This window comes from Streptomyces sp. NPDC005955 (genome assembly GCF_042871255.1).
GTDB lineage: Bacteria > Actinomycetota > Actinomycetes > Streptomycetales > Streptomycetaceae > Streptomyces.
On sequence record NZ_JBIAIF010000011.1, the window covers coordinates 1 to 56496 of the forward strand.

Here is a 56496-nt window from a genome sequence, read left to right on the forward strand (position 1 = left end):
ACCAACGACGCCCCCGCCCTCGCCCAGGCGGACGTGGGCGTCGCGATGAACACCGGCACCTCCGCCGCCAAGGAGGCCGGGAACATGGTCGACCTCGACTCCAACCCGACCAAACTCATCGAGATCGTGGAGATCGGCAAACAACTCCTCATCACGAGGGGCGCCCTCACCACCTTCTCCATCACCAACGACGTCGCCAAGTACTTCGCGATCATCCCCGCGATGTTCACCGGGACCCATCCCGGTCTGGAGACCCTCAACATCATGGGCCTGCACAGCCCCACGTCCGCGATCACCTCGGCGATCATCTTCAACGCCCTGATTATCGTCGTACTGATTCCGCTCGCCCTGCGGGGCGTGCGTTACACCCCGGCCTCGGCCCACGACCTGCTGCTCCGCAATCTGACGATCTACGGTCTCGGCGGCCTCCTCCTCCCCTTCGTCGGCATCAAGCTGATCGACCTGGTCGTCTCCACGCTTCCCGGCCTGGGCTGAACAGCGGCCCCTCCGACACGGACCGGTGCCCGGCCCTCGCCGGTCACCGAGGACTTCTCCGTCACGTTCGACTCGCGCCGCAGGGAAGGCCCCGAGCCCGCGGAAGGCGAGGCCGCCGTGCTGACATCCCCCACTACTCGGTGATACGTTGTAGTGGTACTCGGCGCTACGCAGTACCAGCGACCGAGGGGTCGATCCGCACGTTCCCGTCAGCCACGGCACGCCCCTCAGGCGTCGCCCGATCCGCGTACGCATCAGCTTCCGCCCCCCTGCGTTCCCCGGCCTCCGAAAGGGAGTCACCATGCCTTCAACTGTCATGCCCACACCCAGGCAGGGTGGCGGCCGTCCGTCGCCAATCGCCGTCTCCGCCGTCGGACTACGCAAGTCGTACGGCGACAAGCTCGTCCTCGACGGTGTCGATCTGCGCATCCCGACCGGATCGGTGTTCGCGCTGCTCGGCCCGAACGGCGCCGGCAAGACCACCGCCGTGAAGATCCTCTCCACGCTCATCAGCGCCGACGCCGGTGACCTGCACGTCGGCGGGCACGACCTGGCCGTCGACCCGCAGGCGGTCCGTTCCGCAGTCGGGGTCACCGGGCAGTTCTCCGCCGTCGACGCCCTGATCACCGGCGAGGAGAACATGCTCCTCATGGCGGACCTGCACCACCTGCCCAAGAGCGAGGGCCGGCGGGTCAGTGCCGAACTCCTGGAGCGCTTCGACCTGGCACAGGCCGCGAAGAAGCCCGCCTCGGCCTACTCCGGCGGCATGAAGCGACGGCTCGACCTGGCGATGACACTGGTCGGCAGCCCCCGGATCATCTTCCTCGACGAGCCGACGACCGGGCTCGACCCGCGTTCCCGCCACAACATGTGGAGCATCATCCGCGACCTCGTCTCCGACGGGGTGACCGTTCTCCTCACCACCCAGTACCTGGATGAGGCCGACCAACTCGCCGACCGCATCGCCGTGTTGAACGACGGCAAGATCGTCGCCGAAGGCACCGCCGAGGAACTCAAGCGCCTCGTCCCGGGCGGACACGTCCGGCTCCGCTTCACCGACCCGGCCGCGTACCAGTCCGCCGCGGACGCCCTGCGCGAGATCACCCGCAACGACGAGGCACTGTCGCTGACCATCCCCAGCGACGGCAGCCAGCGCGAACTGCGCTCCCTGCTCGACTGGCTCGACTCCGCCGGCATCGAGGCGGATGAACTGACCGTTCACACCCCCGACCTCGACGACGTGTTCTTCGCCCTGACCGGCCCCGCCTCCGCCCCCCACCAGCCGAAGGAGAACGTTCGATGAGCACCCTGTCCCTCGCCGTACGCGACTCGACGACCATGCTGCGCCGCAACCTCCTGCACGCCTGGCGTTACCCGTCGGGGACCCTGAACCTGCTGCTCACGCCGATCATGATGCTGCTGCTCTTCGTCTACGTCTTCGGCGACGTGATGAGCGCCGGCATCGGTGGCGGCAGCGCGAACCGCTCCGACTACATCGCCTACATCGTTCCCGGCCTGCTGCTGATGACCGTCGGCAGCACCGTGATCGGGGCGGCCGTGTCCGTCTGCGTCGACATGACCCAGGGCCTCACCGCCCGCTTCCGCACGATGGCGATCTACCGGGGCTCCCTGCTCGTCGGCCACGTCCTCGGCGGTGTGTTGCAGTGCGTGATGAGCGTGGTCCTCGTCGGCGCCGTCGGGATGGCGATGGGCTTCCGGTCCACGGGCGCCACAGCACTGGAGTGGATCGCGGCGTTCGGGCTGATCACCCTGTTCGCCCTGGCCCTCACCTGGATCGCGGTCGGGATGGGCGCGGCCAGTCCGAACCCCGAGGCGGCCGGCAACACGGCCATGCCGCTGATCCTCCTACCGCTCATCTCCAGTGCGTTCATCCCGGCCGACACGATGCCGGGCTGGTTCCGACCGATCGCCGAGTACCAGCCCTTCACCCCCGCCATCGAAACCCTCCGCGGCCTACTCCTCGGCACCGAGATCGGCAACAACGGATGGATCGCGATCGCCTGGTGCGTCGGCCTGATCGCGATCGGTTACCGCTGGTCGACGGCACAGTTCAACCGCGACCCGAACTAGCCGGGACGACCGCGCCGGCACCTCCGGCAGGGGCCGCCCGCTCCTGATCGCTGCGGGCGGCCCACCCTCCGTTTGCGAGGGGTCAGCGCACGTCGACGTGGTCGGCCGTGCTGGTCGCGGCGCCGGTCGCGGAGTTGCCGCCGTACACCCACCGGTAGTAGCCGTCGGCCGAGGCGGTGACCTTGGCCTTCAACGCTCCGGTGCGGCTGGTGGTGGCCTTCTTGACCGTCCGGAAGGTGTCGGTGCCCTTGGCCCGGTACTGGAGGCTGACCGTGCGGTCGCCGTACGCGTCGTACTTCTTCGTGTTCCAGTTCGCCCGGGTCAGCTTGCCGGTGACGGTGATGGTCTTGCCCTGGGCGACCGGCTCCGGCGAGGCGTCGACGGTGACCTTGGACAGGCGCTTGAGCGGAACGGTCAGGGACCGCTTCTCCCGCTCGGCGGTCTTGAGGCTTCCGTCGGCCTTCCACAGCTGTAGCAGCACTCCGACCTTCCAGGACGTGGCGTCGCTGTTGGAGTCGACGTGTTCCTGGGCCGGGTCCGGGTCGATGTAGAGGTTGCCCTCGCAGCGGGCGCGCCGGGAGTCGACCTCGTAGCAGGTGTAGCTGCCGTGAAGGTAGTTGTCGCCCGTGTCGGCGGCCCTCGTGATGCTGCCGTGGTAGAGGAAGGGGTGCGCGGTGTAGCGGAAGGGGTCGTCGGTGCTGTACCCGCGAGGCAGGGTGATGCGGAAGGTGAAGGACGGCTCCACCACCTTCGACGTGCCGACGACGATCGGCTTGCCCTTGTTGACGACGATGTCCGACACGGTGATGCCGGTGTCCGCGGCCCGGGCGGCCGGCGCGTTCAGCGTCGAGAGGCCCAGCGCTCCCACGAGCGCGGCCACCGCAGCGGTTCGTCTACCTGTCTTCATTCCCACCCCATCGAGATGATGCTGCCCTCAGGAAAGCCGGCAGCTTATCCGACGGGTACACGCGCTGCGGACCCCGACCGCCGCCGACACCCCGGTAGGACCGTGCCGGGGCAGGCCGTGCGGCCGAACCAGCCGGTTCGTACCGGTTCCGGCCAACTCCACTGCGACGGTCAACTGTTGTCAGGAGTCCCGTGGTCATCACGGGCAACGAGCTTCCCGGACACATCGGGTCAATCCCGTGACCCTTGCGTTCCGTGGTGTCCCGGGTGGCCGACCGGAGTGAGGAGCATCCCGTGGCAGAACGAACGACGGCACGCGGCAGGGCGGGAACGCTGAGGCGGAGCACCCGCGCGGTGCTGGTGGGGGCAGTCGCGGCGGGCATCGCCGCAGGCGTCCTCGCCGTCCCCGCCCAGGCCGGGCCGGGCCCGGGTCCCGGTCCTGGCGCCCGGTACGGGGCGACCCAGCGGGCGCTGGACGATCTCGTCCGGCAGGGCGCCCCGGGGGTCATCGCCCAGGTCCGCACCGGGGACCGGGTGTGGAACGGCACCGCGGGTGTCGCCGACCGCACCACCGGGGAGGCGAGGGCGGCGAACGAACGCTTCCGCATCGCCAGCATCACGAAGACCTTCGTGGCCGCCACCCTGCTCGACCAGGAGGCCGACGGACTGCTCAGCCTCGACGACACGGTGGAGAAGTGGCTCCCCGGAGTGGTCCGGGGCAACGGCAACGACGGCCGGGCGATCACGGTGCGGCAGTTGCTGAACCACAGCAGCGGACTGCGCGAGTACATGAGCGACCCGGAGTACCGACGGAAGTTCTTCACCAAGGAGTACCTGACGAGCCGCTACGAGGCCTGGCCCCCGTTGCGGACCGTGCGCGTGGGGCTGGCCCACCGGCCCGACTTCGCCCCCGGCGACCGCCACGCCTACTCCAACACCGGCTACGTACTCGCCGGGATGATCATCGAGAAGACCAGCGGGAACCCCTACGCCCAGGAGATCCGCGAGCGCGTCCTCAAGCCCCTCGGGCTCCGCCACACCACCCTGCCCGGAAACACGGTGACCATTCCGGGACCGCACCCGCGGATGTACTCCTTCCTCAGCGACGACCCCCAGGCGACCGAGATCCACGACGTGACCGAACAGAACGCGTCCCAGGCGTTCGGCGACGGCGACATCATCTCCACGACCGGCGACGTCAACCGGTTCCTGCAGGGCCTGCTGGCCGGCAGGCTGCTGCCCCGGAAACAGCTCGACGCGATGAAGCGGATGCTGCCCAACGCCGGTCCGGTCCAGGGCTACGAGGCGTACGGCCTCGGCCTCTACCGCTATCGCACCAGCTGCGGCACCACGGTCTACGGCCACAGCGGCGGAGCCGCGGGCGGTGGCAGCGAGGCCGTCGCCACGGAAACCGGCCACCGCTCCGTCACCATCAACGTCAATGCGGACTTCGCTTGGTCCCCAGACATCGTGAACTCGGTCTTCTGCGACGGAAAGGCCACGAAGAAGCGCCCGTCGCCACGCTAGCGCTCCGTTCGAGGATCGTTCAGCGGCGTGAAACAAGCGGACGGGGCGCATCGACGTTGCAGGGCTATCCGGCTGACATGGCACCCCAGAGTGCGATATCTGCGCATTGTAGGGGGCAACGTCATGTGGTGAGACCAGATGATCACCCAACAGAGCGGGTTCCGTGTCCACCCAGCGTCCTTCAGCACCTGGCCGTGCTGCCTGAGGCGTCGTCAGAGTCGAGCGCCCCAAGGGGATCACGGCATGTATGACGACGCGCTGCCCAGGACTGGGCTGGCCATCACCATCGGAGGGGTGTCGGTGGGGCTGTCTTGGCTCATCGGCATCGGTCTGCTAGCCATCGCGATCGGCATTCTCGTCATCCGGTATTGGCGGCAACGTGAGAGCACGTAAGACCTGTGCGTGGGCGGTCGTCATCATGACGGCCGCCCTGATCATTGCCTTCCACTGGCAGATGGGGAACACGACCTGGGACGTCACCGGGGTGTTCTACACGGCCGTTGCGGCGACGCTGGTGTGGATGCTCGGGTCCTCGGCGCGACGGCGCTCGTTCGCCCATCAACCGGTCGCCGACGGCCGGGTGGTGGTCGTCGTACCGGCCTACAACGAGCGGCCCGACCTGCTCCACGCCTGCATCCGGTCCTTGGTGTCCCAAACGAAACCGCCGGAGAGCATCATCGTCGTGGACGACGGCTCCGACACGCCGGTCGAGCACCTCGACTTGGCGGGCGTGGCATGGATGCGGCAGGACAACACGGGAAAGCGGGGGGCGCAGCTGGCCGGGCTGGCCCATGTCGGCGCTGCCGAGTGGGCCGACTTCGTGGTGACGGTGGACAGCGACAGCGTCGTCGCACCGGACGGGATCGAACAGTTGCTCCGGGCCATGTCCGATCCAACGGTGCAGGCAGCGACCAGTGCTTCTTGTCTCGTCCTCAACCGCACCGCGTCGATCTGGACGCGCGTGCAGGACCTGGAGATCAACCTCAGCAACATGGTGATGCGCCGGGCCCGGTCGTCGATCGGCGCGGTCGTGCCCACGTCGGGGGCGTTCTCGATCTACCGGGCGGGCATCCTCTGGGACAACTCCGAGGACTATCTGACGGAAGGCACCTTCGGCGACGATCGACGGCTCTCCCACTACTCGCTGCAACGCGGGCAGGTGGTCGCCGTCGACGAGGCGGTGGTCCGGTTCGAGATGCCGCCCACCTACCGCGGGACGTTCCGGCAGCGGACCCGCTGGTTCAAAGGGTACATGCGCTATCTGCCCTGGGAGCTGCGGAACTTCACCGGTTGGCCGCTCGCACTGCGCTGCTGGAACCTGACGCTGGTGGCGCTGTATCCGCTGATCGTCGGATACGTCCTCGTGGCCGTTCCGCTGCTGGGCGGCCAGGTGTACTGGCAGATGATCGCGTACTGGTTGGTCCTGCTGTACATGCAGACCTCCCTCTATCTCGAACGTCCGGAGATGCCGTTCCGATCGCGCCTCCTGTGGTGGCTGCTCCTCACGCCGCTGCTGTTGGCCTATCAAATGATGCTGCTCCGCCCGGCGATGTACTACGCGGCAACGCAGACCCGCAGGATGGGCTGGGCCACTCGCGGCGCCATGGGTGGTACTGCCGACAGCCCGCACTGCCGACAAGCCGTTCCCCTCGCCCGGTAGATCGGGCCCGCCGGGGCAAAGCAGAGGCGTTCTCCGCGCTCGCCGCACCCGAGAAGCTTGCCGATGCTGCACCATTTGTGATCATGTGTGCGTCATGATTCAGAAATGCACGATTAGTCCGCCTCATCGGACGGCCGTTTCTGATGCATCATCAGCCTGGGGTGTCGAGGGCCGAGCTCTGCGCGTGCTGATCACGGGCCAGGGGTACGTGGGGTTGCCCCTGGCCATGGCAGCGGTTCGGGCGGGCCACCAGGTCGTCGCGTACGAACCCGACCGCAAGCGTTGCCAGCGGCTGAGGGAAGCGGACTCCTACGTGGAGGACGTTCCGCGCCGGCACCTGCGGGCCGCGCTCGCCAGTGGACGCTACCTCCCGGTGTCCGACTCCACGGCGCTGGACCCCGGATGGGACGTTGCGGTCATCGCCGTGCCGACACCGCTCAGGGACGGGATGCCGGACCTGGGTCATGTCCGCGCCGCCGGCTCCCTGTTGGCACGCGGACTGCGCCGTGAGCAGGGCCAGACCGTGGTCCTGGAGTCCACCACCCACCCCGGCACCACGCGCAACGTCCTCATCCCCCTGTTGGAGGAGGAGTCCGGGCTCACCGCCGGCGCGGACTTCCACGCCGGTTACAGCCCCGAACGGATCGACCCCGGCAACCGGGAGTGGACGTTCGTCAACACGCCCAAGGTCGTCTCCGGCCTGACACCGGCCTGCACCGCACGGGTGCGCGCCTTCTACCGGACGGTCACGGAGACCGTGCACGAAGCGGGCACCCTGGAGAGCGCGGAACTGGCGAAGATCCTGGAGAACACCTTCCGGCACGTCAACATCGCCCTGGTCAACGAGCTGGCCCGCTTCGCCCACACCCTCGGTATCGACTTGTGGGACGCGCTGCGCCTGGCGGAGACCAAACCCTTCGGCTACATGAAGTTCACCCCCGGCCCGGGGGTGGGCGGTCACTGCCTACCCGTCGACCCCGTCTACCTCAGCCACCACGTCAGAACGACCTTGGGTGAGTCGTTCCGCTTCGTCGAGCTCGCCCAGGACATCAACGAGCAGCAACCCGCCTATGTGGTGCGGCGCCTCCAGGACGGCCTCAACGCCCGCGGAAGGCCGCTCAAGGGTTCGGCGATCGCCGCCCTCGGGCTGTCCTACAAACCCGGCAGCGCCGACGTACGGCAGAGCCCCGCCCGCGTCGCCATCGACATCCTGCGCGCCAAGGGCGCCATCGTTACGGTCGTCGACCCGCACGCGGCGGCGACCGAACCCGGGGTCCTCGGCGAGATGCTTCCCGCCGGTGACTACGACGCCGTGCTCATCCTCACGGCCCACCCCGAGTTCGACCTCGGCAAGGTGGTCGCCGAGGCCCCCTACGTGCTGGACACCCGCGGTGTGGCACCGGCCGGCTCCTCCGTCGAGCGCCTGTGACCCCGGTCGAACCGGCCGACCGGGGACCGAGGAGCCCGAGGGCCCGCAGGGGCGGTCGACATCGTGGTGGGGCTTCCCTCGACCCGGCGGCTCGTGTCACCGGGCCGAGAGGACGAGCTAGAGCACGGCGACCGTGAACCACGTGTTGGCGTAGTACCCGGCGTTGTACGTGTAGACGGTGATCGAACTGGCGTCGAAGCCGCAGGTGCCGGTCGGCGCGCGGCGGACGTCAAGGGTGGTCTGCCTTCCGCTGTTGGGCGTCGCCAGGACCACCGCGTTCCTCAGCGAGACGCTGCTGTTCACCTTGACGCAGTAGCGGCCCTTGGCCACCCGCTGGGACGACACGACGTTCTTGCCCGAGACGAGGGTGCCGTCGGCGCTGACCTTGGCGGCTGCGCGGGCGTTGGGGGCGTCCAGGTCGGCAGCCGCTGCCGACGTAGCGGTCAGGGGCAGCAAGGCCACTGCGCCGACGGTGACGGCCAGTGACATGCGTCTTCTCAACGACACGGAGACTCCTTCCGGTTGCCTGCCCACCGGTGAGGGCAGGCAGGGGAGGCGGGGGGCGCGAGAGCGCCGTCCACCTTGTCCGATTATGTGATCTTGAGGGGATACTGCACCGGCCCGGGCGCTGTGACCGCGCCTTTCGTCCCGGGTCCGCCGCACTTCACCCGGTCAGCGGCGGGGCACAGGCCAGCGCCCGTGCGCCCCGGAGAGCCGGCCTACGACCCGCCTCGCCGGTCACGGCGCCGGCTCCGCGCGCGGCAGCTCCAGGACGAAGGCGGTGGCGCCCGGCTCGCTGCTCAGGGTCAGGGTGCCGCCGTGCGCGACCACCAGGGAGCGGGCCACCGCGAGGCCGAGTCCGCTGCCGCCGCTCTCCCGGCTGCGGGCCTTGTCGACGCGGTAGAAGCGGTCGAAGACCCGGCGCTGGTCGGCGTCCGTGATGCCGGGCCCCGTGTCGGCCACGACCACCCGGGCGGACACCGGCGTCAGGCCCACCGTCATGGACACACGCGTCCCCGCGGGCGTGTGGACGGCCCCGTTGGTCAGCAGGTTGTCGAGGACCTGGCGGACACGGACGGGGTCCAGGCTCAGCGGCAGCGGCCGGGACCCGGTGTCGAGCACGAGCGGATGGCCGGGGTGGGCGGCGCGGAAGGCGTCGGCCGCCTGCCGGGCGAGGTCCGCCAGATCGCACGGTTCGAGGCGCAGCGACGCGTCCACCTCGGCGGCGTCGAGCCGGGCGAGCAGCAGCAGGTCGTCCAGGAGGACGCCCATGCGGGCGGCTTCGGAACGGAGCCGGGCGAGGTGTTTGTCGCGTTCCTCGGGGACGTTGGCTGCGGCGTACTGGAACAGGTCCGCGTAGCCGCGCACCGACATCAGGGGGGTGCGCAGTTCGTGTGAGGCGTCGGCGACGAAGCGGCGCAGCCGCTGTTCTGCCTCGGCGCGTACCGCCAGGGAGTCGTCGATGTGTTCCAGCATCGTGTTGAAGGCGGTGCGCAGTTCCTCGACCTCGGGTCCGCCACCGGACCGGTCGGCGCGCAGGGGCAGTCGGGACGCCGACTCGGTGAGGTCGTGCGAGGCGATGCCGTGCGCCGTGTGCGCCATGTCGCTGAGCGGCCTCAGGCCGCGCCGCAGCAGGAGCCGTCCGGAGACGACGAGGGCCAGCAGGGCAACGGTGAACGCGATCACCTGGACCGTGATCAGTTGCTCCATCGTGTCCTCGGTCTCCGCCATCGGGGCGGCGCTGACCAGGACGACCCCGGGCACGACCTCGCAGGCCCGCAGCCGGTAGGCACCCTTTCCCCCCACCTGCGCGGTGCTCGTCACATCGCCGGTGGCGTCGGCACGCGTCTGGGCGAGGGCCGTGAACTCCTCGATGTCGTCCGGCACATCGGCCGGTCGGCGCAGCGCCGCGGTGCCGTCGCGGACGTCGTACACCGCCGTGTACCACCCGTAGTACGGCTGGCGGGTGACCGTGCCGTTCTCGGCGGCGTCCTTGGCCTGGACGTTCTGCACCAGCTTCAGCTGGGCGATCTGCTGGTGTCCCAGGTAGTCGCGCATGTACGCGGTCAGGGCCGTGCCGACGACGGCGAAGGCCACCAGCGAGAGCGCGCCGAGGCCGAGGGCGAGCCTGGTTCCGAGACGGAGCCTGCGGTACGCGTGGCGCAGCCGTGCGCTCATTCCGCTGCTTGCCTGACCACGTAGCCGAAGCCGCGCACGGTGTGGATGAGCGGACTGCCGGTCGCGTCGAGCTTGCGGCGCAACCTGCTGACGACGAGCTCGACGACGTTCGAGCGGCCGCCGAAGCCGTACTCCCACACATGGTCGAGGATCTGCGCCTTGGTGAGTACGGTCGGGGACTTGCGCATGAGGTAGCGCAGCACGTCGTACTCGGTCGGGGTCAGCGTCAACGGGCAGTCCCCACGCCGTACTTCCCTCGTGTCCTCGTCCATCGTCAGATCGGCGACCCGTAGGAAGGACCGCTTGAATCCCGGTCCGGTGCTGCGCCGCAGCACAGTGCGGAGCCGGGCCATCAGCTCCTCCACCGCGAACGGCTTGACCAGGTAGTCGTCGCCGCCGCGGGTGAGCCCCGCGACCCGGTCGGCGACGGTGTCGCGCGCGGTGAGGAACACCACGGGCACCATCGTCCCGGCCGCGCGCAGCCCGTCCAGCACGCCGAATCCGTCGAGGTCGGGCAGCATCAGGTCAAGGACGACGATGTCCGGGGGACGGCCGGCGGCCGACCGCAGCGCTTCCCGGCCCGAGTTGGCCGTGACCGCTTCCCAGCCCTCGTAGCGGGCGACCGTCGCGACGAGGTCGGCGATCGCCGGGTCGTCGTCCACGACCAGCACTCGTATCTTGTCCACCCGTCCATCCTGCGGCACACGGACGGCGGCGCGGCCCCACTGGTCCGTGCCGGGGCACTTCGACACGGAGTTGAAAGTCCCCTGACAGGGAATCGACAGGTCCCGGCGGTCAAGCTCTCTCCACCGACCCGATCCAGGAGGTTCCGGCCCGTGACCGTTGTCCCCTCGACGTCCGCACCGCCGCCCCCCGCACCGGCTCCGCCCGTTCCCTCCTCTGCGCTGCGCCCCCGGGCGGCGGCCAGAGCCGGCCTGTACGTCCTGCTCGGCGCGAACGCGGTGGCCGTCGGGTACTTCTTCTTCCGGGCGGGCTTCGCGTCCAACGCGCTGATCGTGCTCGGTCGTCTCTGTGGCCTCTACGGCGCCCTGTTCATGGCCTTCCAACTGCTGCTGGTCGCCCGGCTGCCCTGGCTCGACCGCCGCATCGGCATGGACCGGCTCACCGCCTGGCACCGCGTCACCGGCTTCGGACTGCTGTGGTCGCTGGTCGGACACGGCGTCTTCCTCACCTTCGGCTATGCCCAGGCGTCCTCGCTCGACCCGGTCGACCAGCTGATCGATCTGGCGGAAACCACCGAGGGCGTGCTGCGGGCGGTCGTCGCCGTGGTCCTCCTCCTGGTCGTCGGCGGGGCCTCGGCCCGCTGGGCGCGACGCCGACTCGCGTACGAGACCTGGCACTTCATCCATCTCTACACCTACGTCGCGGTGGCCCTCGCCTTCACCCACCAGGTCGCGGCCGGCACCACGTTCACCACGTCGTCGGCCGCCACCGCGTACTGGTACGGCCTGTGGTGCTGCGCGCTCGGCGCGGTGTTCGCCGGTCGCGTCGTGCTCCCCCTCCGACGCAACCTGCGGCACCGGCTGCGTGTGTCGGCCGTCGTGCCCGAGTCCGATCACGTCGTCTCCGTCTATGTGACGGGGCGTGACCTGCACCGGCTCCCCGCCCGTGCGGGCCAGTTCTTCCTCTGGCGGTTCATGACGAAGGACCGCTGGTGGCAGGCGAACCCGTACTCGCTGTCGGCCGCCCCGGACGGCGCCCGCCTGCGGCTGACGGTGAAAGCGTCCGGCGCGGGGTCCGCGTCCCTGCGCCATCTGGAGCCGGGGACCCGCGTGTTCGCCGAGGGCCCCTACGGCGCCTTCACCAGCCTCCACCGCACCCGCCCGAACACCCTGCTGATCGCGGGCGGTGTCGGCATCACCCCGATCCGCGCGCTCCTGGAAGACCTGCACGGCCATGCCGTGCTCGTCTACCGTGTGTCCGCCGCCCGGGACGCGGTCCTCTACGGTGAGCTGCGGGAACTCGCCGCTGCCAAGGGCGCGTCGCTGCATCTGATCAGCGGGCCGCCGGACCCCGACCCGCTGTCGCCGGTCGCACTGTCCACGCTCGTCCCCGACCTCATCGAGCGCGACGTCTACGTCTGCGGCCCGCCCGGCATGACCCGCTCCGTGCTGCGTGGTCTGCGCACGCTCGGTGTGCCCAAGCCGCAGATCCACTACGAACGCTTCAGCCTGGCCCGATGACCGAGCTGGCCGAATGACCGGGCTGGCCGGATGACCGAGTACAGCAGACGAAGGGGAACACCACGTGAGACGAGCACTACCCGTCCTGGTCCTGTCCGTCGCGGCGCTGATCCCGGTCTGGCGGTACACCCCCTCGATCGCCACGTCCGCTCAGGCGCCGCCGAGTCCGACGGAGGGTCCGGCCCCGTCCGCGCCCTCGTCGGACACCTCCGTTCCGCCTTCGTCCTCCCCCGGCACCCGGGTGATCGCCGGGGCGACGATCCCGACCGAGAAGGGTGACGTACAGGTCGAGGTGACGCTGACGGCCGGCAGGATCACCGCGGTCAAGGCCCTCAAGGCTCCCGCGCACCCCCAGACCACGGCAGCCCTGCCGAAGCTGATCGAGGCGACCCTCGAAGCCCAGAGCGCCGACATCGACGCGGTGACGGGGGCGACGATCACCAGCGACGGCTACCGGGATTCCCTCCAGGCCGCCCTCGACCAGCGGACCGGCACCTGACGTGATCCGAGTCGAACACGTCATGGGCCTGCCGGTTTCCCTGCGTATCGACGACACGCCCGTCCCTGCGGGGGCCGCGGACGCGGTCTTCGCGTGGCTCCGGCAAGCCGACGCACGGTTCAGCCCGTTCAGGCCCGACAGCGAGGTGTCCCGCCTGAACCGGGGCGAGCTGAGCACCGCCGACGTCGGCGCCGACCTCGCCCGTGTCCTGGAACTGTGCGAGCAGTACCGGCGAGCGAGCGGCGGTGCCTTCGACGTGCGCGTGCCGGGCCGGGGGCTCGACCCGTGCGCGGTCGTCAAGGGCTGGTCCGTCCAGCTCGCCGCCGAACTGCTGACGGCAGCCGGCGTCCGACGGTTCTGCCTGAACGCCGGCGGCGACGTGGTCGTCGGCGGCGGCCCCTGGAGGGTGGGCATCCGTCATCCCGAGGACGCCGGCCGGCTCTGCGCGGTGCTGGAGCTGACGGATGCGGCTGTCGCCACGTCCGGCCACTACGAACGCGGCGCCCACATCCTCGACGCCCGCACCGGCCGCCCCGCCACTGGTCTGCTCTCCGTCACGGTCGTCGCGCCGACGCTCACGGAAGCGGACGCGACGGCGACAGCGGCGTTCGCGCTGGGTGCGGAGGGTGTCGCGTGGGCGGCCGGGCGCCCGCACTGCGAGGTGTTCGCCGTCGACACGGCCCGCAAGGTCCTGAGCACGGCGGGGCTACCACGCCACGCGGCGAACTCCCGGTGCACGGCGTCGGTCGTTCCGGGAGCGGGTCCCTAGGGAATCCGCTACGGGGCGACGAAGGTCTTCATCAAGGCCCGGTAGTGTTCCACTTCAGCGCGGTCCCGCAGGAATTCACGGAAGCCGTTCAACCGGCTGTTGTACTGGTTGATCGGCTTCCATCCGGTGGCGGGCGCAACGTCGCGGCGGGTCGGCCATTGCAGTCCGGTGCTCTGACGTTCCACGGACATCTGCCAGGCCACGTAGAGCTTCGCTGCTGCTGGGTGGCGCGCCTTCCGGAGGATCGCCACCGTTTGCGGCCAGCTCATGAATGGGTCCGTCCGCGGTACGACGTACCGAAGGGGCTGCCCCGGGACGGGCGCCAACGACGCGATGTGGGCGAGGGTCGCGGTGCGCTGGCCGCTGACCAGCGACGCCGTGGTCGCCCCTGCGTTGGCGACGATCAGCGGCCGCTGCTCCATGAACTGCTCCATGTACCGCAGACCGTACTTCCGGGTCACCAGGTGGAACGCGAACAGGATGGCGTCTTCCGCGGTGGGGTCCGGAATGACGATCTTGTCGCGGAACGCCGGTGCCAGAAAGTCGCTGGCGTCCCTCGGCGCTTCGGCATCGGAGAGGAGGGCGCTGTTGCTCACGCGGCCGAAGGAACGGACCGCGATGCCGATGTAGGCGTCGTCGGGGTCCCGGTACTGCGGGAACACCGCTTCGGCGCCCGGGGGACGGTACGGGAGGAGCGCGTTCTGGGCCTTCCAGCGGTCGAAGTCGTACAGGGTCTGTAGCTGAACGAGGTCCGGCTCCAGACCGCCCAGGGCCAGCTGCCGGTTGACCAGGGCACTTTGAACCGGGCTGTAGCGGACGGTGAAGACGGCGTCGATCCCGGGAAAGGCGGTGACGAACGCCTCGCGGGTCCGGGCCTCCTGTTGGGGGGAGCTACCGCCGGCCCACACGACGAGCTTGCCGCCCTCGTCGAGCGCATCCCTGTACAACTGCTCCAGATGTCGAGCCGAGTCGCCGTCGACCGCCGCCGAAGCCGCGGAGGCATTCTTCTGCGCGAATGCCGAGGCGCCAATCCCCATCGCGCCGACCGCAGCGTATTTCAGGATGCCGCGTCGACCAGTTCCACGCGTCATCGAATCACGACTTTTCAATGTTCCCTCCATTGACTCTCTCTGAGCAACACTGGTGAATGGGGGCGTCATTCTGTTGACGTGACCACCTTGCCACAGCGTTTCCGAACTCAGATCAATCGACAGGTCATTGATAGCCAACCCGACCTTGGCTGCCCGCTCACAGGGAGAATGGGCCCCTCCAGGAATTGCCTCTCGCCCTGCGCTGATCTCGACCGTCTCAGGTGTGATCACGGAGTCCGTGCGGACCGTTCGTTACGCCCTGCCCGGGGCGCTACGCTCCGTCACCGGTGACTTCGGCGGTCGTCGACGACCTCAACGTGTCGAGGGCGGTTGCCGTGGGACCGCCCGGTTCGGCTTGGTAGACCACCAGTTGCTGGTGGGGGGCTCCATTGACCGTGAAGGCCGCGAAGGCGATGTGCAGGTCCCCGACCCGGGGGTGCTTGAGGTGCTTTCCCTCCTGGGACTTTCCCTTGATGTCGTGCGTACGCCACAGTCGGGCGAACTCCCCACTCACGTCTGACAGTTCCGCCACCACCCGGGCGATCCGGGAGGACCCGGGGTCATGTCCGTAAGCGGCCCTGATCTCCGCGACGCAGGAGTGCGCGGCCCGCTCCCACTGCTGGTAGAAGTCGCGTCCGGCGGGGTCGGCGAACACCATGCGGGCGAGGTTGTCGAACCGGTCGAATCCGCTGTGCAGGGCCACGGCGAGGGAGTTGGCCGCCATGACGTCGAGGGCCGGACCGACGACGAAGGCCGGGGTGTGCTCCCACCCGTCCATCAATTGGAGGAGCTGCGGGCTGACGGCCGAGTCGTCCCGGTCGCGGGGGCGCTGTGAGGGCGCGAGACACAGACGGTGGAGATGGTCCGTAGCCTCCGCGTCGAGCTTCAGCACCTGCGCGACCGCGTCGAGGACCTGCGGGGACGGGTTGTTCTCGCGGCCCTGTTCCAGACGAACGTAGTAGTCGGGGCTCACTCCGGCGAGCAGCGCGACTTCCTCCCTGCGCAGTCCCGGCACCCGCCGCCGCCCGTGCTCGGGGAGGCCCACGTCCCGCGGTTTCACCGCGTCTCGGCGACCTCTGAGGAAGTCACCCAAGGGCGTCCCTTTGCTCATGCCGCAAGACTAGGTGCCTCTCCCGCGGAGAGAACCGCCCTCTCGGAACGGAGGGGGGAGCGGGACGCCAGGGGGATCAGCGGAGCTTCATGACGTAACCCGCGTGGTGGAGTTCGTCGTCCCGGAACTCGCCGTAGGCCCAGAAGCCGAGGTCGTCCCGGTAGTCGATGCGGTCGCCGTCGATCCAGTAGCGGCCCTGGTAGGCGTGCGGGCGCCCGCCCCGGGTCTCGTCGTAACGGCCGTCCGCGGTGAGTTCCTGGTGCAGGAAGCCGTTGCGGTCCGTCCAGGTGCCGATGCGTGGGCCGCCGGTCAGGTCCCCGGTGGCCGGGACGCCCGCTTCCGGCGCGGTGGCCCGGCCGGGGACGTCGGCGCCGGACCAGCGGACCGGCCGTCCGGCCGCGACGAGCGCGCGGACCTGCTCCGGTCGCGTCAGGAGCGTGGCAACCGCGCTCGGGACGTCGGCGGCGAGTCCGTCGGGCAGTACCAGGAAGTCCGAGGTGTTCCCCGGCGCCAGGGTCGCGACGTACTCGGAACGCTGACCGCGGCCTGCGGCCAGGGCCACGGTGTCCACGACGGCGGGGGTGATGGTCAGCCCGGTGCAGTCGACGACGATGGCGTGGTCGTCCTCGGCGGCGGTGATGATGCCGGCCTCCTTGCCGCTTCCGACGCGCTGCATGCTCCTCGACGGCAGGGCACTGCACGGGCACGGAGGGCGAGAGGAGACTTCACACTCCCCCAGAGCCGCAACCCGAACAACGGCTCGAATCCACAACCCATCGCCCCCCCCGCGCGCAAACGGCGCTTCACCGACCGATTGCGCCGCGTCAATCCTCGCTTGCCTCGCACGCCACCCACGCACCCCCGCACCACCCTGGTACCTCTCGCACTCCCTTTTCATATATGGCGAGTACATGAATACTTCCAGGGCTACCCGCTCACCGTGAGCGTCGACTCTCGGCGTAGCGCGCTTCGTCCGCCCTTCTCGTCATGCGCGGACGCCTACGTCTCAGAGCCTTTTGCCATGAATGGAGATGTCGTGACGCTTGAGGAATTCGAGCAGATCCTGACGCGTGTCGTCCACGGCGACAACGCGTCCCCCGAGAAGGAGATCAGGCTTCCCGGCGAGGCACTCGACCGGTCCTTCGACGATTTGGACGTGGACTCGCTGGCACGGGCCGAGTTGATGACGGTGATCAGCGACACCTACCAGGTCGAGATCGGCGACGACGAGGCCGGCAACCTCACCACCCCGCGTTCGGTGATGGAATTCGTGGCCGCAGCCCGCGGCCAGGGCTCCGCATGATCGTCGAAGCCGTGCGCCCGTGCAGCATCGTCTCCACGGGTTCCTACCGACCGGCGGCGGTGGACTCCCAGCAGGTGGCCCAGCGCCTGGGGGTGACACGCGAGTGGGTTCTGTCACGGACGGGCGTGGAGTCCCGGTGCGTGGCCGGGCCGGACGAGTCGCTGACCCTCATGGCCACCCGTGCCGGGCGAGCGGCGCTGGCCACGGCGGAGTTGCCGTTCGACTCGGTGGACGTGGTGCTGGTGGCGACGTCGTCCAATCTCCAGTTGTGCCCGGCCATCGCCCCGCAGGTGGCCTCGGCCCTGGGGTTGCAGGTGGCCGCGTTCGACGTGAGCATCGCCTGCGCGGGGTTCTGCACCGCCCTGCACGTGGCCCGTTCGCTGATCGGCGCGGGCGGCTGCGACACCGTCCTGGTGATCGGTGCGGACCGCATGCTGGACATGGTCGACCAGGACGATCCCGTCACCGCTCCGCTGTTCGCCGACGGAGCCGGCGCGGTGGTCCTCCGGGTCACGGAGGGGACTTCCGGGGTGGGCCCGGTGGTGTGGGGTTCGTCCGGGCAGCGGGCGGCGGCGCTGGAAGTGCGTCCGCACCCTCGTGAGCTGGACATCGCCGCGCGGGTGCATCCGCGGCTGCACATGGACGGCCTGGCGGTGACGCGCTGGGCCTGTTCCACCGTTCCCACCGCGGTACGGGAGATCCTGGCGATCAGCGGCATCGCCTGGGACGACGTGGCTGCGTTCATCCCCCACCAGGCCAATTGGCGGATGATCCAACGGGTCGTCGCCAAGCTCGACGTGCCGGAGAAGGTCGTGGTGGCCGACGACGGTCGTGCCACCGGAAACACCAGTGCCGCGTCGGTGCCGCTCGCCCTGGACCACCTGCTGGCTTCGGGCCGGATCCACAGCGGTCAGTGGGCGGTGCTGGTCGGATACGGCGCGGGCTTGGCCTACGCCGGGCAAGCCGTTCGGATTCCCTGAACGCGCCGACGGACGCACCCGAACCGAGGGAAGGAAGAGGTTCCTCATGCTGAGCCGGATCGAACACGGAGAACGGCACGGACCGCTTCCACCCGGTCCGCGCATGCCCCGGCCCGTACAGACCCTCGTCTTCACCTGGTGGCGACACCAATGGGCCAAGAAGCTGCGTGAACGCTACGGCGATGTCGTCGCACTGAAGGTCTTTCCCTGGCGCACCGTGATCCTGGTGATGAACAACGAACACGTCGGTGCCATGTTCGCCGCACCACCATCCCTCTTCCACGTCGGTGAGGGAAACAGAGTGTTGGCACCGGTGTTCGGTGAACGGTCGCTCCTCACCTCCGACGGCGATCAGCACCGGCGGCTGCGGAGACTGATGACCCCGCTGTTCGGGAAGTCCGCCGTTCGTGGGTACCGGAGCGCGATCCGGGAGATGGCGGAGAGCGAACTGGAGCGCTGGCCCGTCGGGGTGCCCTTCACCAGCCTCGACAGAATGCGCACGCTGAACCTGGACATCATCTGGCGAATCATCTTCGGCCCCGAACAGGACGCACGGCTCGCGCAGACGCGTGCTCTCGTGGGCCTGCTCCCGGTAGGGCAACTCGCCGTGCTGTTCGGGCTGAACAGCACGGCCGCGCGCCGCGTGATGCCGTGGAAGCGCGCCGCGGCGCAACTGGCACGGGTCGACTCCCTCATCCACGAGACGATCGCCGAGCGCAGGGAAGCGCCCGATCTCCACGCACGCGAGGACATGCTCTCGCGTCTGATCACCGCGGGCGAGGAGGGCGAGCGGCTCAGCGACGGCGAGATCCGCGACCAGATCATCACCCTGCTCCTGGCGGGCCACGAACCCACGGCCACGACCCTGGCGTGGGCCCTGCACGAGCTGGCCCGCGATCCTCGGGTCGCGCGCGAGACCGCGCGGGCGGCACGGGCGGGCGACTTCGCCTACCTGGAAGCGGTGGTGAAGGAGTCCATGCGGCGACGTCCGGCGATCTTCGAGTCGATCTGGACGCTCACCGAGGACGTCACGCTGGCGGGGTTCCGACTGCCCGGGGGAGCCACCCTGATGCCGCTGATCGGGATCGTCCACATGGATGCGGCGCACTACCCGGACGCGGAGGTCTTCCGCCCCGAGCGCTTCGTCGACGACGACGTTCCGCCGCACGCCTTCATCCCCTTCGGTGGTGGCGCACGGCGCTGCATCGGGGCGCACCTGTCCCTGATCCAGTCCGTCGAGGTGCTGCGGGCGCTGTTCTCCACCCGCGCCGTCAGCACCGACCGGTCGGACCCGGAGGCTGCTGTTCTCAACAGCGTGACCATGGCGCCCGCCGGTGCTGCCCGGATCACCACGGAGCGGCTTCCCGGGTGCCCTGCCCGGGAGGGAAAGGACTGACATGAAACTGCGTTCCGTCGCAACGGAACTTCCCTCTCGCGAGGTCACCAACGCGGACGTCACCCGGCTGATCCAGCAACACAGCGCGGAGAGCTTCGCGGGGGACCTCGATCACACGCTCCGCAGGATCACCGCGTTCCTGCGGTACTCGGGCTCGGTCACGCGGTACTGGCTCGACGCCGGGGAACGTCCCATCGATCTGCTGCGCACCGCGGCGAACTCCGCGCTGGCGAAGGCGGACGTCGCCGCGGGGGAGGTCGACGTGCTGATCTACACCGGGGTGGCCCGGGGGTTCCTCGAACCGGCGGGCGCCTACCACTCGGCCGCGGCGATCGGTCTGGACAACGCCCAGTGCTTCGACATCCTCGACGCGTGCATGAGCTGGACGCGAGCGGTGCAGCTCGCCGACGCGCTCTTCCGGACCGGGGAGTACCGCACGGCGATGATCGTCAACGCGGAGTTCAACCTCCGCGCCGGGGGCCCGGTCTATCCGCGGACGTTCCGGTTGGAGAACGTCGAGCACCTGCAATCGACGCTGCCCGTCTACACGCTCGGCGAGGCCGCCACCGCCACCGTGCTCACCTCGGAGGAGGCCGAACCCTGGCGGTTCCGCTTCATCTCCCGGCCGGATCTCGCCCCGCTGTGCAACGTCACCCTTGAGGGCTACGAAGGCTACTGCGAGCCGTCCGACAAGATCGCCCGCAACGGGGTCGGCACCTTCACCTCCTTCGGTTTCGACATGCACGCGGCCGGCAAGCCCGAGGCGGACAAGGTCTTCAGACGACTCGATCCCCCGGTCCACGAGGTCGCGGCGCTCTTCACCCACGCGTCCAGCAAACGCGAGTGGCAGGCCGGCGCGGACCGACTGGGGCTCGGCTCGGTGATCCATCACGTCTACGACCGGATGGGCAACGTGGTCTCCGCTTCGGTCCCCGCGGCCATCGACTCCGCCGTCCAAGCCGGCAGGCTCCGGCCCGGACAGCGCGCGGTCGGCTGGGTCGGCAGCGCCGGGATGTCCTTCGGCGCCTTCACCTTCGTCCTCTGATCTCCGGCAGGGAGGAACATGCTGCGGCACCTCGTCAAAGCCGTCTTCGGCATCGTGCGGGAGGCGACCGGGTACGCGCGCACCGCCCTGGTGGAGCGCGACGTCACGACCCGTGATCGGCGCCGGGCCGAGGCCGTCCTGGGATTCCTGCTCCACATGGGCCCGATCTACATCAAGCTCGGCCAGGTCGCGGCCACCCGATCGGATCTGCTCGGCCCGGACTGGGTGAACACGTTGCGCACCCTCCAGGACCGGACCCCCCACATGTCCCGGTCGGACACACGGCGCGCGGTCGAACGGGAGCTGGGCGGCCCGTTGGAATCCGTCTTCCCGACCTTCGACCTGGAGCCCGTGGCCAGCGCGTCGGTGGCGCAGGTCCATGTCGCCGAACTGCCCGACGGGCGGAAGGTCGCGGTGAAACTGGTCAAGGACGGTGTTCCGGGAGAGATCGAGAAGTCCCTGCGTGCCATGTCCACGCTGCTGCGGCTGGTCGACCGCTGCTCGTCACGGGCTCGACAGCTGGACGTGTCCCGGCGCTTCGACGAGGTGGCCCGGCTGCTGCGGCCCCAGGCCGACATGGAGCAGGAGGCCCGCCAGCAGCAGCGCATCGGCGACAACTTCTCCGGCCACGCCTACGTGCGCGTGCCCGCCGTGCAGCACGAGTTGGTCACCCCGCGGATGTTGGTCATGGAGTTCGTCGACGGCATCCCGGGGAAGGACGCTGACCGGGTCGGCATCTCCCGTCGGCAACTCGCCCAGCGCATGCAGGACACCGTCAACACCATGCTGTACCTGCACGGGCTCAGCCACGGCGATCCCCATCCGGGGAACGTGATGTTCACCCCCGCCGGGGAGATCGTCCTCCTCGACTTCGGCGTCACCGCGGAACTGAGCGAGGACGAGAAGTGGGGCCTGTCCTCCTTCTACTACGCCTGCATCCGCAAGGAGTGGCAGGTGGCGACCGAGCGCTTCACCCGCTTCTTCGTCCACGCCGGCCCCGAACTGATCGCCCGGCGGGCCGAGTACGACACGGACATGACGCGCACGCTCACCTTCCACTTCGACATCAGCTCCAACCGGTGGTCCACCGTCTCCTACTTCAACGACGTGAACGAGGTGCTGCGGAAGTACTCCTCCCGTTACACGGCCAACTTCACCAAGGTGGAGCTGGTGTTCCTGTCGGGAGAGGGATTCGCCTCGCAGGTCGACCCCGAGATCGACATCTGGGCCAACGCGCGCAAGTTCACCGACCGTTACTCGCCCTACATGAGCGCGGAGGTGGAGGCCCGCTTCCAGGACGTCTTCTCCCAGCAGATGCCCACCTCGCTCCAGTTGCGCGAACGCGCGGCCGGGGTGCTGGTGGCTCCCACGCACATCGACCGGTACTTCTTCCCCAGCGTCTTCCCGGTCTTCGTCCACCGGGCGTCGGGCGGACGGGTGAGCGACTTCGACGGCAACGAGTACCTCGATCTGTGCGGCGGGTACGGTCCCCACCTCCTCGGCTACGGCCACCCGGCCGTCAGGGCAGCCCTCGTCGAGGGGATCGAAGGGGGACTGGTCAACGGCATGGGTCACCCGCGCGAGGTCGAACTGGCGGAACTCCTCGTCGACGCGTTCCCGGCGGCCGAGCGGGCCCTGCTGTGCAACTCGGGAACCGAAGCCGTCCTGTTCGCCGTCCGGATGTGCCGCGGGCAGCGCCGGCGCCACAAGGTGGCGAAGTTCGAGGGCCACTACCACGGCTTCTCCGACCAGGGGATGGTCAGCTCGTGGTTCCGGTTCGCCGGCGACCGGGACGCCCCCGAGCCCATCGCGGGCTCGTTGGGCTCCGACCCCGCAACGGTGCACGACACCCTCGTGCTCCAGTACGGCGACGTCGCCGGCCTCGACCGGCTCCGCGAGCACGCCGACGACCTGGCCTGCGTCATCGTCGAACCCATGCCCACGTCGGTGGTCGCCCTCAACACCCCGTTCCTCGCAGCGCTGCGCCGCGCGTGCACCGAACTCGGCGTCCCGCTGGTCTTCGACGAGGTCGTCAGCGGCTTCCGGGTCGCCTACGGAGGCGTCCAGGTGATGACCGGCATCGAACCGGACCTCACCTGCCTGGGCAAGGTCATCGGCGGCGGACTGCCCTGCGGCGCGGTCGTGGGGCGCGCCGGGCTGATCGGCATGGCCAAGAGCTCCCAGGACCCCTTCTCCGACTACGAGAACCGGATCTTCGCCGGCGGCACGCTCAGCGGGAACTCACTCACCTGCGCCGCCGGCGTCGCCGTCCTCCGCCACCTCAAGGCGCACCCCGAGCTGTACCGACAACTCGACGACCACACCCGGCGACTCGCCGCCCTGCTGAGCCGGGCCGCCCACGACCGCGGCATCGCCTGCCGGGTCAAGGCCCGCAACTCCATCTTCTCCGTCACCTTCAGCCACAACGGACCGGAGCTGTACCGGGACCGGATGACGGGAAGCAACTTCAAGGCCACCATTGCCCTGGCGTACTACATGCGCAAGCACGGCGTGTACCTACCCGAGCTCCACAGCTTCCTGATCAGCGCCGCCCACACCCTCGACGACCTCGACGAGATCGCGCACGCCTTCGCGAAGAGCCTCGACGAGATGCTCGCCGACCACCTCTTCGTCACCTGACGGGGCGGACGGGGCGGACGGGGCGGGCGGGGCGGACGTTCGACGGTACTGTGCACCGGCGCACTGGCCTGCCGCGCTCCCCACCAACTGAGCCTAATTGCACGACGGTTCCGGCCCCACTGCGGTGGGAACCCGCCCGCGGAGCCCGTCGACGATGAGGTCGAGCCCGAACGCGAAGCGGTCGTCGAAGTTGACGATCTCCTCGACGGGCGTGGCGAAGAGTTGGGGGTACGTCGTGCGCCCCGTGGCGAAGTCGAGCCCGTCGAGGGCGCCTGCGCTCGAACCCTGCTGTTCCAGGGCTTCGCCCAGGACGTAGCAGAAGACCGTGGAGGTCGCCCAGAGAGCCGCGGTGCCGTCGAGTCCGGCCCGCCGCATGACGCCGACGAAGCGTTCCGCGTAGGCCAGTGTGTTCCGCTTCGACGTGTAGCTGCCGCCGACGATCTTGGCACCGTCGCGCTGCGCCAGAAGGGCTCGCCTCAGCTGTCCGGCGAGGAGGGCGACCTCGGCCGTCCAGCAGTCTCCGTGACGGTCCGGCAGGGCTTCGCCCAGGATCGCTTCCGCCATCTCGTCGAGGAGCGCCTGTTTGTTGCTGAAAACACGGTAGATGGCGGGGAGTTGGAGCCTCAGGGCGTCCGCCAGGCGCCTCATGGTGAGTGCTTCGAGGCCGTCGCTGTCGACGATGTGCCGCGCCGCGGCGACCAGGGCACGGGCACGGTCGGCGGGTGGTGGAGCGCTGGTGGGGCCGGGCGGGGGCCCTTGGCGAGCAGTCGACATGTTAACGATGTTATGGACTTCGGGGGTGGCGCGCACGTGGCCGTCCCCGGTCCGGCCGTCCCGACGATCGGGCCGGTCGGGTCGCCGCGACGGAGCGCCGAGCGCCTCACTCCGAGCGGACGCCCCGGGAACGGTCGGTCCCCACCCGATGCCGGGAGTAGTCGTCGAGGGAAACCGCATGGGACAGCCGGACCTGGTTCCGCAGGAGGAGCGCCTTGCCGGGGAGGTGACTGACCAGGCGCGTCACTCCGTTGCGCAGGGCGATGCCGTGCGACGTCTCGGGCGTCATCACCCTGCCCTGACCGGGGGCCGCCCGCTGGATCCGCTCGACCCAGGGACGCAGTACGGCTTCGTACCGACCGAAGGCCCCCGTGACGTCGTCCGGCGTGCGGGCCAGTTCACCGGCGAGGACGTACGCGCCGACCATCGCGATGCTCGTGCCGTGGCCGGACAGGGGCGAAGCGCAGGAGGCCGCGTCCCCCAGGAGCCCGACGCGTCCGGTCGACCACGCGGGGAGTTTCACCTGGCTACAGGTGTCGAAGTAGAAGTCGGGGGCCGTGTCGATCTGCGACAGCAGGGCCGCGGCCTCCCACCCCATGCCGTACCCCCGGGCCCGGACCATCCGCTTCTGCGCGTCCACGTCGCGCCAGTCGTACGCGGGGGGTCCCGCACGGAAGGTGAGGAAGGCCATCGTCTTGGTGCTCCCGAGGATGGACCGCATGCCGATCGACCTGCCCGGCTCGCTGTAGACGACGGTCCAGTCCTTCAGGTCCAGGTGGTTGCGGGCGGTCCAGAAGGACACGTACGTCCCGAGGTGCCGCACGTGCCGGACCTCGGGGCCGAACAGCATCTCCCGCAGTTCCGAGTGCAGACCGTCGGCTCCGACCACGAGGTCGAACGATTCGACGGACGCCGACGCGAACTCGACCCGGACCTTGGCCCCTTCGTCGCGCACCGAGGTGATCCGGTCGCCGAACCGGTAGTCGACGCGGTCCTCCGACCGTTCGTGGAGCACGCGCGACAGGCTGCCGCGCAGGATCTCGATCTCGGCGACCGGCCCGTCGCCACCGAACCGGTCGGACCTGAGCGTCCCCCGCGCACGCCCGCGACGGTCGACGAAGGAAAGGCCGAAGTTGTCCTCGCTCGCGGCCCGGACGTCGGCGTCGATGCCCATCCGCCGGATCACTTCGCGCGAGACCCCGCGCAGGTCGACCAGTTGGCCGCCCGTGCGCAGTTCGGGCCACCGCTCCACCACGGTGACCTCGGCACCGTACTCGGCCAGCCATAACGCCAGTGCGGGGCCGGCGATGCTTGCGCCGGAGATCAGAACCTTGAGCCGCTGCATCAGTTCCCTCACTTCACGGTCGAAACGATCATCATCCGGTAACACCGTTATCGCCACTCTATTGTTAACAGCGTTATCACGTCAATGGAGACGACCGTTCGATCCCGCGACGGCTGCACCGCGGGCGGTGGCCGGTGGCCGGTTCAGCCCGCCCGTACGGTTTCCCGGTAGCGGCGCGGGGCCATGCCCGTGGTGCGCTTGAAGGCGTTGCTGAAGGCGCTCTCCGAGCTGTAGCCCAAGGAAGAGGCGATGGCCGACACGGGGGTGTCCTCACGCCACAGGGCGTGCCGCGCCAGGCGCATCCGCCAGGCCCGCAGATAGGTCAGGGGCGGAACGCCCACGACCTCCTTGAAGCGCAGGGTGAAGCTGGTGCGGGACATGGCCGCGGCACGGGCGAGTTCGGCCAGGGTCCAGGGGCGGGCCGGGTTCCCGTGCATGAGGCGCAGGGCGGGGGCGACGCGGTCGTCGGCGAGGGCGCGCAGCCAACCCGTCGGGGGGACGTCGGCGTTGGCACGGGTCAGGAAGATGCGCAGGACCTGCACGAGGAGCAGGTGGGCGAGGTGCTCTGCCGCGAAGGCGGCTCCCGGGGCGTCCGACCGGGTCTCGCGCAACGTCTGGTTCATCAGCCAGCAGGCGGTGGGGGCCTCGGCCGTGGTGGCGCGGGCGTGTATCAACGGCGGGAGCGCGCTCAGGAGCAGGTCCTTGCCGGTGGTGTTGAGGTCGATGTGGCCGCCGATGACGACGGCCTCCCGGCCTTCGCCCCCGACGTGCAGGAAGGTCTCGGTGGTCGCCCGGAGCAGGGGGAGCACGTCGGCCGGCGGCACCGCCGGGTCGCTCGCCAGGGTGTAGCGACGGTCTCCGGTGAAGACGGTGACGTCGCCCGCCTCCAGACGGACGGGCTGGTCGACGCCCTCCATCAGCAGCCAGACGACGCCCTGGAGCACGACTTGGACCTTGAGGCGGCCCGGCGCCGGGAAGGCCAGGGCCCAGTCCCCCGCGGCGGTGAGGCCACGGGACAGGGCGCAGTGCGCGCCGGTGAGTTCGAGGGTCTCGGCGAGGGGGTCGCGCACGGTTGCGGACCTGGATGGGGGCGCGGACAGCGATGCGGCCATGTGCGGACTTTCGCGCAAGTAGCACGAACGGACAAGCATTCACCTGACGCCACTCGAACACCACGATGAGTGACAGGAGGTCGCCCCGAGCAGGGTCGGCGCCCCGGATCGCGGCCGCTGGCCAAGCGGCCGGTTCCTCAGTCTCAGGAGGTCGTACGCATGGGCGGATTCCAGGACCGTGTCAAGTTCCACCCGGACGAGGTAGTGCTGGCCCCGGCGGAGGAGCAGACCCTCGCCGAACTCGCGGACCAGGGCCAGAGCCAGGTGACCGAGTCGGCGGACGAGAGCTGACGCGGTCCACCAACCAGCAGGTTCGCGGGCCGCGGCGGGCCGTACCCGCCGCGGCCCGCAGCCACTCAGCAGACGGGATGAACCGTGACCACCCCTGCGTACACCGTGGCTCCCCAATCGGGTGAGCGGAGCCTGCCCCTGGGCGAGGCGTTCGACCGCGCGCGGTCCGCCGTCGCCGCCCTCTCGGTGGAGGCCGATCTGGAACCCGTCCTCGACGGCAGCCCCGGCACCTGGCGGTGCATCCTGCGCCGCGACGGCGAGGACGTCCGCACCGGGCTCGGGCTGGGCAAGGGGAGCCGGGACGAGGCCCGGACGGGAGCCCTGTTCGAGGCGCTGGAGCACTACCTCTGCGGTGTGGACGGACTGAACCCGGCGGAGATCCGGCTGGAGCGCGGCCACGTCCTCGCCGAGGGCCCGTTGTCCCGCGACATCGCCGTCGAGCTGCTGGGACGGGCTCCGGACCAGTCGCTGGGATGTCTGCCGTACCGGTCGCTCGTCGGTGAACCGGACGCTCTCGTCCCCCTCTTCCTCTCCATGCCCGAGTACCTGGGGGCGGCCGGAGCGCGGGCCCGCCGGGTGGCCGGGGACGGCTACGACTACCGTGCGGTCGGCCGCTACTCGGTCAACAACGGCTGGGCCGCCGGCGCGGACCCGGTGGAGGCCGCCGTGCACGCGATCAACGAGTTGCTGGAGCGGGACGCGCTCTCCCTGCTGCTGATCGGCCAGTTCCTCCGCGAACGTCCCGAGCGGCTGGCCGTCGTGGACCCGGCGACGCTGCCGGACGAGGTGGCCGCGCTCCTCGCCTTCGCCGAGGGGCGCACGGGTCGTCGGGTCCACCTGATCGACATGACCAGCGACCTCGGTGTCCCGGCGTACACGGCCTACCTGCCCGCCCCGCACGGGCAGCCGGCCCGGATCTGCGGGTGGGGAGCCTCGCTGTCGCGGCGGTACGCCGTCACCCGGGCCGTGACCGAACTCGTCCAGCTCCACAGCACGATGCACCTGCGCGAGCAGTACGCCCACCTGTTGCCCGAGCAGCGCGACGACACCGGGCCGTACCCGGGGCTGCACGCCTGCTACCTGTCGGACTTCACGACCGCCCTGGCGTCGGCCGAACCCAGGGCGTACGAGGACACGGTCGCTCCGGACACGCCCCGGGGCCACCTCGACCGGCTGCTGACCGTCCTACGGAACCACGGCTTCGCCGTCTACCGACGTGACCACTACGTCACGGCGGACCTCGCCGTCGTCAACGTGTTCGTGCCGGGACTGGAACGGTTCATGCTCGTCGCCGACGGGCAGGTCGTCGTCCCCGGTGCCCGCGGGATGGCGGCCCGCGGACGTGGCTGAAGGACGATGGCGCCCGCTCGCCCTCACCGACGCACCCCCGGTGGCGGCGCTGATCGCCCTGTGCGAGGCGGCCGACGGGACCGGGGCGGCTGTTCGGGGCGCGGAAGGCGTCCACGAGGACCTGATCGCCCCGGGCCTCGACCTGAACGGCGGCACCACGTCCCTCTGGCGCGGCGGTGCGCCGGTCGCCTACGCGACCACGCGCACCCAAGAACACGCCGGTCCCGTCCACCGACTGGCCCTGGACATCGCGGTGCACCCCGCGCACCGCACTCCGTCGACGGTCCGTCAGATCCTGCGCTGGTGCGGTGACACCGGTGTCCGGCGCCACCGCGAGCTGCACGACGGCACCCTGCTGGAACTCCACGTCTGTACCCACCACGGCCAAGCGTGGCTCGCCGAGGCGTTGGACACCGCGGGGTACCGGCGCGAGCGCAGTCACTGGGGCATGCGGCTGGACCTGGGCGCCCAACGGCCCGTCTGCGCACCGGCGGTGCCGATCGGCACCGAGATCGTGTCGTTCGACGATGCGTTCGACGCACGGCTCCTCGCGGCCCGCAACCTGATCTTCGCCGACCACTGGGGCAGCGCCCCGATGACGGCGCGGACGTGGCGCCATACGATCACCGGGGGCCCGTACTTCAGGCCCGCGTCCTCGTTCCTCCTCCTCTCGCAGCACGAGCGGGAGATCCTCTGCTACTTGCTCTGCACCGAGCTGACGGACTCCCCCACCGACCGCGAGCTCTACCTCGCCAACGCCGGTACGCAGCCCGCGCTGCACGGCAGGGGTCTGTACCGCGCCGTCTTCACCCACACCCTCGCCCGGGCGCGGGAGCAGGGCTACCGGTGGGCCGTCCTGGACGTCGACTCGACGAACCCCATGGCGGCCGGCGGCTTCTACGAGCGCATGGGACTGCGGAGGTTCCGCACCTGGACGACCCATGTGCACGCACCGTCCACGACGACACCGCCCACACGGAGGAAGCGGGCGCCCTCGCCCTAGCGCACCGTCGTCAAGGCCGGCCGTCGGTCGGTTCGGCGATGGCGGCACGCGTTTCGTCGGCCTGTTGCTGGATGTGCTGCTGGACGTGGGCGGGGACGCCTTGGTGGTGGAAGTGGGCGGTGAGGTCGGTCAGGACGGCTTCGGCTCGGTCGAGGTCGCCGGCTTTGGCGTGGACGCCCGCGAGGCGGCGCATGGCGGCGTTGAGGGTGAGGTTGTCCAGGCCGGTCGACTCGTTGGTGCGGGAGGTGTCGACGGCGTCGGTGAGTTCGGCGACGGCGGTGGCGATGTCGGGCTGGCGGACGGTGAGGCGGCCGTCGGTGATGCTCTGGAAGTGGCGTCCGGCGTTGGCGCCGTGGGCGAGGCGGGCGTGGGCGGCGAGCGGGTGGTCGCCGTGGCGTTCGATGAGTTCCCGGAGGGCGTCGTTGCCGGCGGTGAGGGTGGGGGTGTCGGAGCCGAGGAGGGTGAGGAGGGCGCCCTGTTCGTCGCCGAGGAGGAGTTCGCCGGCTTCCTGGTCGGTGCGGTCGAGGGGGAGACGGACCCGGAGGGTGCGGGTCGGGGAGACGAGGCGGGTGCCGTCGAGGGCGGTGTGGACGGCGGTGACCCGGTAGAGGCCGGGGTCGGCGAAGGTGAGGCCGTCGGCGCCGTAGCCGAGGTAGACCGTCTCGTACACCGCGGGCTGGGCGGCGGTGAGGGTGAGGGTCTGCTCGGCGGCGCCGTGGCCGTGGCAGGCGCGGACCATGGGGCGGAACGGGGTGGTGCGGCCTCGGGGGTCGGTGACCAGGACGACGGTCCGCTCACCGCCCGGACCGATGTGCCGGGCGGCGGTCACCTCGTCGCGTGCGCCGGTGAGGGCGAGCTTCAGCTCGGTGGTGACCGGCTCGCCGTAGCCGAACACCTGCTTTCCGCCGAGGGTCAGCACCAGCCCGGAGCCGTCGTCCCGCAGAGGTGTCTGGGCCGTGGCGAGGGCCTCGTCGGGCAGGAGCGCGCCGTTGGTCTGGAAGGCGGAACCTCCCGGCACGACGTGCCGGTAGTGGCCGTGCCGCAGGTGGCGCAGTTCGTCAGTGGAGAAGTGGAAGGGGAAGTCCTGCCAGAAGTGTTCTTCGCCTTGCCGGCCGGCTCCGTCGTCGTATCCCCAGGGGTAGTTCATCCAGGACAGTTCGCCGTAGCCCTGGTTGGGGCCCAGGGGGGACGGGGGGTCGTTGATGTCCTTGCGCCAGGAGTGGGACAGGTTGAAGGCGTGGCCGATCTCGTGGACGTAGGTGAGGAGTTCGTAGCCGGTGCCCAGCGCCTGGTGGTCGCGCAGGGCCTTGTAGAGGATGACCAGGCCGTTACGGCCCCGAAACTGTGTGTCGAACATGATCCCGAAGGCGTCTGTGGAGCTGTAGGAGGCGATGAACGCCCAGAGTTTCCACTGGGGGCCGGTGCCGCGGAGGCTGTAGTTCGCCCTCATCGCCGCGTACAGCTCGGACGCCGACCACCGCAGGTCCGTGCCGGAGCTGTCGGCGATGGTGTTGGCGGTGCCGGCGGCCCGGATCTCTACCCCTGCCTCGGCGTAGGCGGAGGTGACGCTCAGCGCCCGGTTGCGGTAGCCGGGCGGCACCGGCGCCCGGGTGGTGTCGTAGCTCTGGAAGACCTCCACCCCCTCGATCACGTCGGTCTCCAGCTCCAGCGTCCGCAGCGCCGTGCTGGCCTGCGCGCAGGCGAACTGGAGCGGGCCGGTGCCGTCCGGCTTGGTGAGGGAGAGGGCGGCGGCGGTGGGCGTGGCCGTGGCGGGGACGCGGGGGACGGTGAGGGCGAGGGTGGTCTGGGCGACGCTGCCGGCCCAGACAAGGCCGGTCTGGGTCAGGGTGTACCGGTCGCCGTGCTGTTCGACGGTCAGGGCGTCGGTGCTGCGGAACGAGCTGTAGTAGGAGCCGTCCGGGTTGAACAGGTCGCCGCTGACCATGCCCAGGGCCCGGCTGCCCTCCAGGTCCACGCGCAGCTCCGCGCGCTGGCCGGTGCCGGAGTCGTTCTTCCAGGTGCCCGTCACCGTCCGGTAGGGGGTCCGGTACGGCTCGGGCAGCGCGGCCAGGCCCGGTATCCCGAGTTCGTGCAGCTTCGCGGCGGAGCCGACCGGTCCGGTCCGCCAGTTCAGTAAGAGCCCCTGGCCGTCCTTGACCAGCAGGCTCTGCCGGGTCCCGTCGGTGGCCGGCTTGTAGGCGATCACCTGGTCGAGATCGGCGCGGAAGCCCTCCGGCAGCCGGGCCCAGCCGGCGCAGCCCGACGCGTCCGGCCCCTCGGTGATCAGCGCGTTGCGCACCACCCCGCCGGTCCAGTGCAGGGTCAGCACCCGCGGGCCCTTGAAGAAGTACGTCTGCCAGTTCCCGTCCGCCGCGTTCGGTGCCTGGAGCAGGGCGTCGACCTGGGAACGGAAGAACTCGGGCAGCGCGGTGCCCCAGTTGTAGAAGGCGTCCCACCGGCCCTCGCTGAGCTGCCCCCGGTCCCAGTTGTAGAACAGGATGCTGTTGCCCCGGACGAACAGCGTCGCCCACGACCCGCGATCCAGCGGTGTCATCACCACCGCCTCGCTCGACTTCCGGTACGCCTCCGGCACCCCCTGGAAGTGGGTCACCACCGTGGTCAGCGGCCCCGAGGAGACCAGCGACTGCCCGTTGACCAGAGCGGCCTCCTCCCCCCGGCGGAACAACGCCTTCCACTCTTCTCCCGGGTACGCCACCGCCCACACGAAGCCCGTCGTCTTGTACCGCATGAACGCCATGAGCCATCCCCTCCCCAAGCGCCGCGGAACCTCGTCGCCCGCGGCCCAGGGGCGAGTCTGACAGTGGTAAACCCCCAGCTCACAGACCGCAAAACGAAGTTGACCGATCACCGGTACCGCACCGGCACCACCCCGAACGTGCATACGATGTCGACCACCCGTCCACCCGGTCCGGTATGACGAGACGACCCGTTTCTTGCGGGTCTGTCCCGGAACCCGCCCTGCCGGAGTCTCGCACTCGACCCAGACGTCGAAACAGTGATCGATGAGAACGGGCCAACGGCGTTGTACGCAGCATCCCGCCGGTCCGGCCGGGGCTTCTTCCGTCGTTGTGCAGGCCAGCCACGCCGGCGGGACTGCAAGCCGTGTGGATCACGAAGGAGCGCGCCCGCGTCGGTGAGTCGAAGACCGCGAGGAGGGCCTTCCAGGGGTCCGAAGTCCGCGCCCGTGCGTGGCGGGCGGCGTTCCCGTAGCGGCGCCCGTGGCCTACGCCGTGGTGCAGGATGCCCGGCCGGATGAGGAAGAGCGGGGCGAGGGACTCACGTCGCGGCGATGAAGGTCCAGCCGGTTTCGAAGGCTGCTCCCCGGCTGAGGGCGATCCGGGTGCCGGAGGCGACAGGGGTCGCGTCGACGGGGCCGTGTTCGAGGATGCGCAAGCGGGTGCCCTGGGAGCCGGTGGGGTGCGGCTGGGCGGGCTTCGCCGGGTCGAAGGTGCTGCCGGTGAAGCCAGGGTAGCCCATGGCCCACAGTTGCCGGCGCCCTGCCGGCTGGCTGTGGCCGGCTTCCGCGCGGGGTTGCTGGGTGATCGTGCGGTCCGGCTGGACGGCGAGGGCCAGGCCGCTGTGGACGTTGATGATGCGGAAGAACGTGTAGACGCCGCTGTCGTGGTCGACTTCGAGGCGCCACCGCTGGTTCGCACCGTTGTTGCGGGTGTGGATGATCGGGGCGGTGCCGGGTGCGGTGGACGAACGCGGTATGTCCCACACCAGCGTGGGATGGGACGCCAGGGCGATGTAGAGCTCGCCGTCCGGCGCCTGGTGCGTCTCGTTGATGTCTCGGAACTCTGCCATGCACTCCCCCTGCTTCGTCTACGGCCCGCCACCGGGACGGGACCGTCATCGACCCTCGCCAGGGCCGGACTCAAGGACACGTCCCGCCACACAGTAGGGAGCCCGAGTGACCCTTCACAGAACGCCAATCCGGCCACCCGGCCCGCCCCGCGGCGGGAACGGCGCTGCCGGCACCGGTCGCCGTGGGGCGGCCGGCGCCCGGACGGCGGGGACCACGGACCCGCGTGAGCCGGATGCTGCTGACGGTCGGTCCGTTGTGCCAGTCCTTCGGTCCCGGGACGAATGACCCGTCAGGTCTTGTCCGATGGTGGCGGCGAGCCGGAAGTCCGGTGGCCGCAGGTTCGGGGAAACCGTGCGTGAGCTGCCCGCTCCGCTCCTACGCTGTGCTGGATCAGGGAGAGACCGGCGAGGGGGATGCTCATGGAGATCGGCTTGGCCGAAGCAGTAGCCGCGGTGCGTGAGGAACTTCGCAGGGCCGCCGAGCAGGGGGCCGACGAGGGGCTGAAGTTCGGTGTGGGTCCGGTGCAGATGGAGTTCGAGGTCGAGTTGCGTGCCGACGCCCGGGCCAAGGGTGGGTTCCGGGTCTGGGCCGTCAGCGCAGAGACGGAGGCCGGTGTGGTCCGCGGCCGTACCCACCGGGTCTCCTTCACGCTGACGCCCTGTCTTGAGGGGGCGCAGCACGGTGTCCTGATTGCGGCCGGACAGGACTCGCCCTTCGGTGCCGGCGACGTGAGCGGCACCGTCGAGTAGCGTGCGCCGACTCAGGTCCCGGCGGGGCCGGAACCGGGGCGTGCCGGCCGTGTGGGGAGCACGGCCCGTCGCGTCACATCATGAAGATCCGCGGGTGGGTGGGGGGAACCATGGACCGCGACCGTGTGGTGATGGTCGGGGCGGGAGCGGCTGCCGGGTCGGGCTATGTCGTCGGCCCGCGGCTGGTCCTCACGTCGGCGCACGTCGTGGGCCCGGTGGGTACGGGCGTGCAACTCCTGCATCCGGGGCGGGCGCCGGTCTACCGGGCAGCCGTCGTGTGGAGCGGTAGCCCGGGCGGGTCGGACGACGCGGCTCTCGTCCAGGTGGACGACCCGGGCTGGCAGGCGCCCGCGGGCCGTGCTGAGCCCTGGGGTCGGCTCGGCACCTGGACCCCCCGGCAACCGTGCCAGACCTGGGGTGTTCCGAAGGTGTCCGAGATCGTGTCGAGAAGTGTCCCGGAGCGGCCGGCCACCCCGGAACTGAAGCAGTTGAGCGGCTGGATCGATCCGGGCAGCGGCCTGGTGCACAACCGCCTGGTGATGGCCCTGGAACAGACCCCGCCGACCTGGACCCCCACGACGAGGGCCGGCTCGCCGTGGTCCGGGCTGTCGGGTGCCGCCCTGCTCTGCGGCGGGCGGATCGTCGGCGTGATGGCCGACGACCCGGCCCACTCGGCGTACGGGACGCTGGAGGCCGTACGCGTGTCGGTACTCCACCGCGACGTCTCCTTCCGCACCGCCCTGACGACGTACGGCGCCGACTCGGCGGTGTTGGAGACCGACACGTACCGCGAGGTGGCCGCGCCCTCCGCCGTGCTTCCACCGGGCCCCGGCAGGGCGCCGCTCGCGCCGGCGGCGCTGTTGGATCCCGACCGTCAGGTGGTCGGGTTCCACGGCCGCCGGGAACTGCTGCGCCGCCTCACGACATGGTGCACCCAGGACGGTCCGGGCGCCTGGCTGGTGCACGGCCCGGGCGGTCAAGGCAAGACACGGCTCGCACACCAGTTGCGGAGCGAGCTGGAGCGCACGCCCTGGCACGGTCCGTACGGGCCGCCGCTTCCGTGGCGGGTGCTCTGGCCCCTGTTCGAGGCCCGGCCCGAGGACCTGGACGGGCTGCGGCACGCGGTCGACCCGCTGCTGGTGGTGCTGGACATGGCCGAGATCAGAGTCCCGCAGCTCGACGCCCTGCTGAACGCTGCCGTCGACCCGCACCGCGCGGCACCGTTCAAGATCCTGCTGCTCGCGCGCAGCGGCGGCGAGTGGTGGCACAGTGTCCGGCGCGGCCCGCAGACGGGGAAGCGCCTGCTCGCGGACGCCGAAGTCACCGACCTGCCGCCGCTGTTCCCCCACCCGGCCGCCCGCGAGCACGTCTACCGCGAGGCGGTCCGGTCCTTCGCAGCCGCCCTGTCCACGGTCGTACCGCAGCCCCGTCACGACTGGGCGGAGCTGGCGGCCGTGCTGCAGCCCCCGGTGTTGCGTGGAGGCGACTGGAGCAATGTGCTCACCCTCCACATGACGGCCCTCGCGGACCTGCTCGACGCGGCGTCCGAGCGCGACCGGCCCGCGGGGACGGAGGACCGGCAATCACCGGACGCAGTGGACCGGCAGCCGCTCGACGCGGAGGACCGGCTGCTGGAGCACCAGAAGTGGTACTGGGACCAGAGCGCGGCCGCCCACGGCCTCGACCCGCTGCTCTTCCCGGACGGCCGGCAGGACGCCATGGCACTCGCCGTGTTGGTGGAGCCGACCGACGACGACCAGGCCGTCGCACTGCTCGCCCGCCTGCCCGCGCTGGAAGAAGCGGCCCACCCCGTTCGGCTGCAGGCCGCCCGATGGATCGGGGCACAGTGTCCCGGAGCCCCCGGCCACCCGTGGGGTGCGCTGCAACCGGACCGGCTGGCCGAACGCTTCGCAGGGCGCCGTCTGCTGTCCCACCCGCGGCTGGCGACCGCCGTCATCGGGAGCCCCGACCTCACCGACGCCCAGGCCGCCCGTCTGCTGGCCGTCCTCGCGCGGGCAGCCGCCCACCCTCCGCTGCGCGAGCCCCTCGGTCCGGTCGTGACCCGGACCTGCCGGGCGGTCCTGCCGCAGCTGGCGCTGCCCGCCATGGACGCCGCCCTCATGGTGGAGGACCCCGCGCCGCTGCTCGCCGCGCTCTCCGCGCACGCGGCGGAGCCGAGGACGGCCGTCACCGAACTGGAACGCCTGGCCGACCACATCCCGCACTCCACCTACCACCTCTCGGAGTTCGGCGTTCACCTGCTGGAGCGGATCACCGAGCTGCGCACCGGGGCCGAGGACACCGGAGGGGGCTCCGCCGCACCGCTCGCCCTCCGGGTGCGCCGCCTGTTGCGGCCCCGGGCCGCCGTGCGGGAACAACACGACCGCAACCGGCGCACCCTGGAACTCGCCCGGCGGCTGCGCCAACTCGCCAAGAGCCAGTCGGAAGTGGGACTGCGGGCCGAAGGGCTCACCTCCGCGCGGCGGGCGGTCGCGCTGCTGCGCCCGCTCGCCGGCACCGGCGGCCCGGAGGGAGCCGCGGCGGAGCTGGCCGCCGCCCTGAACAACCTGGCGTCCTGCCTGATCGACCTGGAGATGCGGGCCGAGGCCCTCGCCGAGGCCGACGAGGGCGTGCGGATCGGCCGGGCCGTGGCCGATGCCGAGGGCCCCGTCCCCGTGGACCTGAGCCTGCACGGTCCCCGGACCCGACTGGCCCGCCTCCTGCAGACCCTGGCCGTCGCGGAGTCCGCGCTGGGGCGCCCGGAGCAAGCGGCCACGACCTCCGCGGCCACGGTCCGGATCCTCCGCGAGCTGGTGGACCTGGGAGCCGAGGAGGCGGACGACCTGCTCGCGCGGAACCTGGCGAACCTCTCCAACTACCTCTCCGAGCAGGGGCGCTACGCCGAGGCGTTGGAGAGCGTCGAGGAGGCGGTCCGGATCACCGAACGGCTCGCCGAGGACCGTCCGGACGCCTTCCGGGTGAACCTGGCCAGCTGCACCGGTGTCCGCTCCCAGCGACTGGCCGAGCTGGGCCGGGTGGAAGAGTCGCTCGCCGAGGCCCGTCGCAGCTTGGCCATGCGCAGGCGGCTGGCCCGCGAACGGCCCAGAGCACACGGCCACGCACTGGTGAGCGGACTCAACAGCCTCGCCATGCAGCTCGGCAACACCGGCCTCCACGAAGAGGAGGGCACGACGTACCGCGAGGCGGCCGAACTGTGCGAGCAGCTGACCTCCGAAGAGCCGGGCCTCTTCCGGGACCTGCAGGCCACGGTCCTCAACAACCAGGCCCAGCAACTCAAGGAAAGCGGTGATGCGGAGAGCGCGATCGCGGCGGCCCGCAAGGCCGTCGACCTCTACCACGCCCTGGAAGCGGAGCACCCCACCGCCCACCGGGCCGACATCGCCATGAGTCTCGGTGTCCTGGCCGGCACCCTGGCGGCCGGCGGGTACCAAGAGGAGTCCCTGGCCGGACACCTCGCCGCAGCCGACGCGTTCCGCAGCCTGGCCGCCGGCGGGTCGGTGGCGGCGAAGGAACGGCTCGCGCAATGCCTCAACAACCTGGCGATCCAGCAGGATTGCGCCGGGTACGGCGAGGAGGCACTGGCGACCGTACGGGAGGCGATCGCCCTCCAGCAGCCGCTGGCACAGGAGTTGCCGGACGCGCACCTACCGAACCTCTCCCTCTACACGATGCACGAGGCGGTCTGTCTCCACAAACTCGGACGCTCGGCCGAATCCGTCGCGGCCCTGCGCCGGGCGACGGACCTCGACGAGGAACTGACCGCGCGGTCCCCCACCCGGTACGCAGGGCAACTCGCCGACCGGCTCGTCCTCCTCGGCGGTCTCGCCACGGCGGCCAACCTCAGGCCGCAGGCACTGAGCGCCCTGGACCGGGCCCTGACGATCCGCAGGAACCGTGCCGAAGCGGACGGTGTCGACCACGACCCTCGGCGCGCGCAACTGCTGGACGTCCACGCGAGCAATCTGCTGGGCGGCGCTCGCTTCCAGGAGTCCGTCACCGCTACGGAAGAGACGGTCGTGATCCGGCGGGGACTCGTCACACGGTCCGATTCACCCGCGAACCGCCTGGAGCTCGCCTGGGCACTGACGACACTCGGACTGCGCCGGTTCACCGCCGGGCTCCGGGTGGAGGCGCTCGCACCGCTGGAGGAAGCCGCACACGGTCTGCGGCAACTGGCACGGCAGCCGGGCGCGGCCGAGGAGGCCGTGCAGGGCATCGCCCGTACGCCGGAGTCCTCCTCCTTCGTCAGCCTCGCGTGGGGGCAGGAGAGTATGACGGGTGCGCTGGGCACGGCCCTGCTCATGGCGGCACCCGCCCAGATGTGTCTCGGCCGGGAAACGGCGGCCCGGGCCACCGCCGAGGAAGCCGTGGCCGTCTTCGAGCGCCTCCCGCCCACCCATGCGCTCCGGGCCCTCCACCACGCGACCGCGATGGGCGCACTGGGCGTGATCCGGAGCGAGACGGGCGACCCGGCCGACGGTCTGCCCGACCTCGATCGGGCCGTCGAACTCGTCCGCCCTGCCGCACGGGACGGCGACGTGGCCGCCCGCCAGGCCCTCGGTCACCAGCTCACCGCTTCTGGCGGCCTGCTCCGGCGGATCCCCGGGCGGCTCCCGGAAGCCACCGCGCGCCTGGAGGAAGCCGTCGCCATCGCCACCCGCCTCACAGAGGAGGACACCACATCTCATGAGCCGGACCTGCTGCGCGCCCGGGCCGAGTTGGGCATCGCCCTCGCCAGGTCCGGCCGGCGCGACGAGGCACTCCGGCTGACCCGCGAGGTCGTGGCCCGGACGCGGACCCTGACGGCCTCCGCAGCGACAGCCCGGGCCCTGGACCTCGGCACAGCCCTCCACGCGTTCGCCTCCGCCCGACTCCGCACCGGGACGCAGCACGCCACAGCGGAACACACCGAGGCGGTGGCCCGTGCCCGGGAATCGGTGGACCTCCTGTCCCGGCTCGCCGAACGAGAGCCGGGCCTTCTGCTCCGCACCCTGCCGGAAGCCATGCAGACGCTTCATGACCTCGACGTCCAGCGCAGGTAGCCCCAGGCACGAAGTCGTGGCGATCATCGGCTCGTACGTGCGTGCCATGCCCTGCGGTACGGCGCATCATCACACCGGTGGGACGTTCGTAGCGACGTACGGTCCGGCCGGTCGCACGGTCCGGGGCGGGTGAGCCGGGCCAGGCGGTAGCGGGTCAGGGCGTGGTGCACGGTCGAGGGCGCCGGAGCCAGCAGGTGCGCGAGGCGAGCAGGCCCGGTCCGGCGTAGGACGCGGAGCTTGTTGATCTTCCGTTCGGTGCGGGTCGACGTCCGCCTGGGGTCTGGTGCCCCCTCCCGAAACCGTCACCCTCGCCCGCACGGAAGCGGCACCCCTCCGGCGTCAGCGGGGCCACCCCTTCCACATCAGGAGACATAAGGGTAGGCTCACCTAAGTTGATCATTGTGTGGTGGAGGAGATCGTGAGCGAAGCCCGCTCCGTGCTGCGGGTCCCCCCGGAGGTCCGACCGGCGCGGCAGCGGCTGACAGGAGTCGGCGGCCGACGCCGCTGGGCCGGACTCCTGGTGCTGCTGGGAGTGGTGGCACTGGCCGTGCTGCTCTCCATCGCCCTGGGGTCCAAGCCGCTCACCCCGGGCCAGGTCTGGCACGGCCTGTGGAGTCCGCAGGGTCTGGAGGCGGACATCATCGTCCGGGATCTGCGCATGCCGCGCACCTGGCTCGGGCTCGTGGCCGGTGCCGCGTTGGGGGTGGCCGGCGCGCTGATGCAGGGTCACACCCGGAACCCCATCGCCGATCCGGTGGTTCTGGGCATCAGTGCGGGGGCCGGGATGTGCGTGGTCGCCGCCATCTTCCTGCTGGGCGTCTCCGGCCTGCACGGCTATGTGTGGTTCGGGTTCCTCGGTGCCGCCGTGGCCAGCCTGCTGGTCCACGCGGTGGGGCGGCTCGCTCGGGGCGGCGCCACTCCTGTCACCCTGGCGCTGGCGGGTGCTGCCGCGCACGCCCTCTTCACGGCACTCACCGCGGGCATGGTGCTGATCGACCGGCAGGCCCTGGAGGTCTACCGGTTCTGGACGGTGGGCACCGTCTCCGACCGCCCGGTGGAACTCGTCGTGCAGATGCTCCCCTTCGTCCTGGTGGGTCTGGTGCTGGCCGCCGCCAACGCCGGCGGGCTCAACGCCCTGTCCCTGGGGGAGGACGTGGCCCGGTCGCTGGGCCTGCGGGTGGGGCTCACCCGGGCGGTCGGCATGGCCGCCATCACCGTGCTGACCGGCACCGCGGTCGCCGTCTGCGGGCCGATCGGCTTCGCCGGGCTGGTCTCCACGCACATCGCGCGGTACTTCACCGGGCCCGACTACCGTTGGGTTCTCGTCTACTCGGGGCTCCTCGGTGCCTCCCTGGTGGTTCTCGCCGACACCCTCGGCCGTCTGGTCGCCCGGCCCGGGGAGCTTCAGGTCGGCATCATGCTCGCGCTGATCGGCGCCCCCGTCTTCATCTACCTGGTGGGCCGCCGGAAGCCGGTGAGGCCATGACCTCCGCCATGACACCCGGACCGGGTTCCTCGGCACCCGCGGAGACCGCCGGCGCCGAGCAGAACGGCCCCCGGCCCGGTCGCCGGCCGGCCGTTCCCGGCCGCCGGACGCTGCGCGCCGGTCCGTTCTCCGCCGGCTGGCGCCCCCGGCAGGTCCTGGTACCGCTGTTGACCGCCGCAGTGCTCGTCGCGGCCGTCGCCGTGAGCACCGCCCGGGGCAGCAGTTCCCTCCCCGTCGGGGAGGTGGCACTGCGGCTGCTGGGTGGCGGCACCCCGGCCCATGACTTCGTCATCTTCGAACTGCGCCTGCCGCGCGCTCTGATCGGCGTCCTGGTGGGCGGCGCGCTCGGACTGGCAGGAGCGATCGTCCAAGGCATCGCGCGCAATCCACTGGCCAGCCCCGACATCCTCGGGATCACCAGCGGAGCCGGGGTCGGCGCCGTCACCGTGATCGTCCTGGGCGGTTCCTACGGCAGTGTCAGCGGTGTGCTGGCCGGCATCGGCGTTCCCGCCGCGGCCGTGGGTGGTGCTCTGGTCGCCGCCCTGGCCGTCCATCTGCTCGCCGTGCGGCGGGGGATCTCCGGCTACCGGGTGCTGCTGGTCGGCGTCGGCGTGAACGCGGTCCTCGGCAGCGTGCTCTCCTGGCTGCTGGTCAAGGCCGACATCGTGGACGTCGGCCGGGCGCTGGTCTGGCTCAACGGCAGCCTCGACCAGGGCGCCAGTTGGTCCGTCGTCCGGACCACTTCCTTGGTACTGGCCGTGCTGATGCCCGTCGCCCTGGTGCTCTCCTTCACCTTCGGGGCCCTCGCCTACGACGAGGACACCGCGCGGGGCCTCGGGGTGCGCATGACCGGAGCCCGGGTGGCCCTGCTCCTCATCGCCGTACTCCTCACCGCCACCGCGACCGCGGCGGCCGGACCGGTCGCCTTCGTCGCGCTCGCCGCGCCACAGCTGGCCCTGCGGCTGGCCCGCACCGGTACGCCGCCGCTGCTCGCCTCGGCCCTGCTGGGGGCAGCCGTCACGGTGTGGGCCGACGTGCTGGGCCGTACCGCCTTCGGCGATCTGCAACTGCCGGTCGGTGTCGTGACGGCCGCGCTCGGCGCGCCCTATCTGCTCTACCTGCTCGTCCGAAGCGGAAAGGCACGTACCTCATGACCGGGACCATCAAGCTGGGCAAGACGGCGGAGGTGTCCGCGTCGCGGGGGGAAAGAGCGGCCGGAGCGTGTCCTGCTCCGGTGCGGCTGCGCGCGCGGGGGCTCACCTTGGGCTATGCGCAGCGCCCGGTGATCGAGGGGCTCGACCTGGAGATCCCGGACGGTTCGTTCACCGCGGTCATCGGCCCCAACGGCTGCGGCAAGTCCACCCTGCTCCGGGCCTTCGGGCGGCTGATGAAACCGCGCGCCGGCGAGGTGCTGCTGGACGGCACCCCGATCCACCGGATGCCGACCCGTCAGGTCGCCCACCTGGTGGGCCTGTTGCCGCAGTCCCCCGTGGCGCCCGAAGGAATCAGCGTCGCCGACCTGGTCGCCAGGGGCCGGCATCCCCACCAGAGCTGGTACCGGCGCTGGACCGGCGAGGACGAGGAGGTCGTGGCCCGGGCGATGCGGGCCACCGGCACCTACGAGTTGGCGGAACGGGACCTGGACGAACTCTCGGGCGGGCAGCGGCAACGGGCCTGGATCGCCATGGCGCTGGCCCAGGACACCGAGTTGCTCCTGCTGGACGAGCCCACCAACCACCTGGACCTGGCGCACCAGGTGGAGGTTCTGGACCTGGTGCGGACGCTGCACCGGGACATGGGGCGCACCGTGGTGCTGGTGCTGCACGATCTGACGCTGGCGGCCCGCTACGCGGATCGCCTGGTGGCGATGAAAGAGGGGCGCATCGTCGCGCAGGGCGCGCCACGGGACGTGCTCACCGAGGAGATGCTGGCGGAGGTCTTCGGGCTGCACGCCCGGGTCCGGCACGACGAGGAGACCGGTTGCCCCCTGGTGATCCCGCTCAGCCGCTGCGCCGAAGGGGACGGTTGACGGGGCGACGTACGAACCGGGGCCGAAGCGACGCGCCGTCAAGGTGACGGCGCCTCTGGAACTCACCCACGCCGCCGTACGGACCACGCTCCAGGGCAGCGGCGGCACCGTGGTCGACCTGTCCTCCCCCACTGGTCTGACTCCGGGCAGGGGATCTGCCTTCGCCGCCTCCAAGGCGTGGCCCCGGTAACCAAGGGGACCGGGGCGCAGGTGACGGTGCTGTGTCCCGGGCTTCGTCCGCACCGGGTTCCACGCCCGTGCCGGAATCGATGTGCGTCAGGTCTCCGAAGGCTCGTGGACGGAGCCGGGCGGCGTCGTCGACCGGTGTCCCTCGGATGCAGCGCGCGGTCGGCCGTTCCCACTGCTGGGACTGCGCACGTGTCAAACGGATGCTCGGCAACGCCGGCCGGTGCCCGGGCCTGACCGCACAACCGCCAACCGCCAACCGCCAACCGCCAACAACGGAAACCCTCTTGTCGCGCTCCGCGGCAACGCACCACTACGAAAGCGAAGAACCCCAGAATGAGAACTCGCCGAGCGTTCGCCGCAGCTGCGCTGGCCCTTCCGATCCTGCTGACCGGCTGCGGCAGCAGTGACCCCGCCCCCGCCAAGGCTGCCGAGGGAAAGACGGCCCCGGCCCTTCGCGAGATCACCCACGACCTCGGCACGGTGAAGGTGCCCGGCAAGCCGGAAGCCGTCATCGCCCTGGACGAGGTCGCCGGACTGACCCTGCTCTCCTTCGGCATCAAGCCCGATGCGGTCTACCTGGCCAGCGCGCAACCGCGCGCCCAGGAGATCCTCACCGCCAACGGCGTGGAACTGCGCAAGATCGAGGTCGGCAAGACGCCCGAACTGGAACGGCTCACCGAGGACGCGCCCGACCTGCTGGTCGGTACCGGCGCGGCCGGGGCCACCGGGCAGAACTACAAGAGCCTCAGCCGACTGGCCCCCACCGTCGTCCTGCCCATCGAGGGCGAGTGGCGCGAGATCGTGCGACGGACCGCCGGCTTCTTCGGAGCGGAGGAGGCCGGCAAGCGCCAGATCACCGCGGCCGAGACCGTGCTGCGCACCGCCGCGGACGCGGTGAAGGGCAAGCGCACCCTCTCCCTGCTGGGCAACTCCTTCGGCGCCAACGACTTCACCATGCCGCCGCACGTGCCCATCTCCACGCTGATCGCGGAGGCCGGCTTCACCCGCCCCGCCTTCCAGCAGAAGAAGGCGAAGGGGTACTCGGTCCCGCTGTCGAAGGAGTACCTGCCGGAGCAGGACGCCGAGCTCATCGTCATCCCGCGCGGCGAGTTCTACACCCCTGACGCACTGACCAAGAACCCGGCCTTCAAGGCCACCGGAAAGGTCGTCACCCCGGACGCCGACGTGTGGTTCGGCATGTCCGGCTTCGCCTTCTACGCGTCCGCCCACGACCTGCACGTGCTCGCCTCCGGCAAGGGCGAGCTCAGCTCGGCCGACAACATCCAGGACATCTGGGCCGCCTACCTGGAAGCCACCAAGGCCTGACTCCGAGAGCCGCTGCGCCGCAGCGAACACGCGGTGCCCCCGTGGCCGCGGGGGCACCGCGCCACCAGCCGAGACGACAGGCCGAGACGACAGGCCGAGGAGACGATCAACCGGCGATGGCCACCGACACGACGAAGAGGAAGAGCACGGCGACGGCGCTGTGGCTCCCCGTGCTCTTCCTGACCCTGTTCACCTTCTCCACGGACGACCAGGTGATCGCGGGCGTCCTGCCCGAGGTCGCGGCCGGCCCCTCCGTCTCCGGGGCGATGGCCGGCCAACTGATGACGGTCTCCTCCCTCACCGTCGCGGTCGTCATTCCTGTGGCCGGGCTGCTGCTGGCCTCCACCGCGCGCAGGACCGTGGTGCTCGCGGCCCTCGCCGTGTCCACCCCCGCCGACCTCCGCGGGCCGCACGACACCGGCGCCCGCCCGGGCCCGGTCCAGCGAGACGGAGCCGCCCAGTGAACGTGCCGCCCCCCGACCCGACACCCGCACCCACCACCCTGGGTGCCCTGCTGCGCCCCGTCCTGGGCCGGCTCGTCCTCACCGCGCTGTGCTCGGCGGTGGCCGCCGTGGCCTCGGTGGTGCCCCTGCTCTGCCTGGTGGAACTCGCCCGGATCCTGCTGCCCGGTCTCACCGGGGACCCCATCGACGAGGGCGGGGCATGGACCGCCGTCGCCGTCGCCGCCACCGCGCTCGCTCTGCGGCTGGTGCTGCTGCTGTGCGCCTCCACCGTCTCCCACCTGGCCGACGTGCGGCTGGGGTCCCTGCTCCGCCGCAGGGTCGTCGGCCACCTGGGCCGCGTTCCGCTGGGCTGGTTCACCCAGCGCAACTCCGGCCTGGTGAAGAAGGCCGTCCAGGACGACGTCGGTGCCCTGCACCACCTGGTGGCGCACTCGGTCACCGAACTGACCACCGCGCTGGTGGTGCCCACCGTGATCGTCGGCTACCTGCTGCTGTCCGACCCGCTGATGACCGTCATCACCCTGGTGCCGGTGGCGGCCGGCATGCTCGGCCTCAAGATCGCCACCCGGGGCACCACGCACAAGCTCGTCGAGTACGCGGGCTCACAGGCACGCCTGGGAGCCGCCGCCGTGCAGTTCACCGACGGCATCACCGAGGTCAAGACGTTCGGCACCCTCGGCCGGGCCCACGACGCCTACCGGGAGGCCGCCGAGGACTTCGACGACCGCCACCGGGACTGGATGCGCTCCAGTTCCGCCGGGGCGACCTTCATGGAACTGGCCCTCTCCCCGATGACCCTGCTGCTGACCACGGTGCTCGCCGGAGGAGCCCTGGTGCACTCCGGACACCTCGGCGGTCCGTCGGAGCTGCTGCCCTTCGTCGTCCTGGGGCTGGCGATACCCGCGCCGGTGCTCGCCGTCGGCTTCAACTACCACGCCCTGCTCGCGGCCCGGGGCGCCGCCGCCCGGGTCCGGGAGATCCTCGCCGAGTCCGCGCTCCCCGCACCGGCCGAGCCTGCGGCCGCACCGGACGCCGGCGCCGCCCTGTGCCTGGAGTCCGTGGACTTCGACTACGGCGGCCACGCCGCCCTGCGCGGCATCGACCTGACGCTCCGTCCCGGAACCGTGACCGCCCTCGTCGGTGCCTCCGGGTCCGGCAAGTCGACCCTCGCCAAGCTGGCCGCCCGCTTCCACGACCCGTCCGCGGGACGGATCACCCTGGGCGGCACCGACCTGCGCGCACTCTCCTTCGAAGACCTCTACGCCCACATCGGCTTCGTCTTCCAGGACACCACGCCACTGCGCATCTCCGTCCGGGACAACATCCGGCTGGCCCGCCCCGACGCCGACGACACCGAGGTCCTGCGCGCAGCCTCCGCGGCACGGCTCACCGAGGTGATCGAACGCCTCCCCCGGGGCCTGGACTCCGTCATCGGCGACGACGCCGTCCTGTCCGGCGGCGAGTGCCAGCGCATCGCCATCGCCCGTGCCCTCCTCGCCGACCGGCCGCTGCTCGTCCTCGACGAGGCCACCTCGGCGGTGGACCCCGACAGCGAGGCGGCCATCCAGCAGGCGCTCAGTGCGCTCAGCGCGGGCCGGACCCTCCTGGTGATCGCCCACCGGCTGCACACGGTACGCGGGGCCGACACCATCGCGGTGCTCGACGGCGGCCGCATCGTCGAACGGGGCACCCACGAGGAACTGCTGGACGACGGCACCCACTACCGGGCCCTGTGGGCCGCCCACCAGGGCGGCGAACAGCCCCAGCGGCCCGACGCCACCACCGAAAGCGAGCTGTCGAACCGATGATCCGCTCCCTGTTCGCCCTGCTCGACCCGGCGGGCCGCCGCCAGTTGCGCGCCCTGCTGATCCGCGTCGGCGTGGCGGCCGTCCTCCAGGGACTTGCCGGCTGCACCCTCATCCCGCTGCTCGGCGCGCTGTTCACCGACGACTGGGAAGCGGTGTGGACCTGGGCCGCGGTCCTGGCCGGCCTGGTGCTGACCCACCACACGGTGATGCTGCGCAACCACCGCCACGCCGGTGAGCTCTCCAGCGCCCTGCTGCGGCTGCTCCACGCCCGGCTGGGCGAAGCGCTGACCCGCATCCCGCTGGGGTGGTTCGCCGAAGGACGCGCGGCGACCGTCAACCGGCTGGCCACCAAGACCGCCGTCGACGTGGCCACCGCCCCGGCCCACCTGGTGGCCCCGGTGGTGGCGGCGGTGGCCACCCCGGCGACCATCATCGCCGTCACCCTGGCCGTGCAATGGCAGATCGGGCTCGCCCTGCTGCTCGGCGCCCCGCTGCCGCTGCTCGCCTACCGTCTCTACCTCCAGGTCATCGAGCGCGTCGAAGACACCTGGGAGGCCGGCACCAACCGGGCCTCCGAGCGGGTCCTGGAGTACGCTCGACAGCAGCCGGTGCTACGGGCCTACGGTGGCGGCGGCGTTCCCCTGGACCAGGCCCTCACCGACCAGGACGCGGGTGCCCGCAGCATGGTCCTGGGCAATTCGGCGGCCACCGCGCCGCTCTTCCTGGCCCTCCAGACGGTCCTCACCGGGGTGCTGGCCCTCACCGTCATGCTCGCCCTCGGCGGCGGAGGTGACATCGCGGTGCTGATCGCCGTGATGGTACTGGCCGTGCGTTTCGTGGAGCCGCTGACGGCCGTGGCCGAGGTCGCCGGCGGCCTGCGCATCGCCACCGTGGGGCTGCGGCGCTTCCGCGAGGTGCTGGACGTCCCGCCGCTGCCGGAGCCCGACCGGCCCGCGGCCTGCGGGCCGCCGTCCGTGGAGTTCCGCGAGGTGGGCTTCGGCTACGCCCCGGGCCGCCCGGTCCTGCACGCGTTGTCCTTCCGCGCCGAGCCCGGCACGCTGACCGCGCTGGTCGGGCCCTCGGGCGCCGGGAAGTCCACCGTGCTCTCGCTGATCGCCCGCTTCCACGACCCGGACAGCGGCACCGTGCTCGTCGGCGGCCGGGACGTACGCGAGCTGGGCACCGCTCAGTTGCTGAGCCGGATCGCCCTGGTCTCCCAGCACCCGTACCTCTTCGAGGAGTCCATCGCCGAGAACATCCTGCGGGCCCGGCCCGGCGCCGGCCCCGACGAGCTGGACCGGGTGGTCCGGCTGGCCCGCGTCGACGAGATCGCCGCCCGGCTGCCGAACGGCCTGGGCACCCGCGTCGGAGAGGGCGGGGCCACGCTCTCCGGGGGCGAGCGGCAGCGGGTCTCGATCGCCCGTGCCCTGCTCAAGGACGCCCCGATCGTGCTGTTGGACGAGGTCACCTCCTCCCTCGACGCCGTCAACGAGCGGCTGGTCCAGCAGGCGGTCACCCGGCTCGCCGCCGACCGCACGGTGCTGGTGGTCGCCCACCGGCTGGAGACCGTCGAGGGCGCCGACCGGATTCTGGTGCTGGACGGGGGCCGCGTCACCGAGTCCGGCTCCCACGAGGAACTCCTGCGGCTCGGCGGCGTCTACAGCCGCTTCGTCGACCGCCGCCGCCAGGCCGCCGCCTGGCATCTCACCGGCACCGGATGAGCCGGCCCCCGCGGGGGCGGGGCCGGCAGGAGTCCCCCCTCGTGTGGGCCGGTGATGACGAGGGCGGCACCAATCGTCGGCCGAGGCACGTGCGGTGCAGGGGTACAGCCATGCGGCGTGCCTACGCGCTTCCTCAAAAAATAGTCACTCTGACAATAATTCCTCGTTACCATCGCTCCTCATGAGCAACCGTCTGAGAAACCTCGCCACCGAGAACGAACGCGTGGCGGCCACCGGCACCTACACCACCTCCACCGGCGCCCGGGTCTCCATAGCCCCAGCTCTCGCCGCCGCCCGCTCCGGGACCGTCTCCCACTCCCCCGCCTTCGCCCCGGCGCCCACCGGACCCTTCGCCGGCGGGGCCGAGGTGACCGACGAGGACAGCCTGCGCGCCGCCCGCCGCCTCACCGACGAAGGCGTCGAACACCTCGCCGTCCTCAACTTCGCCTCGGCCCGCAACCCCGGCGGCGGGTACCTGCGCGGCGCCAAGGCACAGGAGGAAGACCTGTGCCGCACCGCTCTCCTCTACTCGTGCCTGCTCGAAGCCCCCGACTACTACGCGGCCCATCGGGCGTCCGCCGACCTCAACTACAGCCACCGGGTGATCTTCTCCCCGCACGTACCGGTGATCCGCGACGGTTCCCACGCCCTGCTCGACCAGACGTACCGCGTCTCCTTCCTGACCTCCCCCGCTCCCAACGCCGGCCAGCTGGCGCGGCACTCGCCGGGTGAGGAGGCCGACGTCAGGGGCACTCTGACCGAACGCGCCCGCCGTGTCCTCGGTGTGGCCGCCCACCACGGCGTGCGCGAACTCGTCCTCGGCGCCTGGGGATGCGGCGTCTTCGGCAACGACCCGGCCGAGGTGGCGGACGCGTTCGCCGAAGCCCTGCACACCCACGGCGCCCCGTTCGCCCGAGTCACCTTCGCCGTCTGGGACCGCTCGGCCGACTCCCCCAACCGCACCGCCTTCCGGGCCAGGTTCGCCGGCTGACGATGTTCCGCATCACCCGGATCGAAGAGGACGTGGCGGTTCGGACGGAAACGCAGCAGGTGTCCTTGCCCTCGTACCGGGCCCGGTTCGCGGCACGACCGGCCCGGTCCTCAGCTCCCGTCGCGTTCCCGCTCGGCCGCCAGCTCCAACGCGACATCGATGATCATGTCTTCCTGGCCGCCGACGTATCCCGCCTCGCCAACCCGTTGCAGGATCTCGTGCGCCGGTACCCGGTAGCGTTCGGCGGCCCGCTCGGCGTGCAGCAGGAAGCTGGAGTAAACCCCTGCGTACCCCTGGGTGATCGCGGCCCGGTCCGTCCAGGGCAGTCGCGCGACGAACGGCCGGACCACCTCGTCCGCGGCGGCCAGCACCGCATGGGTGTCGACGCCGGTGGGCACGCCCATCCGCTCCAGTACGGGAACGAGGATCTCGGTGGGCGCGTTGCCCGCGCCCGCGCCCAGGGCGCACAGGGTCCCGTCGATCTGCCGGGCGCCGGCCTCGTAGGCGGCGAGCGTGTTGGCCAACCCCAGGGACAGGTTCTGGTGCGCATGGATGCCCACTTCGGCGTCCGCGCCCAGTTCGGCGACGAGGGCGGCCACCCGGTCGCGGGCCTGGCTCGGGAGCAGCGCTCCGGCCGAGTCCACGACGTAGACGCACTGGCATCCTGCGTCGGCCATGATGCGGGCCTGCCGGGCCAGGGCCTCGGGGGTGATCCGGTGCGAGAGCATCAGGAAGCCCACGGTCTCCATGCCGAGCCTCCGGGCCGCCGCGAAGTGCTGGACCGAGACGTCCGCCTCGGTGCAGTGGGTCGCGATCCGGGCGATCCGGGCGCCCGCTGCGTGGGCCCGTTCCAGGGCTCGCACCGTTCCGACGCCCGGCAGGAGGAGCACGGCGATCCGGGCCCGGCGGGCCTCGTCCACCGCGGCGGCGACCAGGGTGAGCTCGTCGGTGCCGGAGAAGCCGTAGTTGAACGACGACCCGCCCAGGCCGTCGCCGTGCGACACCTCCAACACCGTGACGCCCGCGTCGTCCAGGGCGCGCACCACGGCACGGACCTGCGGGACGGTGAAGCGGTGGTGCACGGCGTGGCTGCCGTCGCGCAGGGTGGAGTCCGTGATCCGTACGGGGGCCGGTGACGGGGTGGTTGCCGTGGTCATGTCGTCGACCTCTTCCGTGCGAGTTCCTCTCCGACCTGGGCTGCGGCAGCGGTCATGATGTCGAGGTTGCCGGCCCAGGGCGGCAGGTGGTCACCGTTGCCGCGGACTTCGAGGAAGACCGCGACCCGGGCGTGGCCGTCCCAGTCGGCGCGGGCCGCGTCGTACTGCGGGTCCGCGCGCAGGGTGTAGCCGGGGACGTAGCGTCGGACGCGCTCCACCTGGCGGACCACGGATTCGGTGACGGCGTCGCGGTCGGCGTCGGCCGGGATCGCGCAGTAGACCGTGTCCCGCATGATCATCGGCGGTTCGACGGGGTTGAGGACGATGATCGCCTTGCCGCGAGCCGCGCCTCCGACCTCTTCCACCGCCGCCGCCGTGGTCTCGGTGAACTCGTCGATGTTGGCGCGGGTTCCGGGGCCGGCCGACCGCGAGGCGATGGACGCCACGATCTCCGCGTACGCCACGGGGACCACGGCGGAAACGGCGCTGACGATCGGGACGGTCGCCTGGCCACCGCAGGTGATCATGTTGAGGTTGGGGGCTTCGGCGAGGTCGTCGAGGTTGACGGGCGGGCAGACGAACGGTCCGGTGGCCGCCGGGGTGAGGTCGATGGCCCGGATGCCGGCCTCGGCGTACCGGGGTGCGTTCGCGAGGTGGGCGCCGGCGGAGGTCGCCTCGAACACGAGGTCGGGCAGTTCGTCCTGGGCCAGCAGCCAGTCCAGGCCCCCGGCGGACGCGGTGACGCCCAGTTCCCGGGCCCGCGCCAGTCCGGCGGAGTCAGGGTCCACGCCGACCACGGAGCGGAGGTCGATGAGTTCGCTGCGCAGCAGCTTGACCATCAGGTCCGTCCCGATGTGTCCGGGGCCGACGATCGCGGCGGTCAGCACGTGTGCTCCTCGGAGAAGGCGGCGGTGACGGTGCCGAGCCCGGCGAAGGTCGCGGTGACGACGTCGCCCGCGGCGACGGGGAGCGCGGCGGTGAGGGAGCCGGGGAGGACGACGTGTCCTGGCTTCAGTCCGATGCCCAGTGGCGCCAGTGTGTTGGCCAGCCACACCAGGGCGTTCAGGGGGTTCCCCAGTACGGCCGCGCCGGCGCCGGTGTCCGTGAGGACGCCGTTGCGATGGAGCAGGCAGGGGGTCGAGGCCAGGTCGACGCCGTCCAGGCGGACGGGGTTCGCGCCGAGGACCACCCCGCCGCTGGAGGCGTTGTCGGCGACGGTGTCCGCAAGGGTGATCCGCCAGTCCGCGATCCGGGAGTCGATGATCTCCAGCGCCGGCAGGACGAAGTCGACCGCCGCCGCCGCCTCGGCCGAGGTGACGCCGGGGCCCTCCAGCGGGCGCTTGAGGACGAACGCGAACTCCGGCTCGATCCGCGGCTGGAGGAAGCGGGCGGGGTCGATGGGGGCCGAGTCGGTGTGGAACATGGTGTCCATGAGGTGGCCGTAGTCCGGCTGGTCGACCTTCAACTGGCGGCGCATGGCCGCTGAGGTGAGGCCGACCTTGTGCCCCTTGATCCGGGCGCCTTCGGCGAGCCAATGTTCGACCTGGAGCCGCTGGATCTCGTAGGCGTCGGCCGGCCCGAGTCCGGGGAGGGCTTCTGACGGTGGACGGACGGGAGTCCGCGTCGCGTAGGCGCCCAGGAGTTCGGCTGCGGCCTGCTCCCGGGTGTGGGTGTCCGTGCTGGTTCCGTCCATGACGGTCCTTTGCGTCGAGTCGGGCGCTCCCGCCGGCCCGGGCGACCGGGTCCGGGGCGGGGTGCGTGGGGTGGGGCGGCCGGTCAGGCGCGCGCGTCCAGCGAGCGCACCAGATAGGCCCAGGCGTCGGCGAGTTGACGGGGGCCGTAGCAGCGGTCGCGTTTGATGAGCGCCTCGACGGGGTCGTCGTGGTGCCCGGCCCCGTCGGGGTGTGCGGGCCCGTCGGGGTGTGCGGCGGACGCGACGGTGAGCTGCATGCGGCACGCCTTCTCCAGGAAGATCGCTGTCAGCACCGCCGTGGGCACGTCGGGTCCGACCGTCACCAGACCGTGGCGGTGCAGGAGCAGGGCATTGCGGTCGCCGAGCGCCGCCGCGACGGCCGCGCCGCGTTCAGGGGTGTCGACGAGGTCGCCCGTCTCGGTGAAGCGCGCGATGTCGGGCGGCCAGAAGAGGGTTCCCTCGTGACCCACCGGTCGCAACGGCAGGCCCGTGGCGGCAAATGCGACCGCCGCCTCCCCGTGGCTGTGGACGACCGCCCCCACGTCGGGGCGGGCATCCATGACCGCGGTGTGGATGGGGTGCTCCAGGTGGACTCGGCCCCCGCCGCCCGTCGGCCGTCCGTCGGGGTCGATGCGGACGACCCGGTCGGCGGTGATCTCCTCCATGCCGTACCCGGCGGCCTTCAGCCACAGGTCCGTCCCGCCCGGATCGCGCCGGGACAGGTGCCCCCACACCAGGTCGGCGTTGCCGTGCGCGGCCAGGACCCGGCAGCCGAGGGCGACCTCTTCGGCGGGGGTCATTCCGCGTCCCCGGCGAGGAAGTCCCCGACGATCCGGTTGAACTGCCCGGGCTGCTCGAACATCGGCCAGTGGCCGGCCCCGGTGATCATGTCGAAACTCGCGTTCGGCAGGATCTCGGACGCCCTGCGCCCCACCTCGGGGGGTGTGGTCGGGTTGTGGTCGGTCCAGACCACCAGCGTCTCGGCCTCGATGCGCGCCAGTGCCGCCTCGTCCAGCATGTGCGCCCGGTTCTCCTCGCCGGGCTGCTCGGCGACCAGCTTGGCCTGTGCCTGCTGCGTGCCCGGCAGGGTGTAGTAGCGGTACCGGCACTCCACGAGTTCGTCGGTCACCACGGCCGGGTCCACCATGAGCCATTCCAGACGCGCCCGGACGCTCTCCCGCGTCGGCGCTGCCGCGGCCTGCGCGGTGACCGCCTTGACCCGGGCGTGGACCCGCTCGCTCTCCTCCTTGCGCCCCTGGTCCGAGAGCAGCAGGCCCGCCCCGGTGACGGAGACGACCCGGCCCACCCGGTCGGGGTGGTGGAGTGCGGTGTGCAGCGCCGTCCAGCCTCCCAGCGACTGGCCCACGAGATGGGCGCGTTCGGCGCCTATCGCGTCGAGGAACCCGATGAGGTGTTCGGTGAACAGCGGCGCGTGGTAGGTGACGTCGGTGGGCCGGGCGCTCAGTCCGTGTCCGACGGCGTCGAGGGCGTACACCCTGAGTCCGCGCTCGGCGAGCGGGACGACGTTGCGCAGGAAGCCCTCGGCGTGGCCGGTCAGCCCGCCCATCAGGACGACGGGGTGCCCTTCGCCGGCTTCGATGGAGCGGGTGCGCCAGCCGGCGGCCTCGCGGAACCGGACTTCCGCGCCCAGTGAATCAGTCCAGAACGACATCGGTGCTTCCTTCTCCCAGGAATCGGTTGAGGAGTTCGTTGACCTGCCGGGGTCGTTCGAACTGGGGCCACTGCTTGGCGCCGGGCACGGTGACGAGGACGGCGTCGGGCACCGCACGGGCGGCGGCCTCGACGACGTCGGACGGGGTGTGTCCCGACTCGCCGCGGAGGAACAGGGTGGGGACGCTCAAGCGCGCCAACCGCTCCTCGGTGAGCAGCCAGGGCGTGTTGTCCGCTGCGCGCACCCGGCGATGGACGTCCCGGGCCGCGGGCGGCCCGTAGAGACGGGTCCGCAGCTCGACGAGTTCTTCGTCGACGGTCGTCGGATCGGCGAGCAGACCGCCGAGCCGGGCCCGGACGGCATCGGCCGTCGGCTCCTCGTAGGCCAGGCCTCCCCGCCGGTACGCGGCCCGCACCGCGTCGTCCGACAGCCGTTCGGCCTCCGACTGGAGCCCGGCGGGCTCGATCAGGGCGAGCCTGCGGATCCGACCGGGGGCCTCCAGTGCGGTGAGCGCGGCGACCCAGCCGCCGAGCGACTGGCCGACCAGATCGGCTTCGGCGAGGTCGAACGCGTCCAGCACGGCCCTGATGTGGCGGGCGAGTTCGCCGACGGTGTACCGCCCTTCGGTGCTGCGGCCGGTCAGGCCGTGCCCGAGCAGGTCGACGGCGATCGCCCGGCGGCCGTGTGCGGCGACGGCGGCCAGGTTGCGGGCGAAGGTTTCGAGGTGCCCGCCGCGGCCGTGGAGGAAGAGCACGGCCGGTCCCGCGCCCAGGGACACCGCACGGGTGGGCGTTCCGTCCGCGTCGACGTGCTCGACCTCGGCTCCGAGCAGGTCGGTCCACAGGCTCACAGGTGCTTCCGCAGGAAGTCGAGGGTCCGCTCCCAGGTGAGGAGGGCGGCCTGTGGATCGTGGTTGGGGTGGGTGTCGTCGTGGTAGGCGTGACCCGCGCCCTCGTACACATGGACCTCGGTTGGGTGGCCGCTGGTGCCCAGGGCGTCGCCGAGCCGTTCGACCTGGTCGAGCGGGATGACCGAGTCGGCGCCGCCGAAGTGGGCCTGGACCGGGCAGCGCACCCGGTCGGCGATGTCGATGCGGGAACGGACGGCGCCGGTCGGGCTGTAGGCGGCGGGGAGTTCGGGGATGCCGTACAGCGGTACCGCGCACGCGAGCCGGTCCGACCGTGCGGCCCAGACGAGGGCGAGCCCTCCCCCGAGGCAGAAGCCGACGACTGCGGCGCGTTCGGTGTCGACGTCGCCGCGGGCGGCCAGGTGGTCGAGTCCGGCCTCCAGGTCGGGCACGGCCTGCTCGTCGCGGGCGGCGAGGAACGCCTTGGCCCGCCGTTCCTCCTGGGTGGTGTAGTCCTGGGGCGGCTGGCCTCCGATGCGACTGAACAGGTCGACGGTCAGGACCGCGTAGCCCTCGGCGGCGAGTTGCTCCGTGACGCGCCGCCGGTGGGCGATGACGCCGAGGTTCTCGTGCGCCATGATCACTGCCGGTGGGCGGCGCGCGCCCGTGGTCGGCAGGGCCAGGTAGCCGCGGATCTCGACGCCGCCGCTGGGGAAGGTCACCCAGTCCGCGGTGATTGCAACCATGGTCTCTCCTTGCGTGCTGTCAGGTTCCGGCCCTGGGCGGGGCCGGCGGGCGGGCCGCCCGGCCCCGCAGTTCCTGTGTCAGGGCGGCGATGCCCTCCAGGCGGCGACGGGGCATCCGGACGGTGGGGCCGCAGACGGCGACCGCACCCGCGGGCCGTCCCGCGACGAGGACGGGGACCGCCACTCCCGCGATGCCCTCGATGAACTGGTCGATCTCTATCGCGAAGCCCCGGGAACGGCTCGCTTCGATCTCCTGGAGGAGCGCCCCGGGGTCGGTGATGCTGAGGGGGGTGCGCTGGGCGAGCCGCAGCTGCGGGACGATCCTCCTGGCCTCGTCCGGGGGCAGGGCGCTGAGGATCGCGCCGCTGATGCAGCCGTTGGCGAGGACCGAACGCTGGCCGATCGAGGACAGGGAGCCGGGGCCGTGCCCCACTTCGCGCCGGCCGGTGATGATCAGCGATCGGTCCCGCCAGTCGACCTCGGCGATCAGTACGGTCTCCCCGGTGGCACGTGCCAGTTCCTCGGCGACGCCCTGGGTCAGGTGGGCGAGGGCCGTCGTGGTCGACACCAGGCTGCCCAGTTCCAGCAGCCGGGTGCCCAGTACGTAGGCTCCGTCCTCCTCCTGGCGCAGGAATCCGCGCCCGACCAGGGTCACCGCGATGCGGTGGGCGCTGGTCTTGGGCAGTCCGGCCACCTCAGCGAGCTCGGAGAGCTGGAGGCGGGGGTAGGCCGCGCTCAGTGCGCTGAGGATGTCCAACGCCCGGTCGACCGATTGGACGCCGCGGCGCCGCGGACCGTTGTCGTGGTGTGCCATCGGGGATGCCGCCTCACGCGCAGTAGGGGGGTGCCTCGCTGACGTTGGCCTTGGTGATCAGCAGGTTCGGCACGGTGGAGATCTTTTCTACCCCTTCCTCCTTGTGCATGAGCCCCACCACGTTGTCGATCGCCATCTCGCCGACGGACCTCGGGGTGTTGCTGACGGTCGCGGCGATCTCCCCGGCACGGATGCCCTCGGTGCCCTCCGGGCTGCCGCCGTTGGTGATGACCTTGACGTCGTGGCGCTTGGCGGCCTTGAGCGCGGCGAGGACGCCGATGGCCATGTCCTCGTTGTGGACGAAGACGTACTGGACCCCGGGGCGGGCCTGGAGCATGTTCTCGGCCACGTCCTGCGCCTTGGCCCGCTGCCAGAACGCGGGCTGGTCGAAGACGACGCGCGCCTGCTTCGGCAGTGCCTTCTTGAACGCGGCGTCCATCAGGTCGGCGGCCGCACCGGGCGCACCGCCGATGACGCCCACCTCGACGGACCCGCCCTTGCTGTCCTCACCGAGCCATGCGCCGAGTTGCTTGCCCACGCCCGCGACGTCGGTGACCACGGCGCCGAGGATCTTCGACTGGTCCACGGAGGCGACCGAGGTGAGGAAGATGGGGATGTTCGCCCGGTTGGCCCGGGCGATGCCGCCCTCCAGGGCGTCCATGTTGACCGTCTGCACGACGATCACGTCGACCCGTTTGGCGATCATGTCGTCG

Annotated in this window: 49 protein-coding genes and 2 pseudogenes (1 of these 51 only partly in view); 29 read left to right on the forward strand and 22 right to left on the reverse strand. The window is 71.1% G+C overall.

Annotated elements, in window-relative coordinates; genetic code table 11:
• From ACFYOU_RS24140 to ACFYOU_RS24150, 3 genes and pseudogenes are all read left to right on the forward strand, one after another.
• A pseudogene (locus tag ACFYOU_RS24140) lies at positions 1 to 495 on the forward strand (potassium-transporting ATPase subunit B); the annotation flags it as partial.
• A gap of 316 nt (positions 496 to 811) precedes the next feature.
• Complete coding sequence (locus tag ACFYOU_RS24145; protein ID WP_391308374.1) at positions 812 to 1798, forward strand: ATP-binding cassette domain-containing protein; 987 nt, start codon at positions 812 to 814, stop codon at positions 1796 to 1798.
• Positions 1795 to 2586 (forward strand): ABC transporter permease, encoded by a 792-nt coding sequence (locus ACFYOU_RS24150; protein WP_389764176.1) that lies wholly within the window; start codon positions 1795 to 1797, stop codon positions 2584 to 2586. Before ACFYOU_RS24145 ends, ACFYOU_RS24150 begins: the two co-directional genes overlap by 4 nt.
• 82 nt (positions 2587 to 2668) lie before the next feature.
• On the opposite strand, the gene ACFYOU_RS24155 is transcribed toward ACFYOU_RS24150, so the two are convergent.
• A complete protein-coding gene (locus ACFYOU_RS24155) occupies positions 2669 to 3493 on the reverse strand; it encodes a hypothetical protein (RefSeq protein ID WP_391308376.1) in 825 nt (274 codons plus the stop codon).
• Between the two features lie 293 nt (positions 3494 to 3786).
• On the opposite strand from ACFYOU_RS24155, the gene ACFYOU_RS24160 reads away from it, so the two are divergent.
• From ACFYOU_RS24160 to ACFYOU_RS24175, 4 genes are all read left to right on the forward strand, one after another.
• A complete protein-coding gene (locus ACFYOU_RS24160) occupies positions 3787 to 5019 on the forward strand; it encodes a serine hydrolase (protein ID WP_391308378.1) in 1233 nt (410 codons plus the stop codon).
• 243 nt (positions 5020 to 5262) lie between these two features.
• Entirely contained in the window at positions 5263 to 5412 is a 150-nt protein-coding gene (locus ACFYOU_RS24165) for a hypothetical protein (protein WP_389774413.1), read from the forward strand.
• Complete coding sequence (locus ACFYOU_RS24170) at positions 5399 to 6679, forward strand: glycosyltransferase (protein ID WP_391308381.1); 1281 nt, start codon at positions 5399 to 5401, stop codon at positions 6677 to 6679. The genes ACFYOU_RS24165 and ACFYOU_RS24170 overlap by 14 nt, the downstream gene beginning before the upstream one ends.
• 178 nt (positions 6680 to 6857) lie before the next feature.
• A complete protein-coding gene (locus tag ACFYOU_RS24175) occupies positions 6858 to 8108 on the forward strand; it encodes a nucleotide sugar dehydrogenase (protein WP_391308656.1) in 1251 nt (416 codons plus the stop codon).
• 117 nt (positions 8109 to 8225) lie between these two features.
• On the opposite strand, the gene ACFYOU_RS24180 is transcribed toward ACFYOU_RS24175, so the two are convergent.
• From ACFYOU_RS24180 to ACFYOU_RS24190, 3 genes are all read right to left on the reverse strand, one after another.
• A complete protein-coding gene (locus tag ACFYOU_RS24180; RefSeq protein ID WP_391308382.1) occupies positions 8226 to 8615 on the reverse strand; it encodes a hypothetical protein in 390 nt (129 codons plus the stop codon).
• Positions 8616 to 8846: 231 nt separating this feature from the next.
• Positions 8847 to 10286, reverse strand: a complete 1440-nt coding sequence (locus tag ACFYOU_RS24185) for an ATP-binding protein (protein ID WP_391308384.1) — start codon at positions 10284 to 10286, stop codon at positions 8847 to 8849.
• On the reverse strand, positions 10283 to 10972 hold the full coding sequence (locus tag ACFYOU_RS24190; RefSeq protein ID WP_391308386.1) for a response regulator: 690 nt from the start codon (positions 10970 to 10972) through the stop codon (positions 10283 to 10285). The genes ACFYOU_RS24185 and ACFYOU_RS24190 overlap by 4 nt, the downstream gene beginning before the upstream one ends.
• A gap of 150 nt (positions 10973 to 11122) precedes the next feature.
• On the opposite strand from ACFYOU_RS24190, the gene ACFYOU_RS24195 reads away from it, so the two are divergent.
• From ACFYOU_RS24195 to ACFYOU_RS24205, 3 genes are all read left to right on the forward strand, one after another.
• Entirely contained in the window at positions 11123 to 12490 is a 1368-nt protein-coding gene (locus ACFYOU_RS24195) for a ferric reductase-like transmembrane domain-containing protein (RefSeq protein ID WP_391308388.1), read from the forward strand.
• Positions 12491 to 12554: 64 nt separating this feature from the next.
• A complete protein-coding gene (locus tag ACFYOU_RS24200) occupies positions 12555 to 12989 on the forward strand; it encodes an FMN-binding protein (protein ID WP_391308390.1) in 435 nt (144 codons plus the stop codon).
• Position 12990: 1 nt separating this feature from the next.
• On the forward strand, positions 12991 to 13758 hold the full coding sequence (locus ACFYOU_RS24205) for an FAD:protein FMN transferase (protein ID WP_391308392.1): 768 nt from the start codon (positions 12991 to 12993) through the stop codon (positions 13756 to 13758).
• Positions 13759 to 13766: 8 nt separating this feature from the next.
• On the opposite strand, the gene ACFYOU_RS24210 is transcribed toward ACFYOU_RS24205, so the two are convergent.
• The 3 genes from ACFYOU_RS24210 to ACFYOU_RS24220 all read right to left on the reverse strand — a co-directional run bounded on the left by ACFYOU_RS24210 (position 13767) and on the right by ACFYOU_RS24220 (position 16636).
• Positions 13767 to 14987, reverse strand: a complete 1221-nt coding sequence (locus ACFYOU_RS24210) for an ABC transporter substrate-binding protein (RefSeq protein ID WP_391308394.1) — start codon at positions 14985 to 14987, stop codon at positions 13767 to 13769.
• Between the two features lie 133 nt (positions 14988 to 15120).
• Positions 15121 to 15960, reverse strand: coding sequence for a helix-turn-helix domain-containing protein (locus ACFYOU_RS24215; protein WP_391308396.1), 840 nt, complete (start codon positions 15958 to 15960; stop codon positions 15121 to 15123).
• Between the two features lie 76 nt (positions 15961 to 16036).
• On the reverse strand, positions 16037 to 16636 hold the full coding sequence (locus tag ACFYOU_RS24220; RefSeq protein WP_391308398.1) for an Atu4866 domain-containing protein: 600 nt from the start codon (positions 16634 to 16636) through the stop codon (positions 16037 to 16039).
• Between the two features lie 360 nt (positions 16637 to 16996).
• Here ACFYOU_RS24220 and ACFYOU_RS24225 point away from each other — a divergent pair, with 360 nt between their 5' ends.
• The 5 genes from ACFYOU_RS24225 (at position 16997) to ACFYOU_RS24245 (ending at position 23324) form a co-directional block, all read left to right on the forward strand.
• Positions 16997 to 17263 (forward strand): phosphopantetheine-binding protein, encoded by a 267-nt coding sequence (locus ACFYOU_RS24225; protein ID WP_391308400.1) that lies wholly within the window; start codon positions 16997 to 16999, stop codon positions 17261 to 17263.
• Complete coding sequence (locus tag ACFYOU_RS24230) at positions 17260 to 18243, forward strand: beta-ketoacyl-ACP synthase 3 (RefSeq protein ID WP_391308402.1); 984 nt, start codon at positions 17260 to 17262, stop codon at positions 18241 to 18243. The genes ACFYOU_RS24225 and ACFYOU_RS24230 overlap by 4 nt, the downstream gene beginning before the upstream one ends.
• A 103-nt stretch (positions 18244 to 18346) precedes the next feature.
• On the forward strand, positions 18347 to 19639 hold the full coding sequence (locus ACFYOU_RS24235) for a cytochrome P450 (RefSeq protein WP_391308409.1): 1293 nt from the start codon (positions 18347 to 18349) through the stop codon (positions 19637 to 19639).
• Position 19640: 1 nt separating this feature from the next.
• On the forward strand, positions 19641 to 20684 hold the full coding sequence (locus ACFYOU_RS24240) for a 3-oxoacyl-[acyl-carrier-protein] synthase III C-terminal domain-containing protein (RefSeq protein ID WP_391308411.1): 1044 nt from the start codon (positions 19641 to 19643) through the stop codon (positions 20682 to 20684).
• Positions 20685 to 20702: 18 nt separating this feature from the next.
• Positions 20703 to 23324: an aminotransferase class III-fold pyridoxal phosphate-dependent enzyme gene (locus tag ACFYOU_RS24245; RefSeq protein ID WP_391308413.1), complete on the forward strand. Its 2622-nt coding sequence runs from the start codon at positions 20703 to 20705 to the stop codon at positions 23322 to 23324.
• Between the two features lie 93 nt (positions 23325 to 23417).
• Here the strand turns inward: ACFYOU_RS24245 and ACFYOU_RS24250 are convergent, their stop codons facing one another.
• From ACFYOU_RS24250 to ACFYOU_RS24260, 3 genes are all read right to left on the reverse strand, one after another.
• Positions 23418 to 24098 carry a TetR/AcrR family transcriptional regulator C-terminal domain-containing protein gene (locus ACFYOU_RS24250; RefSeq protein WP_391308415.1) on the reverse strand — a complete coding sequence of 227 codons (681 nt, stop codon included), beginning with the start codon at positions 24096 to 24098 and terminating at the stop codon, positions 23418 to 23420.
• A 106-nt stretch (positions 24099 to 24204) separates the two neighbouring features.
• Positions 24205 to 25443: an FAD-dependent monooxygenase gene (locus ACFYOU_RS24255; protein WP_391308417.1), complete on the reverse strand. Its 1239-nt coding sequence runs from the start codon at positions 25441 to 25443 to the stop codon at positions 24205 to 24207.
• Positions 25444 to 25586: 143 nt separating this feature from the next.
• Positions 25587 to 26555: a cupin domain-containing protein gene (locus ACFYOU_RS24260; RefSeq protein WP_391308419.1), complete on the reverse strand. Its 969-nt coding sequence runs from the start codon at positions 26553 to 26555 to the stop codon at positions 25587 to 25589.
• A 159-nt stretch (positions 26556 to 26714) separates the two neighbouring features.
• Here ACFYOU_RS24260 and ACFYOU_RS24265 point away from each other — a divergent pair, with 159 nt between their 5' ends.
• The 3 genes from ACFYOU_RS24265 (at position 26715) to ACFYOU_RS24275 (ending at position 29199) form a co-directional block, all read left to right on the forward strand.
• Positions 26715 to 26846, forward strand: a complete 132-nt coding sequence (locus ACFYOU_RS24265) for a hypothetical protein (protein WP_389774392.1) — start codon at positions 26715 to 26717, stop codon at positions 26844 to 26846.
• A gap of 84 nt (positions 26847 to 26930) precedes the next feature.
• A complete protein-coding gene (locus ACFYOU_RS24270; RefSeq protein ID WP_391308422.1) occupies positions 26931 to 28196 on the forward strand; it encodes a YcaO-like family protein in 1266 nt (421 codons plus the stop codon).
• Positions 28189 to 29199: a GNAT family N-acetyltransferase gene (locus tag ACFYOU_RS24275; RefSeq protein ID WP_391308423.1), complete on the forward strand. Its 1011-nt coding sequence runs from the start codon at positions 28189 to 28191 to the stop codon at positions 29197 to 29199. Before ACFYOU_RS24270 ends, ACFYOU_RS24275 begins: the two co-directional genes overlap by 8 nt.
• Positions 29200 to 29209: 10 nt before the next feature.
• Here ACFYOU_RS24275 and ACFYOU_RS24280 read toward each other — a convergent pair whose 3' ends face one another.
• Both ACFYOU_RS24280 and ACFYOU_RS24285 read right to left on the reverse strand, forming a co-directional pair.
• Positions 29210 to 31957 (reverse strand): hypothetical protein, encoded by a 2748-nt coding sequence (locus tag ACFYOU_RS24280; protein ID WP_391308425.1) that lies wholly within the window; start codon positions 31955 to 31957, stop codon positions 29210 to 29212.
• A 539-nt stretch (positions 31958 to 32496) separates the two neighbouring features.
• Positions 32497 to 33027, reverse strand: coding sequence for an RICIN domain-containing protein (locus tag ACFYOU_RS24285; protein WP_391308426.1), 531 nt, complete (start codon positions 33025 to 33027; stop codon positions 32497 to 32499).
• Positions 33028 to 33447: 420 nt separating this feature from the next.
• On the opposite strand from ACFYOU_RS24285, the gene ACFYOU_RS24290 reads away from it, so the two are divergent.
• Both ACFYOU_RS24290 and ACFYOU_RS24295 read left to right on the forward strand, forming a co-directional pair.
• The gene (locus tag ACFYOU_RS24290) at positions 33448 to 33777 is read left to right on the forward strand and encodes a trypco2 family protein (protein ID WP_391308428.1); all 330 of its coding nucleotides are present in this window, start codon (positions 33448 to 33450) and stop codon (positions 33775 to 33777) included.
• A gap of 110 nt (positions 33778 to 33887) precedes the next feature.
• Positions 33888 to 38840, forward strand: coding sequence for a hypothetical protein (locus ACFYOU_RS24295; RefSeq protein WP_391308430.1), 4953 nt, complete (start codon positions 33888 to 33890; stop codon positions 38838 to 38840).
• Positions 38841 to 38925: 85 nt separating this feature from the next.
• Here the strand turns inward: ACFYOU_RS24295 and ACFYOU_RS24300 are convergent.
• A pseudogene (locus ACFYOU_RS24300) lies at positions 38926 to 39118 on the reverse strand (IS481 family transposase); the annotation flags it as partial.
• Between the two features lie 128 nt (positions 39119 to 39246).
• Here ACFYOU_RS24300 and ACFYOU_RS24305 point away from each other — a divergent pair.
• The 9 genes from ACFYOU_RS24305 (at position 39247) to ACFYOU_RS24345 (ending at position 48854) form a co-directional block, all read left to right on the forward strand.
• Complete coding sequence (locus tag ACFYOU_RS24305) at positions 39247 to 40326, forward strand: iron chelate uptake ABC transporter family permease subunit (RefSeq protein WP_391308432.1); 1080 nt, start codon at positions 39247 to 39249, stop codon at positions 40324 to 40326.
• A gap of 8 nt (positions 40327 to 40334) precedes the next feature.
• Positions 40335 to 41480 (forward strand): iron chelate uptake ABC transporter family permease subunit, encoded by a 1146-nt coding sequence (locus tag ACFYOU_RS24310; RefSeq protein WP_391308433.1) that lies wholly within the window; start codon positions 40335 to 40337, stop codon positions 41478 to 41480.
• The gene (locus ACFYOU_RS24315) at positions 41477 to 42355 is read left to right on the forward strand and encodes an ATP-binding cassette domain-containing protein (RefSeq protein ID WP_391308435.1); all 879 of its coding nucleotides are present in this window, start codon (positions 41477 to 41479) and stop codon (positions 42353 to 42355) included. Before ACFYOU_RS24310 ends, ACFYOU_RS24315 begins: the two co-directional genes overlap by 4 nt.
• Positions 42356 to 42398: 43 nt before the next feature.
• Positions 42399 to 42545, forward strand: coding sequence for a hypothetical protein (locus ACFYOU_RS24320; RefSeq protein ID WP_391308437.1), 147 nt, complete (start codon positions 42399 to 42401; stop codon positions 42543 to 42545).
• Positions 42546 to 42877: 332 nt separating this feature from the next.
• Complete coding sequence (locus tag ACFYOU_RS24325) at positions 42878 to 43870, forward strand: ABC transporter substrate-binding protein (RefSeq protein WP_391308439.1); 993 nt, start codon at positions 42878 to 42880, stop codon at positions 43868 to 43870.
• Positions 43871 to 43986: 116 nt separating this feature from the next.
• Positions 43987 to 44334 carry a hypothetical protein gene (locus tag ACFYOU_RS24330; protein ID WP_391308441.1) on the forward strand — a complete coding sequence of 116 codons (348 nt, stop codon included), beginning with the start codon at positions 43987 to 43989 and terminating at the stop codon, positions 44332 to 44334.
• A complete protein-coding gene (locus tag ACFYOU_RS24335) occupies positions 44331 to 46142 on the forward strand; it encodes an ATP-binding cassette domain-containing protein (protein WP_391308442.1) in 1812 nt (603 codons plus the stop codon). The genes ACFYOU_RS24330 and ACFYOU_RS24335 overlap by 4 nt, the downstream gene beginning before the upstream one ends.
• Positions 46139 to 47863: an ATP-binding cassette domain-containing protein gene (locus tag ACFYOU_RS24340; RefSeq protein ID WP_391308444.1), complete on the forward strand. Its 1725-nt coding sequence runs from the start codon at positions 46139 to 46141 to the stop codon at positions 47861 to 47863. The genes ACFYOU_RS24335 and ACFYOU_RS24340 overlap by 4 nt, the downstream gene beginning before the upstream one ends.
• 181 nt (positions 47864 to 48044) lie before the next feature.
• The gene (locus ACFYOU_RS24345) at positions 48045 to 48854 is read left to right on the forward strand and encodes a TIGR02452 family protein (protein WP_391308445.1); all 810 of its coding nucleotides are present in this window, start codon (positions 48045 to 48047) and stop codon (positions 48852 to 48854) included.
• 110 nt (positions 48855 to 48964) lie between these two features.
• On the opposite strand, the gene dmpG is transcribed toward ACFYOU_RS24345, so the two are convergent.
• From dmpG to ACFYOU_RS24390, 9 genes are all read right to left on the reverse strand, one after another.
• Entirely contained in the window at positions 48965 to 50011 is a 1047-nt protein-coding gene (dmpG, locus tag ACFYOU_RS24350) for a 4-hydroxy-2-oxovalerate aldolase (protein WP_391308446.1), read from the reverse strand.
• Complete coding sequence (locus ACFYOU_RS24355) at positions 50008 to 50898, reverse strand: acetaldehyde dehydrogenase (acetylating) (RefSeq protein ID WP_391308448.1); 891 nt, start codon at positions 50896 to 50898, stop codon at positions 50008 to 50010. The genes dmpG and ACFYOU_RS24355 overlap by 4 nt, the downstream gene beginning before the upstream one ends.
• The gene (locus ACFYOU_RS24360; RefSeq protein ID WP_391308450.1) at positions 50892 to 51704 is read right to left on the reverse strand and encodes a fumarylacetoacetate hydrolase family protein; all 813 of its coding nucleotides are present in this window, start codon (positions 51702 to 51704) and stop codon (positions 50892 to 50894) included. Before ACFYOU_RS24360 ends, ACFYOU_RS24355 begins: the two co-directional genes overlap by 7 nt.
• Positions 51705 to 51787: 83 nt before the next feature.
• The gene (locus ACFYOU_RS24365) at positions 51788 to 52504 is read right to left on the reverse strand and encodes a class II aldolase/adducin family protein (RefSeq protein ID WP_391308452.1); all 717 of its coding nucleotides are present in this window, start codon (positions 52502 to 52504) and stop codon (positions 51788 to 51790) included.
• Complete coding sequence (locus tag ACFYOU_RS24370; RefSeq protein ID WP_391308454.1) at positions 52501 to 53376, reverse strand: alpha/beta fold hydrolase; 876 nt, start codon at positions 53374 to 53376, stop codon at positions 52501 to 52503. The genes ACFYOU_RS24365 and ACFYOU_RS24370 overlap by 4 nt, the downstream gene beginning before the upstream one ends.
• Positions 53360 to 54226: an alpha/beta fold hydrolase gene (locus tag ACFYOU_RS24375; RefSeq protein WP_391308456.1), complete on the reverse strand. Its 867-nt coding sequence runs from the start codon at positions 54224 to 54226 to the stop codon at positions 53360 to 53362. Before ACFYOU_RS24375 ends, ACFYOU_RS24370 begins: the two co-directional genes overlap by 17 nt.
• Positions 54223 to 54969: a dienelactone hydrolase family protein gene (locus ACFYOU_RS24380; RefSeq protein ID WP_391308458.1), complete on the reverse strand. Its 747-nt coding sequence runs from the start codon at positions 54967 to 54969 to the stop codon at positions 54223 to 54225. The genes ACFYOU_RS24375 and ACFYOU_RS24380 overlap by 4 nt, the downstream gene beginning before the upstream one ends.
• Before the next feature lie 19 nt (positions 54970 to 54988).
• Positions 54989 to 55783 (reverse strand): helix-turn-helix domain-containing protein, encoded by a 795-nt coding sequence (locus ACFYOU_RS24385; protein WP_391308460.1) that lies wholly within the window; start codon positions 55781 to 55783, stop codon positions 54989 to 54991.
• Positions 55784 to 55796: 13 nt separating this feature from the next.
• Positions 55797 to 56496, reverse strand: the 3' portion of a protein-coding gene (locus ACFYOU_RS24390) for a substrate-binding domain-containing protein (protein WP_391308462.1). The gene runs 272 nt beyond the window's last position; only the last 700 of its 972 coding nucleotides appear in the window; its start codon lies off the right edge, out of view; its stop codon occupies positions 55797 to 55799.

Bases quoted from the DNA above. Each gene is read 5' to 3' on its own strand.
- ACFYOU_RS24145 (WP_391308374.1), top strand. From the start codon at position 812: ATGCCCACACCCAGGCAGGGTGGCGGCCGTCCGTCGCCAATCGCCGTC.
- ACFYOU_RS24150 (WP_389764176.1), top strand. From the start codon at position 1,795: ATGAGCACCCTGTCCCTCGCCGTACGCGACTCGACGACCATGCTGCGC.
- ACFYOU_RS24155 (WP_391308376.1), bottom strand. From the start codon at position 3,493: ATGAAGACAGGTAGACGAACCGCTGCGGTGGCCGCGCTCGTGGGAGCG.
- ACFYOU_RS24165 (WP_389774413.1), top strand. From the start codon at position 5,263: ATGTATGACGACGCGCTGCCCAGGACTGGGCTGGCCATCACCATCGGA.
- ACFYOU_RS24185 (WP_391308384.1), bottom strand. From the start codon at position 10,286: ATGAGCGCACGGCTGCGCCACGCGTACCGCAGGCTCCGTCTCGGAACC.
- ACFYOU_RS24215 (WP_391308396.1), bottom strand. From the start codon at position 15,960: ATGAGCAAAGGGACGCCCTTGGGTGACTTCCTCAGAGGTCGCCGAGAC.
- ACFYOU_RS24220 (WP_391308398.1), bottom strand. From the start codon at position 16,636: ATGCAGCGCGTCGGAAGCGGCAAGGAGGCCGGCATCATCACCGCCGCC.
- ACFYOU_RS24230 (WP_391308402.1), top strand. From the start codon at position 17,260: ATGATCGTCGAAGCCGTGCGCCCGTGCAGCATCGTCTCCACGGGTTCC.
- ACFYOU_RS24235 (WP_391308409.1), top strand. From the start codon at position 18,347: ATGCCCCGGCCCGTACAGACCCTCGTCTTCACCTGGTGGCGACACCAA.
- ACFYOU_RS24240 (WP_391308411.1), top strand. From the start codon at position 19,641: ATGAAACTGCGTTCCGTCGCAACGGAACTTCCCTCTCGCGAGGTCACC.
- ACFYOU_RS24245 (WP_391308413.1), top strand. From the start codon at position 20,703: ATGCTGCGGCACCTCGTCAAAGCCGTCTTCGGCATCGTGCGGGAGGCG.
- ACFYOU_RS24250 (WP_391308415.1), bottom strand. From the start codon at position 24,098: ATGTCGACTGCTCGCCAAGGGCCCCCGCCCGGCCCCACCAGCGCTCCA.
- ACFYOU_RS24255 (WP_391308417.1), bottom strand. From the start codon at position 25,443: ATGCAGCGGCTCAAGGTTCTGATCTCCGGCGCAAGCATCGCCGGCCCC.
- ACFYOU_RS24260 (WP_391308419.1), bottom strand. From the start codon at position 26,555: ATGGCCGCATCGCTGTCCGCGCCCCCATCCAGGTCCGCAACCGTGCGC.
- ACFYOU_RS24265 (WP_389774392.1), top strand. From the start codon at position 26,715: ATGGGCGGATTCCAGGACCGTGTCAAGTTCCACCCGGACGAGGTAGTG.
- ACFYOU_RS24280 (WP_391308425.1), bottom strand. From the start codon at position 31,957: ATGGCGTTCATGCGGTACAAGACGACGGGCTTCGTGTGGGCGGTGGCG.
- ACFYOU_RS24285 (WP_391308426.1), bottom strand. From the start codon at position 33,027: ATGGCAGAGTTCCGAGACATCAACGAGACGCACCAGGCGCCGGACGGC.
- ACFYOU_RS24290 (WP_391308428.1), top strand. From the start codon at position 33,448: ATGGAGATCGGCTTGGCCGAAGCAGTAGCCGCGGTGCGTGAGGAACTT.
- ACFYOU_RS24295 (WP_391308430.1), top strand. From the start codon at position 33,888: ATGGACCGCGACCGTGTGGTGATGGTCGGGGCGGGAGCGGCTGCCGGG.
- ACFYOU_RS24310 (WP_391308433.1), top strand. From the start codon at position 40,335: ATGACACCCGGACCGGGTTCCTCGGCACCCGCGGAGACCGCCGGCGCC.
- ACFYOU_RS24315 (WP_391308435.1), top strand. From the start codon at position 41,477: ATGACCGGGACCATCAAGCTGGGCAAGACGGCGGAGGTGTCCGCGTCG.
- ACFYOU_RS24325 (WP_391308439.1), top strand. From the start codon at position 42,878: ATGAGAACTCGCCGAGCGTTCGCCGCAGCTGCGCTGGCCCTTCCGATC.
- ACFYOU_RS24330 (WP_391308441.1), top strand. From the start codon at position 43,987: ATGGCCACCGACACGACGAAGAGGAAGAGCACGGCGACGGCGCTGTGG.
- ACFYOU_RS24340 (WP_391308444.1), top strand. From the start codon at position 46,139: ATGATCCGCTCCCTGTTCGCCCTGCTCGACCCGGCGGGCCGCCGCCAG.
- ACFYOU_RS24345 (WP_391308445.1), top strand. From the start codon at position 48,045: ATGAGCAACCGTCTGAGAAACCTCGCCACCGAGAACGAACGCGTGGCG.
- dmpG (WP_391308446.1), bottom strand. From the start codon at position 50,011: ATGACCACGGCAACCACCCCGTCACCGGCCCCCGTACGGATCACGGAC.
- ACFYOU_RS24360 (WP_391308450.1), bottom strand. From the start codon at position 51,704: ATGGACGGAACCAGCACGGACACCCACACCCGGGAGCAGGCCGCAGCC.
- ACFYOU_RS24365 (WP_391308452.1), bottom strand. From the start codon at position 52,504: ATGACCCCCGCCGAAGAGGTCGCCCTCGGCTGCCGGGTCCTGGCCGCG.
- ACFYOU_RS24370 (WP_391308454.1), bottom strand. From the start codon at position 53,376: ATGTCGTTCTGGACTGATTCACTGGGCGCGGAAGTCCGGTTCCGCGAG.
- ACFYOU_RS24380 (WP_391308458.1), bottom strand. From the start codon at position 54,969: ATGGTTGCAATCACCGCGGACTGGGTGACCTTCCCCAGCGGCGGCGTC.
- ACFYOU_RS24385 (WP_391308460.1), bottom strand. From the start codon at position 55,783: ATGGCACACCACGACAACGGTCCGCGGCGCCGCGGCGTCCAATCGGTC.